This window comes from Stenotrophomonas sp. RG-453, assembly GCF_033843685.1.
In the GTDB taxonomy this organism is placed as follows: domain Bacteria; phylum Pseudomonadota; class Gammaproteobacteria; order Xanthomonadales; family Xanthomonadaceae; genus Stenotrophomonas; species Stenotrophomonas bentonitica_A.
The window spans coordinates 284,307-341,977 of sequence record NZ_JAMYED010000004.1; the positions used below are offsets into that span (position 1 = coordinate 284,307).

Consider the following 57,671-nt stretch of genomic DNA (forward strand, 5'->3'; position numbering starts at 1 on the left):
GTATCGGCGATCACCGACGGGCTCAGTGAAGAGGTATCGGCCGCCGGCAGTCCCTGCAGCGTGAGCCGGTCGAAACAGACCGTGCCCTTGCCGCCGACCTTGCTGTAGATGGTGAACTCGATCGCGGCGCTGCGCTTGAGCGTCGGGTCCGTTTCCGGCCCCCAGGCCTTGTCGATCTGGCGCTTGCGGTACTGCACCGGTGCCCAGGCCTTGGGTAAGGCATAGCCGGGCCGGTTGACCCACCAGACGTTGTCGCCGCTGGCGTCGATCAGCTTGAACTGCAGGTCGTTGGCCGGGGAGTCACCGCGCAGCTGGAAGCCGAACTGGTAATTCTCCGGGTACTGGATGCCCAGCTCGCGGCGGATGCCGACGTAGCCGGACACGTTGTGGAAGTCGTAGTCCAGGCAGAGCGCGCGCCCGCCGCCGGTGCCGGCGACGCTGCGCAGCGAGCCGCTGACCTGGTCGGAGACGACCAGCTTCCAGGGCGTCATGTCGTCGAAGCTGTCCAGCACCTTGGGTGCGGGCAGCACCGGCGTCGCCGGCGGTGCGGCCGAGGCCGCCAGTGACCAGACCAGACCCAGACCCAGACCCACCGCGACGACGGCATGCTTCACCCTTTGACACTCCCCAGCAACAGACCTTGGATGTAATAACGCTGCAATGCCAGGAACAGCAGCAGCACCGGAACCACCGTGACCACCGCGCCGGCCATCATCATCTCAACATCCATGATGTGCTCGCGCGAGAGCGTGGCCAGGGCCACCGGGAGAGTGTAGTGCTCCTGGTCGGTCAACACGATCAAGGGCCACATGAAATCGTTCCACGCGGCCATGAAGGTGAAGATCGACAGCGTCACCAGCACCGGCTTGAGCATCGGCAGCACGATCTGGAAGAAGATCCGCAGCTCCCCTGCCCCGTCGATCCGGGCCGCTTCAAGCAGCTCATCCGGGATCGAACGGGCGTACTGGCGGACCAGGAAGATGCCGAACACGGTCGCCAGCGCCGGCACGATCACGCCGCCGAAGTTGTTGACCAGGCCCAGCTGCTTCATCAGCAGGAACAGCGGCAGCATCGCCACCTGCGCCGGGATCACCAGCGCGGCCAGCAGCAGCTGGAAGATGCGCTCGCGGCCGGCGAAGCGCAGCTTGGCGAAGGCATAGCCGGCCATGGTGTTGAGCAGCAGCGAGCCGAAGGTGATCGCCAGCGACACCATCAGGCTGTTGACGAAGTTGTTGGCCATGCCGGTACGGGCGAACAACTCATGGTAGTTCGCGGTCGTCAGCGACGAGGGCAGCAGCGGCGGCGGGAAATGCGCCGCCTCGCCGGTCGGCATGAACGACACCGACAGCATCCACAACAGCGGCGCCAGGCTCAGCGCGGCCAGCACCAGCAGGCCACCATTGACCCACCAGGCGTGCCAGCGCGATTGACCGATTTCACGACTCATACCAACTGCCTCTTGCGGCCGAAACGCAGCATGATGCTGGTCACGCCCAGGATGATCAGGAACAGCAGGAACGCCACCGCGGAGGCGCGGCCCAGGTTCCACCACTTGAAGCCTTCTTCAAACATGAAGTACAGCACGCTGACGGTGCTCTGCAGTGGGTCGCCACGGGTCATCACGTAGGGCTCGGCGAACAGCTGGAAATAGCCGGACACGGTGATCACGCCGACCACCAGCAGCACCGGGCCGAGCATCGGCAGGGTGATGTGCAGGAACTGCTTCCAGCGCGAGGCGCCGTCGATCCGGGCCGCCTCGTACAGGTCATGCGGGATCGCCTGCAGGCCGGCCAGGAAGATCACCATGTTGTAGCCGAAGTTCTTCCACACCGCGAACAGCATGATGGTCGGCATCGCCCAGTTCGGGTCGCCCAGCCAGTCGATCGGGCTGATGCCCAGGTGGCCCAGGCCGTAGTTCACCAGGCCGTAGCTGGTGTGGAACAGGTAACGCCAGATCACCGCCACCGCCACCAGGGTGGTCACCACCGGGGCGAACAGTGCGGTGCGGAACAGCGCCTTGAAGCGCGCAGCCGGGGCGTTGAGCAGGATCGCCGCGCCCAGCGACACCGCGATCGACATCGGTACACCGACGATCACGAAGTAGGTGGTGTTCCACAGCGACTTCCAGAACATCGGGGTCTGCAGCAGGTCGATGTAGTTGCCCAGCCCGACGAAGCGCAGGTTCTCGCCGTCGGCCAGTGCGTACAGATCGAAATCGGTGATGCTCAGGGCCAGTGCCGAGAACACCGGCAGGCCGAAGAACACCGCGATGACCAGGATGGCCGGGCCGGCGAACATCCAGCCGGCAAGCGAACGCTGCTTCATGGCGCCGCCTCCGTGGCGACCGCGCTGGAGTGCTGCTTGTCGCTCACCCCGGAGGCGTCGCGCCGGTGCTGCTCATGCATCCAACGGCGTTTGGCGAGGACCTTGTCCACGCGTTTGTCCAGTTCTTTCACTGCCACGTCCTGATCCATGCCACCACGCACCACCTGTTCGGTGATGATCCGCATTTCCTGCACGATGCGCTCCCACTCCAGCACCTTCGGCGTGGGTTTGACCCGCTCGAGCTGGTCGCGGAAGGGCTGCGCCAACGGGTCGTTGGCCAGCGAGGGGTAATCCCAGGTGCTGCGCCGGGGCGGCAGGTCACCGATGATCGAATGGAAGCGTTCCTGGATCGCCGGGCGCGACAGGAACTCGATCAGCTTCCACGACGCTTCCTTCTGCTGCGAGGAGCGGAAGATCACCAGGCTGGTTCCACCGGCGATGCCGGCGCCGGGGCCGTCCGGGCCCGGCAGCGCAGCGGTGCCCCACTGCCCTTCCAGCGCCTTGGGCTGCAGCTTCTTGAACTCGCGGATGTTCCAGGGGCCGGACACGTAGAACACGTTGAAGCCACGGAAGAATTCATCCCAGACGTTGGAGATCTGCGTCTCGGACATGCGCGGGGCCCAGCCCTGCGCGAACATGTTCTCGTAGAAGCCCAGCGTCCTGCGGAAGCCGGGGCTGCTGAAGTTGCCGCGGGTATCGTCATCCCGCAGCAGCGGGTCCGGCTGCTGCAGGGCGAAGGACAGCTGCTGCTCGAACTCGTTGATCGGCATCAACACGGCATAGCGGTTCGCGCCCTGCATCTTCTTGATCGCCGCCATCATCGCGTTCCACTCGTCCCAGGTGCGCGGCGGATGGTCATAACCGGCCTTGGCGAGCATGTCCTTGCGGTAATACAGCAGGCGGGTATCGACGTACCACGGCACGCCGACCAGCTCGTCATGGATGACGTTGGTATCCCAGATGCCCTGGAAGTAATCGGCCGGGTCCACGACCTTGGACTGCGCCACGTAGGGCTGCAGCGGGGTCAGGGTATTGAGCTCGGCGAATTCGGGAATCCAGGTATTGCCCAGCTGGCACACATCCGGCAGGCCGTCGGCCGCGAACGCGGTCAACAGCTTTTCATGCGCGGCCGTCCACGGGATGTTCTGCACATCCACATGGATACCCGGGTTTTCCGCCTCGAACTCACGGATCAGGCCGGTGACGACTTCGGCCTCGCGGCCCATCGCCCAGAAACGCACGGTCACGCCTTCCGGTTCTTTTCGGCAGGCACTCAACAACAGGCTGCCGACCAGCAGCAGCAACAGACTCAACCCCAGCTTCGGGCGCGACGACGATGGCACTGCTTACTTCCCCTGCTGCTGGTTGCGGTTCGAATTGGAATTGTTCTTCTGTTCCTGGGCGGCTGCCGCACGCGATTCGGCGATGCCGACCGAGCGGGCCGAGGCCGCCTTTTCATCTTTCTGCAGTTCCATCGGCTGGTCCTCGCCTTCCGGCGTCAGCCAGCCACCGCTGAAGCCGGCGCGCTCCAGACCCTTGCGGATATGCGCGTTCTTCTTCATCACGTTCCAGACGAAATCGTTCCGGTAGTTGGCGATCATCGTCAGGATCGGGCCCTGGTCGATGCCGATGTAATCGCTGGCCACCCAGCCGCGATCCGGGACCAGGCGACCGGTCTTGATCGGGATGTCGTAGTTGAAGCTCGGGTTGAACGAATCCAGGAACCCGTAGCTGGAGTAGATGTAATCGCCATAGCGCTTGTGCATCTCCACCGCGGCCGGGATCACTTCTTCCGGGGCGAACACGATCGAGGAGATCGCGGCGGTCGGTGCGATGGTGCCGTCATCGAAATTCTCGCGCAGGCCCGCGCCGCGCGAGGAGTAATGGCGGAACTGGCGCTGCTCGCCGCGGTATTCCTGGGTGGTGTTCTGCGGGCCGTCGCTGGCGGTCAGGCCCCACACGTTCTGGCCGTAATCCTTCCAGTTCATCGGGTTGGCGATCGCGTATTCGCGCTGCGCCAAGGCGGCCGAGCGGCTGTTGAGGAAGTAGGTGCTGCCCCGCTCGCGCATGTAGGCATCCTGGATGTCGCGGAAGTCCACCCAAACATGCGTGTACTGGTGGCCGAACAGCGGGCCGAAGGACAGGTATTCCTGGCCCTGGTAGACGCCCCAGTCGTTGTCGTAGGTGCGCGTCCAGACCGTCCAGGCGTCCGGGCTGACCGGGTGGGTCGGCGAGCCGAGCGCGAGGATGTAGACCATCATCGCCTCGTTGTAGCCCATCCAGTCGTGATCGATGAAGCCGCTCTCCGGGAACCAGCCCATCGAGATCAGCGGTGCGCGCTGCTGCAGCCAGGGCCAGTCCACGCGCTTGTAGAGCGTGTCGGCGATCTCGCGGATCTCTTTCTCGCGCGCGTCGTCACCGTCGTAATAGGACTGTGCGAACAGCACGCCCATCATCAGCAGCGCGGTATCCACGCTGGAGAGCTCCACCCAGCTGTCGTAGCGGCGGCCTTCCTGCATGTCCAGGAAGTGGTAGTAGAAGCCCTTGTAACCGGCCTTGCCGGTGCGCTGTGGGCCCATCGGCAGGTCGCGAAAATACTTCAGCGTCAGCAGGGTGCGGTCGATCGCCTGGGTGCGGCTGACCCAGCCGTTCTCGATGCCGATCGGATACGCGGTCAGCGCATAGCCCACCGAGGCGATGCTCGCGAACGGGCGCGACGGGTAACGGTCCGGGCTGAGCCCGTTGACCTCATTGGTGGTATCCCAGAAGAACTGGAAGGTGCGGCGCTCGATATCGTCGAACAGCGGCGGCAGTTCCGGCTTCATCGGCCGCGGCGGCACATCCGCCTCGACCAGGATCACGGGCGGCTTGGGCTTGGCCGGCTCCTGCTGGGCCTGCGGCTGACAGGCAACGGCGGCGACGCTGATCGCCGCAGCGGTCAACAGGTGGCGTGCCTGCATGGGCCAACTCCTTCTACGGTGTTCGTGACTGGGAAGCATAACGTCCAATGACCTGAAATCGTTTACAGAACGCCGCTTAAAAAAACCACGCGTGCGTGGTCCGAACAAGCGGGTCATTGCCCAGGCCGCTGCCACCCTCCGTGGCAGCGGCCTGGACAATGGACTGGCCCGAAGGCCAGCCATTGCCATGAAACCGGCCCCGTCCAAAGACGGGGCCGTTGTTGCATCAGAAGCGGAAGCCGACTTCTGCCTTGACCTGACGCGGCGTACCGATGATGTCGCCGGTCTCGTTGTAGCTGGCCTGCAGCTTGCCGTTGGTCTTGACGTAGTTGTAGGTCGAGAAGTTGTCGAAGTTGAACACGTTGATGATGTCGATACGAGCGTACAGCTCGGTCTCGCCCGGCATCTTGAACGTCTTCGTCGCCTGCAGATCGACCGAACGGTAGCCGAAGATCTTGCCACCCAGCAGGAACTTGCCATTGGCATTGGGCACGGCTGCCTGCGGGGTCGGCAGGTTGTAGCCACTGGCCTGCGGCACCGGGTACCAGTCGTTGACGGCGGTCGGGGTAGCCAGGGTGACCTTGCCACCGAAGGTGATGCCCCAGAAGCCCGCGTACGAACCGGTGACCACCAGGCGGTGGCGCGGCGCGCCGTTGGAACGGATGGTCGGATAATCTTCGATCAGGCCGCGGTCGAACGCGTACTTCTCGTTGATGTCACGGTTGTGGCGCGCGGTGGTCCAGGTGTAGGCCACCGAGGTGCCCCAGCCGCTTTCCTGGGTGAACGGCTTCTGCGCCGACAGCAGGACCTGGGTCGCACGGGTCTTGATGCCCTGCTGGCCGATGATCAGGCTGCCGAAGCCCGGCACGTTGCAGCTCCAGGCCTGGCTCAGGCCCGGGTCGGTGCCGCCGCACAGGCGCGGGTCATCGAAGAACTGGCCGGTCGGGTAACGGTTGCCCAGGGTGAAGGCGAAGCCGTCGTAGCTCAGGGTGCGGGAAATGGTGGCATCGGTCAGCCACTCACCGACCTGGTTGCTCATGCCGAAGCTGAACTGGTCCGAGTACGGCACCTTGAGGTTGTTGTTCAGCAGATCGACTTCCAGGCCGGCGTTGCTGGTCGAACCGACCAGGGCCTGCAGGTTGCCGATGCCGTTGAGTAGGTTCGGGTTCCAGTCATAGCAGGCGGCCTGGCCGTCGATGCAGGTGCCGGTGGCCGGGTTGCGGAAGTAGATGGTCGGCTGCGGCAGGGCCAGCTTGGTGGTTTCCAGCTGCAGGTTGTCGAACAGATCGCGGTCATACGAACGACCGGCACCACCGTGGAACACGTGCTGCTCGTCGGCGTTGACGTCATACGAGAAGCCCAGGCGCGGCTGCCAGGCGTCCTTGAACGCCTTGCGGTTGTGGCCGTTGCTGATGTAGTCGCCGATGTTCAGGCCGCCCAGCGCCAGCGAATCGGCGTAGGTCTGGCCCGCGGCCGCGCGCGGATCCTGCGAGTAGATCGCGTCGACCACCTGCTGCGGGGTCACGAAGTCCAGGTAGGACGGGGTCTTCTCGTAGTCCCAACGCAGGCCGAGGTTCAGCTGCAGATGGTCGTTGACCTGCCAGTCGTCCTGGATGAACAGGCCGATCTGCTTGGACTTCGAGCGCACTTCGCCCGACACGCCCGACACGCCGGTCACCGGCTTGACGAACTGCGCCTTGTACGGAATGGAAGACGGGAAGTCCGGATCACCCAGGCTGTAGGTGAAGGTCGGATTGATCTGCGCGGCATCGGATGCGTACAGATCGATCTGCTTGTACTTGGCGCCCATCTTGATGGTGTGGTCACCCTGCCACTCGATGCCGTCCAGGGTCAGGTTGTCTTCGATCGACCAGCCCTTCTGGCCCTTCACCTGCGAATCCAGCGCCGATGCGCCACCGATCTTCACCACGGTGCGGTCTTCGGTGCCGTCCGGTGCGGTGTAGGTGATGCCGTTGGCCAGGGTCAGCGGGGTCGGGTTGTTGAACGAATCTTCGTGGGTGACCATCAGTTCGTTGTAGTAACGCTCGCCGCTGTGGTTCCAGCGCAGGGCGTAACGACGGTCGGTGTTGACCACTTCACGGCCGGCTTCCGGCGAGGTCTGGCCGCTGAACTGCGACTGGGTTTCATCGCGGTCCTGGAAGGTCAGCTCGATGCGATCGTTGTCGGTCGGCTCGAAGTCGATCTTGCCGAAGATCAGATCCTGCTGGAACGGCTGGCTGGCCGGGCCGAGGCCGGCGGCGCCTTCCGGCGGCAGCAGCGCGGCAGCGCGGCCGACCGCGCCGTCCGGCGCGATGGTGACCGGCAGGTCGAAGCGCTTGGCTTCGTAGGTCACGAAGAAGTGCGCCTTGTCCTGGATGATCGGGCCACCCAATGCAAAACCGTATTCCTTCTCGGCCGATGCCTCTTTGCTCTGGCCAGCCTGGCGCTCGGCCGGGGTCTTGGCGCGCATGTCTTCGTTGGTGTAACGGTAGAAGGTTTCACCCTTGAACTCGTTGGTACCGGACTTGGTGGCCGCGGTCACGGCCGCGCTCGACACCTGGCCGTATTCGGCCTTGTAGTTGCCGCTGATGACCTTGTATTCACCGATCGCCAGCTGCGGGAACGGGTTGCCGGCGCTGCCGGACTGGCCGGCCACGCCGCCGCCCTTGACGTAGCTCTTCTGGCCCACGCCGTCGATGTAGACGTTGGTGCCGTCGGAGTTGGTGGCACCGCCACGCAGCGAGGTGTTGCCCTTGGCATCACGGGTGAAGATCAGGCCCGGGACCGCGTCGGCGAATTCCAGGAAGTTGCGCGACACCTGCGGGGTGGTCTGGATCTGCTGCAGGCTGACGGTCTTGCCCACTTCGGAGGTACGCACTTCCTGCAGCAGGGTCGGTGCAATGACGTTGACCGTGTCCAGGTTGGTGGCGTTGGCGGTGCCGCCGTTGGCCGGCGCGCCGCTGAAGTTCAGGGTCGCGGTGGAGGCCACGGTGACCGTCACCTTCTGCGTCTGGCCATTGGCCACGACGTTGTAGGTGCCCGGGTCCAGGCCCATCAGCGAGTAGCTGCCATCGGCACGGGTGGTGGCGCGGCGCACGGTGCCGCTGGCCACGTTGGTGGCGGTGACTTCGGTGCCGGCGGCAGCCTCGGCGACCTGGCCGCGCAGCGACGAGGTGGCCGACTGCGCCATCACGCTCGGGGCGGCGCCCAGCATCAGGCAGGTGACCAGCGCGCTGGACAACAGACTGCGTGCGGGCGCGCGGTTGCGGTGATTGGAATACGTCATGTAACTCTCCGGGTGGTGGTGGCCGTCTTTGCGGCCCCTGTCGTTTTATGTGGTGCGTTTTTTTAGGGCGTCACGACCAACGGTCGTGACCTACTGCTCGGTTCTGGCTCTGCTCGAATCACGCACGATCAGGGTCGGTACAAGCGTCTGCTTGTCGCCGGCCCCTTCTGTGTTGTTGCCATCCATCAACTGCAGCAGGCGCGTCGCGGCCTTATCGCCGAGGTCGGCGATACTCACCTGCATCGTTGTCAACGATGGGTGAACGAAACGTGCCAGCGGAATGTCATCGAACCCCGCCAATGCGACATCGAACGGGACACGGACGCCTGCCTGCGCGAACGCATACAGACACCCCAGCGCCATCATGTCGTTGGCGGCGAACACCGCGTCGGGCAGCGTGCCGGCTGCCAGCAACTCCTGTCCGGCGCGATGGCCGGAAGCTTCGTCAAAGTCACCGGGCAACTCGATCCCTTCGGCAGCATCGCCGAAGGCCGCCAGCGCATCGCGGAAACCGCGCAGGCGCTCACGGGCGTCGTAGTTGAGGTCCGGACCGGAAATGAAGGCAATGCGCCGATGCCCGACGTCCAGCAGGTGGCGGGTCATGGCCATCGCGCCGGCATGGTCATCGATGCTCAGCACCGGATGATCCTGCTCGGGCAGATACGTGTTGATCAGCACCGTGGGCAACGACTGCGGCAGGTTGTCGGTCAGGAAGCCCGGGCTCTCGGCATACGGCGAGAGCACCAGCAACCCGTCGACACGGCCGCGCATGGCCCGCAGGGCCGCGCCCTGCTGCTCCTGGTCACCGTGGTAACTGGACACGAGCAGATGCTGGCGACGCTCGCGGGCCACCCCATCGATGCCGCGCATCAGTTCGGAGAAGAATTCGCCATAGAGATCGGGCAACACCACGCCAATGGTATTGGTCCGCCGGCTGCTCAGGCTCCGGGCCGCTGCATGCGGGGTGTAGCGCAGTCGCGCCGCCACCTCCAGCACCAGCTTGCGCACGGGCTCGGCAACATTTTCATGGCCATTGAGTGCGCGCGAGACCGTGGCAACAGAGACACGGGCTTCACGGGCGACATCTTTGATAGTGATCGCTGCCTTGTTCACTTCGCCGCCCTCCACGGCTTAGAGATCTGGGCTTGGCGCGGAATGTAAGCGTTTTCAAACCCGGATGTAAACACTACGTTAGCCTCATGTCGTACGGCGGTAACCAAAAGCTGTCCATGGCGGCCCTTTCCGGGACCGACCAGGACAAGGCGGGACAAGGGTTTCAGCGGTTTTTGACCGGTGTCTCGGCGCGAATGGACAACGCGTGGATATCGGTCTCCATCATCGTCCCCAAGGCCGCATAGACGGCCCGATGGCGCGCCAGCGGGAGCTTTCCTTCGAAGGCTGCGCTGACCACGTGCACCTTGAAGTGCCCCCGACCATCACGCGCGCCCTCGTGGCCGGCATGGCGATGACTGTCGTCCTTGACCTCCAGCAGCTCCGGATCCAGCGCCTGCTGCAGCGCCTCGCGGATACGCTCGACCCGGTTCATGGCAGGACCTTGCGGAACGGACGCACCTGGACGCGCACGTAGACGCCCGACTCCACATAGGGATCGGCGGCGGCCCAGTCCTGGGCGTGGGTCAGCGAATCGAACGCGGCGATCACCACGCTGCCGCTGAAGCCGGCCGGACCGGGATCTTCGCTGTCGATGGCCGGGCACGGGCCGGCCAGCAGCAGCCGGCCTTCATCCTGCAGGGCCTGCAGCCGGGCCAGATGGGCCGGGCGCGACGCCAGACGGGCGGCCAGCACATCGGTGCCGTCATAGCCTTCAATCACATACCACACGGGCAACTCCGAGGTCTTGTTGAATCGATCCCGCGCATTCTAGCGGGGCTGGCTGGACACTGGCGCCCCAACCCCGTAGTCTTAGCTCCATTGCACGTGGCTGGACGCAGCGCCCCGTCGGCCCCCGGCTCCACCGCCAGCCGACGACCGATCCACTGCCCCACACCAGCACACGTAGACGACCTCCCCGTAGTTCTGTCGCTGCCCATCGCGGCGCGCCTTGCTGTTTGAAGTGTGGAACCGCGCCGACCCAGGCGTGTCATGGCTTGCCATCCTGCCGCCCGGGACCGTTCCGGACGCTGGCATGGTGCGGCGACCGGTCCGTTGCAATACTGACGTCTATTTGATGACTGCCGAACTCGCGCCCGACGCGAACCCGCCAACCCGAGTGCCCGCCCCACAGCAGCAGGAAATGCCGCTGGCCGTGGTGCATGGACAGCCGGTCCTGCAGATCCCGCAGGATCTGTACATCCCACCGGACGCGCTGGAAGTCATCCTGGATGCCTTCGAAGGTCCACTGGACCTGCTGCTGTACCTGATCCGCCGGCAGAACCTGGACATCCTGGACATCCCGGTGGCCGAGATCACCCGCCAGTACGTCGAGTACATCAACGTCATGCAGGAGCTGCGCTTCGAACTGGCGGCCGAATACCTGGTGATGGCGGCGATCCTGGCCGAAGTGAAGTCGCGGATGCTGCTGCCGCGGCCGCCCAGCATCGAGGGCGAGGAAGCCGATCCACGCGCCGAGCTGGTGCGCCGGCTGCAGGAGTACGAACGTTTCAAGCAGGCTGCCGAAGACATCGACAGCCTGCCCCGCCAGGACCGCGATACCACCGTGGCCCACGCCTTCGTCCCCGACCGCGCGGCCGTCAAGCTGCCGCCGCCGGTGGATCTGAAGGAAATGCTGATGGCGCTGCACGACGTGCTCAAGCGCGCCGAGCTGTTCACCGGCCACGCGATCAAACGCGAGGCACTGAGCGTGCGCCAGCGGATGGGCGACGTGCTGGGTCGTCTGGAAGACGGCAGGTTCTACCGGTTTGAAACGCTGTTCACCGCCGAAGAAGGCAAGCTGGGGGTGCTGGTCACCTTCCTGGCCCTGCTCGAACTGGCCAAGGAACAGCTGCTGGACATCGTCCAGGAAGCTCCGCTGGCGCCGATCTACGTGAAGTCCCTGGCCGCCGGCAACACCAACGAACCGCTGCAGTTCAACAGTGAGTTCGACGACAACGACGCCGCCAACGCATCCGACTGAGCACCCGACCCACGTATGGATCAACCGCTGATCAACCGTATTGTCGAAGGCGCCCTGCTGGCCGCCAGCGAGCCGTTGACGCTGGCGCAGCTGCAGGGTCTGTTCCCGGAAGAGGAACCGGCACCGCCGGGCAGCATCGAACGCGCGCTGGAACTGCTGCGCGAAGGCTGCCAGGACCGCGGCGTGGAACTGGTCGAGGTGGCCTCCGGCTTCCGCTTCCAGGTCACCAGCGAGGTGCACGGTTACATCACCCGGCTGTGGACCGAACGCAAGACCCGCTACACCCGCGCCACCCTGGAAACGCTGGCCCTGATCGCCTACCGCCAGCCGATCACCCGCGGCGAGATCGAACAGGTCCGCGGCGTGGCGGTCAGCAGCAACATCATCCAGGCCCTGGAAGAGCGCGAATGGATCCGCGTGATCGGCCACCGCGACGTGCCCGGCAAGCCGGCGCTGTTCGGCACCACCAAGGGCTTCCTGGATTATTTCGGCCTCAAGCGCCTGGACGAACTGCCCCCGCTGTCCGAGCTGCGCGACCTGGGTGAGCTGGAACCGCAGCTGCCGCTGGACAGCGAAGGCCAGCCGGCCGGCCGCCTGCCCGCTGGCGCGGCGACACCGGATGCGGCGCTGGACAGCGACGCGGCCAACGACGACGACGCCCCGGCGCCGACGGACCCTGCGGAGCCGGTGGCCCCTGCAGCGCCAGTGGATCCTGCAGACCCGGTGGACCCGGCCGCCGCCCGCCTGGCCGCCCGCGTGGCGCTGGCCTCGGCGCGGCTGGCGGAGCAGCCGGCAGATCCGGACAATAGCGAAGCTTCCGCCGATGCGGACGCTTCGGACACCCCATCCCATGCGCCGTTGTCGCCTGCCGACGACGACGCGGATACGACCGCCAGCGATGGCGAACCCGATACCGCGCCGGGAGAGCGCGCGGCGCCCCAGAACGAAACCGAAAACAACGCCGTCGCGAAGACGACCGTGGCTGTTGACGAAGCCGATCCCGAACCAGAGGCCGACGCATCCGTTGCCGGCCGGAGCCAAGTAAATGAGTGACACCCCCCGCAAGCCGTCGTTGAACAAGCTTTCGCTCAAGCGCGAAACCGCCTCCGAACAGCCCAAGCTCGAAGAGCGCCTGCACAAAGTGCTGGCGCAGGCAGGCCTGGGTTCGCGCCGCGCGCTGGAACAGCGCATCGCCGATGGCCTGGTCAAGGTCAATGGCGAGGTCGCGCAGACCGGCCAGTCGATCAAGAGCGGCGACAAAGTCGAACTGGACGGCCGTGGCTTCGTGGCCACCGCGCTGACCGAAACGTCGCGCGTGCTGGCCTACAACAAGCCGGAAGGCGAAGTGACCACGCGCGAAGATCCCGAAGGTCGCCCGACCGTGTTCGAAGCGCTGCCTGCCCTGAAGGGCGCGCGCTGGATCGCGATCGGCCGCCTGGACATCAACACCACCGGCCTGCTGCTGGCGACCACCGATGGTGAGCTGGCCAACGCGATGATGCATCCCTCCTACGAGGTCGAGCGCGAATACGTGGTGCGCGTGCGTGCCCCGGAAGGCGAAGAGAAGGTGCCGGACAGCATCGTCGACCGCCTCGCCCGTGGCGTCGCGCTGGAAGACGGCCCGGCCAAGTTCGACGAGATCGAACGCATCGGCGGCACCGACTCGCACGACTGGTTCCGCGTGGTCGTCAAGGAAGGCCGCAACCGCGAAGTGCGCCGCCTGTGGGAATCGCAGGGCTGCCAGGTCAGCCGCCTGAAGCGCACCCGCTACGGCAAGGTGAGCCTGCCGCGCGAACTGCTGCGTGGCCAGTCGGTCGAACTGCCGGCCAAGCAGGTCGAAGCGCTGCGCGCCGAACTGAAGCTGGAAGAAGGCGCGCCGTCGGCGCTGACCCTGCAGCCGGTGATCGGCCAGCGCCGCGCCGCCAAGACCACCGTGCGCGTCTCGCGCGAGGGTGGCCGTGGCAACGCCTACGTCAACGGCCACAACTCGGCCGATGAAGGCCGAGAACTGCGTCGTTTCGACAACGTGCGCGAAGAGCGCGGCCGTGGTCGCGGCGGCAAGGGCGGCGGCTTCAAGGGTGGCCTGACGGTCAGCGGCGAAGCAGCAGCCAAGCAGTCGCAGCGCCCGTTCAAGGCGCGCCCGGACAAGGGCAACCGTGCGCTGCCGGAAGGCAACCCGGCCGCGTTCCGCAGCTGGTATGTGCCCGACGGTGTCAGCACCGGCCCGAGCGGCCACCGCAATGCCGGCCCGGGCGCTGCCCGTGGCCCGGGTGCACGCGGGCCGGGTGCCGGCGCAGGCGCCGGCGGCCAGGGCCGTCCGTACGGCAAGCCGAAGGGTCCGGGTGGCGCAGGCGGCCCGGGTCGCGGCAGCTACGGCGGCGGCGCTGAAGGCCGCGGCGGTTATGCCGGCGGTGGCGAAAGCCGTGGCGGCTACGGCGGCCAGGGCCGTCCGGCCGGTCCGGGCGGCGGTGGCAACCGCGGCGCTCAGGGGGGCCAGGGTCCGTCCCGCCATCCGTATGGCCATCCGGGCAATGCACCGAGCTTCCCGTCCGACCACGCCAATCCGGGCGCCAGCCCGTACGGCAGCGCGCGCCCGGCGGGCAACCGCGGTCCGGGTGGTCCGGGTGGCAACCGTGGCCCGGGCGGCGCCAATGCGCGCGGTCCTGGCGGCAATCGCGGCCCCGGTGGTCCGGGCGGCAACCGGGGTCCGGGTGGCCCGGGTGGTCGCGGTCCGGGCGGCCCGGGCGGTCGTCCCGGCGGCAACCGTGGCCCGGGCGGCGGCGGTCACCGTGGTGGCGGCCCGCGCGGCGGCTGATCAGTGACACAAAAAAACCCCGGCTTCGGCCGGGGTTTTTTGTTGGGTCCGCGCGGGCGGCGATCAACCCGGTCGTGTAGAGTCACCATGGGTGGCTACGCGTCATGCCGGAGACGGTGGTGCAGCCACGCGTGGCGTGGCTCTACCCCTCAACGTCGCTCGATGGTGAAGCGGCCTACCCCCACGCCCAGGTCCCAGCCCTTGCCGGTGCCCGCCAGAGCGAGTGAGATATCGCCCTTGGTCATGACCTGCGCATTGCTGGATTTGTCAGCGCCTGCGTGCGCTTCAACGGCGGCATAGGAGCCGATCAGGTCGTTGACCGAGTAGGCGCCGGAGAACTTGCCCTTGCCATCGACGATCTTGGACTTGCCCACGGTGAGGCCGCCGCCCTTGGCGGTGATCTTGACCGGAATGCGCGCGCCGTTGTCGCACTGGATGGTGCCCGTGCCGGAAGCGGTCTTGTACAGCACCGACCACCCGGCCAGGTTGTAGTGCAGTTCGCAATCGATGTTGCCGGCGGCCTGCGCAGCCGGGACGGCCGAGATACCAGCCAATGCGATCAATGCCAGGGAGAACTTCTTCATGCGGGTCCGCTCGTACTGAAGGGGTAACGCGCCGAATCTAGCAGCGTGCGCGTGTGGCGCGGATGATGCACCCCACGCGCATCCGGCGTCTGTTCAGCCCGAGCGGCCCCGGTAGTGCCGGCCGCTGGCCGGCTCCAGGCAATCCTGCAACGTACAGAGCCGGCCAGCGGCCGGCACTATCGTTTCAGCTGCGTTCCTGCAGGCTGAAGCTGTCCGCATCAAGCATCGCCGGGAAGCGCGCGCGGTGCGCGGCCAGGGCCGCTGCCGAGATGGCGGTGGTGACCACCTGCTCGCGTTCGCGCACTTCCACCTGTGGCTGGCCCAGGAAATCGATCACGGCACTGTCGCCGGCGTAATGCAGATCGTTGCCGTCCACGCCGATCCGGTTGACCGCCGCCACGTAGCAGAGGTTCTCGATCGCGCGCGCGCGCAGCAGCGTCTTCCAGGCGTAGGCGCGTGCCGAGGGCCAGTTGGCCACGAAAATCTGCAGATCGAAATCCAGCTGGTCGGCGCGCTCTACGTTGTAACGGTTGCGGCAGAACACCGGGAAACGCAGGTCATAGCAGACCTGCGGATTGATCCGCCAGCCCTTCCACTCCACGCTCAGGCGCTGGCTGCCGGCGGCATAGCGCTCATGCTCGCCGCCGTAACGGAACAGGTGGCGCTTGTCGTAGTACTGCAGCTCGCCATCCGGCGTGGCCCACAGCAGACGGTTGTAGGCACCATCGCCTACCCGCAGCTGCACGCTGCCGGTCACCGCCGCGCCCAGCCGCACGGCCTGCTCGCGGATCCACGCCACGGTCGGGCCGTCCATGCCTTCGGCCTTGTCGATGGCGTCGTTGGAGAAGCCACTGGTGAAGGTTTCCGGCAGGATCACCAGATCGGTCTGCCCGGCCAGCGGCGCCAGCAGCGCGCCGTAATGGGCGCGGTTGCCGGCCGGGTCGTGCCAGCGGGTGTCGCCCTGGACCAGGGAAATGCGCAGGTCCTGCAGCTCGGTCACCGTGCTCATCACAGGGCCCGCAGGCGTTCGATCGCCGCGTCCATCGTGGCGTCGTTCTTGGCAAAGCACAGGCGAACCAGGCGCTGGCCGGCGGGCGCGGTCTCATAGAACGGCGACAGCGGGATTGCCGCCACGCCCTTCTCGATCGTCAGCCACTTCACGAATTCGTGGTCGGGCAGATCGCTGATCGCCGAATAGTCCACCAGCTGGAAATAACCGCCCGGCACCGGCAGCGCCTTGAGCCGGGTACCGGCCAGCTGCTCGCGGAAACGGTCGCGCTTGGCCTGGTAGAACGCGCCCAGTTCCAGATGATGCTGCGGCTCGTCGCGGATCATGGCGGCGAAGCCGTACTGGGCCGGCCCGAAACTGGTGAAGGTGTTGTACTGGTGCACCTTGCGGAATTCGGCGGTCATCGCCGGCGGCGCGATCGCATAGCCGATCTTCCAGCCGGTGCAGTGGTAGGTCTTGCCGAAGCTGGAAATCACGAACGCGCGCTCGCGCAGTTCCGGATGACGCAGCGAGGATTCGTGGCGGCGACCGTCGTAGATGATGTGCTCGTACACCTCATCGGAGATCAGGTAGATGTCGGTGCCGCGCAGCACATCGGCCAGCGCCTGCATGTCATCGGCCGTCAGCATCGCGCCGGACGGGTTGTGCGGGGTGTTGACCATCAGCAGGCGGGTGCGCGGGCTGATCGCCGCACGCACGCGGTCCCAGTCCACCGCGAAGGTCTGCGGGTCCAGCGGTACGTGCACGGCGCGCGCACCGGCCAGGTCGATCGCCGGTTCGTAGCAGTCGTAGGCCGGGTCGAGCACGATCACTTCCTCGCCCGGGCGGACCACGGCGTGGATGGCATTGAAGATCGCCTCGGTGGCGCCGCTGGTGACGGTGATCTCGGTGTCCGGATCAACCTGCGCGCCGTACAGGTCCAGCGACTTCTGCGCGATGGCCTGGCGCAGTGGCGCCACGCCGGTCATCGGCGGGTACTGGTTGAGCCCGCCCTGCATCGCGGCGATGGTTTCATCGATCAGCCGCTGCGGTGCGGAGAAATCCGGAAAGCCCTGACCAAGGTTGACCGCGCCGTGTTCGGCGGCGAGCTGGGACATCACGGTGAAGATGGTGGTGCCCACCTTGGGCAGCTTGGTTTGCGGTTGCATCGGCAGCAGGGAAAGAACCGGGGGAACTCCCAGTGTACGCAAATCATCCGACCCGTTCCCCCGATACAATGGCGGCCCATTCCGGTGCAAAGATCCCGCCCCTTGAACGCCCCTCCGTTGCTGGCCGCGCATGGCCTTGGCTTCAGTCGCAACGACGAACCCGTCTTCGGCCCGCTGGACCTGCACGTGGATGCCGGGGAAGCCCTGCTGGTGCAGGGCGACAATGGTGCCGGCAAGACCACCCTGCTGCGGGTGCTGGCCGGGCTGCTGCGCGCCGGCAGCGGCCAGGTCGAGATCGATGGCAAGCGCGCCGGGCACAAGGAGCGCGCCCACTATGTGGCCTATCTCAGCCACCTGCCCGCACTCAAGCCGGACCTGGACACGCTGGAGAACCTGCATTTCCTGTGCGGACTGCACGGCCGCCGCGCCCGCCAGATGCCCGGCAACGCGCTGGCGATCGTCGGCCTGGCCGGCTATGAAGACACCCTGGTGCGACAGCTCTCGGCCGGCCAGAAGCGCCGCCTGGCGCTGGCCCGCATCTGGCTCTCGCCCGCGCCGCTGTGGCTGCTCGATGAGCCCTACGCCAATCTCGACCTGGACGGCATCAACCTGGTGAACCGCATGATTTCCGCGCACCTGCGCAGCGGCGGCGCCGCCCTGGTCACCACCCACGGCGCCTACGCGGCCCCCCCGGTGCGCACGCGCCTGCTGACCCTGGGAGCGGCGGCATGATCGCGCCAGGCACCGAACCGGGTCTGTGGCAGACCGCGCGGGCCCTGATTGCCCGCGACATGCGCCTGCTCTGGCGGCGCCGCGGCGATGCGCTGCAGCCCTTGCTGTTCGCACTGCTGGTGGTGGTGCTGTTCGCACTGGCGCTGGGCCGCGACCCGGAGGCGATGGCGCGCGTGGCCGCGGCGGTGATGTGGCTGGCGGTGCTGCTGGCCGGCCAGCTGGCGCTGGACTCGCTGTTCCGCAGCGATGCCGAAGATGGCTCGCTGGAGCAATGGCTGCTGGCCCCGGTTCCGCTGGCCTGGCTGGTCCTGGTGCGGGTGCTGGTGCACTGGGTCACCACCGCCCTGCCGTTGATCGTGATGTCGCCGCTGCTGGCGGAAATGCTGCATCTGCCGCATGACCAGCTGCCGATGTTGCTGGCATCGTTGCTGCTGGGAACGCCGTTGTTGAGCCTGATCGGCGGGGTGGTCGCCGCGCTGACGGTCGGCATCCGGCGCTCTGGTATTCTCGTGGCGCTGCTGGCCCTGCCGCTGTATGTGCCGGTGCTGGTGTTCGGCGCGGGCAGCGTGGCCGCGGTCGCCCGCGGCCAGGACCCGATCGGCGCCCTGCTGATGCTGGGCGCCGGGCTGGTGGTGGCGCTGGTGCTGGCCCCGCTGGCGACAGCCGCGGCGATCCGCATCTCGCTGAGTTGAGCGGTATGGCGTACTGTCGGTGGCGTGTGCTGTGTTGTGAGCGTCACCTGCCTCCGCGTCATCCGTTGCCGAGCCACTCCACGTCCGTTTCATCGCCGCCTTTCGTTGGATAGCCACTGCCGCATGCACCCGATCGTCCGCTGGTTCCACCAACTCGGTTCCCCGCCCACCTTCGACCGCTTCGCCGCGCGCTGGTCGCGGGTGTTCTACCTGGCGGCGGTACCGGTGCTGCTGGTCGGTATCTGGCAGGCGCTGGCCGTCGTGCCGGCTGATTCCAAGCAGCTGGACAGTTTCCGCATTCTTTACATCCACGTCCCCAGCGCGTGGATGAGCCTGTTCGTGTTCGCGCTGATGGCGCTGTACGCGGCGATCGCGCTGATCTGGCGGATCAAGACCTGCGAGGTACTGGCGATGGCCTGCGCCCCGCTCGGCGCCGGCTTCACCCTGATCACCCTGCTGACCGGCAGCATCTGGGGCAAGCCGACCTGGGGCACCTGGTGGGACTGGGACCCGCGCATGACCACCGAGCTGATCCTGCTGTTCCTGTACCTGGGCGTGATCGGCCTCTACCACGCCATCGAGGACCGTCGCAGCGCCGCGCGCGCGGCGGGCCTGCTGTCCATCGTCGGGGTGAGCCTGCTGCCGGTGATCCGCTATTCCGTGGAATGGTGGGGCAGCCTGCACCAAGGCCAGACCATCCGCCTGTTCGGCGAGTCCACGCTGGATGCCAGCATGGCGCTGCCACTGTGGCTGATGGTGATCGGCACCAAGCTGTGGTTCGCCGGCTCGCTGCTGGCCAAGGCCCGCGCCGACAACCTGCTGCGCGAGGCCGGCAAGGCCTGGGTCACCGCCGGCACCCGTGCACCGTTGGAGGACACCCGCCCATGACCCACCTGCCCTATGTGATCGCCGCCTATGCGGTGTTCGTGCTGGTCCTGGGCAGCGATGCCATCGGTTCCTGGCTGCGCCTGCGCTGGGCGCGCCGCCTGGCCGCGCGCCGCCAGCAGCGCCAGCAGGCCCGCACGGCCGCCGGCAGCGCACCGCCGCTCGCGCCGGAGCTGACCCGATGAATCCCGTCCGGCGTCGCCGCCTGCTCTGGGTGATGCTGCTGGTGCTGGCCTCCGGTCTGGCGACCGCGCTGGTGGCGATGGCCCTGCAACGCAATATCGCCTACCTCTACACACCCTCCGAAGTGCTGCGCGGTGATGCCGGCGACCATGCCCGGTTCCGCCTGGGCGGCATGGTGGTCAAAGGCTCGCTGCAGCGCGCGCCCGGCTCGCTGGATGCGCACTTCGTGGTGACCGATGGCGATGCCACCCTGCCGGTGGTCACCTCGCGGATCCTGCCGGACCTGTTCGCCGAGGGCACCGCCGTGGTCGCCACCGGGCGCCTGCAGGACGGCCGCTTCGTCGCCGAAGAAGTGCTGGCCAAGCACGACGAAACCTACATGCCCAAGGAAGTGGCCGACAAAATGGGCCAGGCGCACACCAAACACGATGTGCCCGTGCCGGCACCGGAGACGTACTGAGTGCTGCCGGAACTGGGGCAGATCCTGCTGGTCACCGCGCTGTTGATGGCCGTGCTGCAGACCGTGCTGCCGTTGTGGGGCGCCCATCGTGGCCGCGCCACGTGGATGGCGGTGGCGCGACCGGCGGCGTACGCCCAGCTGGCGCTGCTGCTGGGCGCGTTCGGCGTGCTGACAGCAGCCTTCGTCACCCAGGATTTCTCGGTGCGCTATGTGGCCGAGAATTCCAACTCGCTGCTGCCGCTGGCCTACCGTTACTCGGCTGTCTGGGGCGCGCATGAAGGCTCGCTGCTGCTGTGGGCGCTGGTGCTGGCGCTGTGGTGCGGCGCGGTTGCGCTGTGGTCCAAGCGGCTGCCGGCCGAGGTCTGCGCGCGCGTGCTCGGGGTACTCGGCATCATCAGCATCGGCTTCCTCGCGTTCCTGATCTTCACCTCCAATCCCTTCGCGCGGCTCATTCCGGCGCCGCTGGAAGGACGTGACCTCAACCCGCTGCTGCAGGATCCCGGGCTGATCATCCACCCGCCGATGCTCTACATCGGCTACGTGGGTTTCTCGGTGCCCTTCGCATTCGCGATCGCCGCGCTGCTGGAAGGCCGCGTGGACGCGCGCTGGCTGCGCTGGACGCGGCCGTGGACCAACGTGGCCTGGAGCTTCCTGACCATCGGCATCGCACTGGGCAGCTGGTGGGCGTATTACGAACTGGGCTGGGGCGGCTGGTGGTTCTGGGATCCGGTCGAGAACGCCAGCTTCATGCCCTGGCTGGCCGGTGCGGCGCTGATCCACTCGCAGGCCGTCACTGAAAAGCGCGGCAGTTTCGCCAGCTGGACGCTGCTGCTGGCGATCGCTGCCTTCGCACTGTCGCTGCTCGGTACCTTCCTGGTGCGCTCGGGCGTGCTGACCAGCGTGCACTCGTTCGCCGCCGATCCCTCGCGCGGCACCTTCATCCTGATCTTCCTTGCGCTGGTGATCGGCGGCGCGCTGCTGCTGTACGCGCTGCGCGCCGGTGCGCTGACCAGTGACGACCCGCGCCGCGGCTTCCTGCCGACCTCGCGCGAGACCCTGCTGCTGGCCAACAACCTGCTGCTCGCCGCGGCCTGCGGCATGGTCCTGCTCGGCACGCTGTACCCGTTGCTGGCCGATGCCCTGGGTCTGGGCAAGGTGTCGGTGGGGCCGCCCTACTTCGGCACGCTGTTCGTGGTGTTGATGGCGCCGCTGGTGGCGCTGCTGCCGTTCGGGCCGCTGGTCAACTGGCAGCGCGACCAGGCCTCGCGCCGGTTGGCGATGCTAGCCCCGTGGGCCGGGCTGGCCGTGCTGCTCGGCGTGGTCGCCTACTTCATGGCGCCGCAGGGCGCGTTGAAGACCGCCGCCGGCGTGACCGGTGCGGCCTGGGTGGCGTTGGGTACCGGGCGCTTCGTCTGGACCCGCCTGCGCGGCAATGGGAAGTTCACCGCCGAAATGGTCGGCATGCTGCTTGCCCACGGTGGCGTGGCCGTGTTCCTGGCCGGCGCGCTGCTGGTGGAGGCCTTGAACGTGCAGCGCGAAGTCGCGCTGGCCCCGGGCCAGTCGCTCGTGGTGGGCACGTACGAGGTGCGTTTTGAAGGCGTAGACCACCAGCAGGGACCGAACTACGTGGCCGATCGCGGCCACCTGCGCGTGTTCCAGCATGACCGCCAGCTGGCCCTGCTGCATCCGGAAAAACGCCTGTACGCCAGTGGCGGGCAGGTGATGACCGAAGCCGGCATCCACGCCCGTCTCAACGGCGATGTTTACGTGGCACTCGGCGAGTCGCTGGGCAACAATGCATGGGCCGTGCGCGTGCACATCAAACCGTTCGTCCGCTGGATCTGGCTGGGCGCGCTGCTGATGGCGCTGGGCGGTTTCGTCACCGCTGCCGATCGTCGTTTCCGTCGTCCCTAGGAGTTTCCCGTGTCCGATCCCCGCCCCGCCTCCCGTCCGCTGCCGCCCGTGGCCATCGTCATCGGGGTGCTGTTCTTCTTCGGGCTGCTGGGGCTGATGATCTACGGGGTGATGAAATCCGGCGCACCGGACCGCGACGTGCTGCCCTCGGCGCTGATCGGCAAGCCCGCCCCGGCCTTCGAACTGCCGGTGCTGCACGATCCACAGATCAAGGTCAGCAGCACCGAGCTGCGCGGCGCCCCGTATGTGCTCAATGTCTGGGGCAGCTGGTGCGCGGCCTGCCGTGACGAACATCCGATCCTGACCCGATTCGCCGAAACCAAGCGCGTGCGCGTGATCGGCTACAACTGGAAGGACGAGCCGGCCGATGCGCTGCGCTGGCTTGAACAGCTGGGCAATCCGTTCGTGCTGGTGCTGAGCGACATCGAAGGCCGCACTGCGATCGACTGGGGCGTCACCGCCGCGCCCGAGACCTTCCTGGTCGACGCCAGCGGCGTGGTGCGCTGGAAGTACAGCGGCGCGCTCAGCCAGCGCGTGATCGATACCCAGCTGATCCCGGAACTGGAAAAGGTGGAGCGTGCCCATGCCGATGCCCAGCCGCAGCTGCCCGATTCGCCGTAACCGCCTTGTCCGGCTGGCCAGTGTCGTGCTGATCGCGCTGACGCTGGCCGTGGCGTTGCCGGTGATGGCGCAGGCCGTCTCCGACCCGACCCCGTTGCAGTACCGCGATGCCGCCGAGGAAGCCCGTTTCCATGCGCTGGCTGCCGAGCTGCGCTGCGTGCAGTGCCAGAATCAGTCATTGGCCGATTCCAATGCGCAGATCGCGCACGACCTGCGCCGGGAAGTGCTGGTGCTGATGCAGCAGGGCAACAGCGATGCACAGATCAAGCAGTTCCTGGTCGACCGCTATGGCGAGTTCGTGCTGTACCGGCCGCCGATGGACGCCCGCAATGCGCTGCTCTGGTTCGGCCCGCCGGTGGCATTGCTGATTGGCGCCGGCGTGTTGATCTGGGTGGTGCGCCGTCGCAGCCGTGGGATCGAACCGATGGACAAGAGCGAGGAGCGCTGGTGAGTCTCTGGATGGCCCTGAGCGCTGCGGTCGTTGCCGCTGTCGTCGCTGCACTCGTGTTGCGGCCGCTGCGTGCAGGCGGCCAACGCGGCCCCTTCGTGATCGCGATGCTGGCCCTTGGGTTGGCCGGTGGCGCGCTGTACCTGCTGGTCGGCACGCCGGATGCCGCCGAGCGGACCGCGGCCAACGACGAGCCCGCCACGCTGGAAGATGGCGTCCAGGCGTTGGAGCAGGCGCTGGCGAAAGATCCGCAACGCGCCGATGGCTGGGCACTGCTCGGCCGCTCGCAGCTGGCGCTGGGCAAGCTGGACGAGGCCACGGCGGCGTTCGACCGGGCCGTGCGGCTCGCGCCGGACGACCCTGGCGTGCTGGTCGAAGCGGCCCAGGCACGGGCCCAGGCAGCGCCGGGCAAACAATTCGATGACCAGGCCCTGCAGTGGCTGCGCCACGCCAACGCGCTCGCGCCGGAGAGCGAACGTGCTGGCTGGCTGATCGGCATCGCGCTGCGTCAGCGCGGGCAGGACGCCGAGGCTGCGGCCGCCTGGGAAGCCCTGCTGCCACGGCTGGAGCCGGGCGCGGCGCGCGCGCTGCGCGAGCAGATCGCCATCGCGCGCGGCAATGCCGGCCTCCCGCCCCTGCCGGAGACGGCGGCCCCTGCGGCGGCCGGGAACCACGCGCTCGCGGTACAGGTGCGGTTCGCGTCGGAAACCGCTCCGGATCCGGCGCTGGCCAACGCCACAGTGTTCGTGATCGCGCGCGCGCCGGACGGCCCGCCGATGCCTATCGCCGTGCAGAAACACCCGGCCAGCCGGTTGCCGCTGCTGGTTACGCTCGGCGATGGCGACAGCCCGATGCCGACCAGCACGCTGTCGCAGGTGCAGGAGGTGGAGGTCTTGGCGCGGCTGTCCCGTTCGGGCCAGGCCAACCGCCAGCCGGACGATGTGGAAACCGCCCCGGTACGGGTGCGCCTGCCGCATGCCGGGCCGGTGCCACTGGTGTTTGATCGCCCTTGATCGGTGCGCGGCCGCGACGCAGCGTGCCGCCCACCACCACGGCGCCATCGCGGCGCCCGGCTAAAATGCGCGCATGACTGAATTCATTCCCCCCGGCACCCGCTACCACGCCCTGCCCTCGCCGTTCGCGTTCAAGCGCGGCGGTGAGCTGCGCGATGCCCACGTGGCTTACGAAACCTGGGGCACGCTCGACGCGGACGCCGGCAATGCGGTGTTGATCGTCACCGGGCTCTCCCCCGATGCGCATGCCGCGGCCAACGCCGACAACCCGGCCGCCGGCTGGTGGGAGGCGATGGTCGGCCCGGGCAAGCCGATCGATACGGATCGCTGGTTCGTGATCTGCGTGAACTCGCTGGGCAGCTGCAAGGGATCGACCGGCCCTGCCAGCATCGATCCGGCCACCGGCGAGCTGTATGGCCTGCGCTTTCCTGAGCTGTCGATCGAAGATGGCGCGCGTGCGGCGGTGGAGGTGGTGCGCGCATTGGGCGTCACCGAACTGGCCTGCGTGATCGGCAACTCGATGGGCGGGATGACCGCGCTGGCGCTGCTGTTGCTGCATCCGGGCATCGCACGCAGCCATATCAACATTTCCGGCAGTGCCCAGGCGCTGCCGTTCTCGATCGCGATCCGCTCGCTGCAGCGCGAAGCGATCCGGCTCGATCCGCAGTGGAATGGCGGTCGTTATACGGATCAGGCCTATCCGGAATCGGGCATGCGCATGGCGCGCAAGCTCGGCGTGATCACGTACCGGTCCGCCCTGGAATGGGACGGCCGCTTCGGCCGCGTGCGCCTGGATTCGGATCAGGCCGATGACGATCCGTTCGGCCTGGAGTTCCAGGTCGAAAGCTATCTGGAGGGACACGCACGCCGTTTCGTGCGCTTCTTCGATCCCAACTGCTATCTGTACCTGAGCCGCTCGATGGACTGGTTCGACCTGGCCGAATACGCCGACGGCGACGTCATGGCCGGGCTGGCGAAGATCCAGGTGGACAAGGCGCTGTCGATCGGCGCCAACACCGACATCCTGTTCCCGGTACAGCAGCAACAGCAGATCGCCGATGGCCTGCGCGCCGGTGGTGCCGACGCACAGTTCATCGGGCTGGATTCGCCGCAGGGCCACGATGCGTTCCTGGTCGACTTCGCCCGGTTCGGGCCGGCGGTCAGCGGTTTCCTGCACGGGCTGTGACGCGCGCGCGCCGCTATCTGGCGCTGGCGGTGATCGGCGCGGTGATCGCGATGGCGGTGACCGGGCTGTTACCGCAGTGGCTGGCCGCATGGTACGCACTCACCAGTGCTGTCGCCTTTGCGCTCTACGGGCATGACAAACGTGCCGCACGCCTGGGCAACTGGCGCACACCCGAACGCACCCTGCAACTGCTGGCCTTCGCGGGCGGTTGGCCTGGCGCGTTGCTGGGCCAGTCGGTGTTCCGCCACAAGCATCGCAAGAGCGCCTTCCAATGGGTGTTCGCCCTGTGCGTGCTGGCCAACGTCTCGGCGCTTGCGGTGCTGCTGCGGGCATGACCCTGGAACATTGCGTGCACGCAGCGCTGCTTCATGGCGACGAGCGAAGCCACGCAGCCGCCATGTCGATGGCGTCCTGATCACTTGAAACGCGCTCCTCGGGTTTTATCCCGTCCAGATAGGCTTCACCCGAGCGATCAAGCATCACGGCCCTCGTCAACCGCAGCGCGCAACCATCAGGCAGCGGATAGGAACGGTTGGCCGTTGCGAGACCGGCCGTCGGCTGCCCGAAGAATCGGGTGCCAGGGCGGGCCCGGAAGGCGACGGCCACCGCTTCTCCAGAGCTTGCCGTCTTCGGGCCGACGAGAACGGCCACGCGGCTGCTGGAAAGGTCGACTGAGCAGGCACGGCCGGCGCGTGGGCGCCACGCGGTGGCAACGCCCTCCCGGTCCCGGAATGCGCCGATGCTTCCGTTGCCCAGCAACGCGTGCAGCCCGCTCAGCATCGGCCACATGTTGCCGCCCGTGTTCTGGCGAAGATCGACGATCCAGCCCTTGGGTGACGTCGGCGCCAATCGTTCGATGTGCTCACAGAGCCCGGTGGTAAACGCTTCAGCGGCAGTGGCTTCGGTCCCGCGCAGGCCCGGCACCAGGACGTAGCCGATGTCCTGCATCTGTCTGGCCTCGATGTCTCTCGATGCAACAGCGGACTGGCGGTAGGCGGCGGCTTCCCTGGGGTGTTGCAGGAAGCTATGGCGATCTGCCAGCAGATCCAGAACCGCTCTGATGCTGCCATAGGCCTCTTGTGCGGGGAGGCGTTTCAGTGCCGGCGTCAGACGCGTCTGCTGCTCGGCTTCCCAATCGACGTTCGCGGCGTTCAACGCATTGTCGCGAATGGCAGCGAGGGCGTACTCCACCATGTCATAGGCGGAAACTCCGCCCGACGTGGCCGCCTCCGCCGTCAGCGTCATCTTCTCGACAACGACATGCCCGGCACTGTCCAGTGTTGCACCGAGCTTGAGGCTGGTCGTTCCGGACGGAATGTACAGCCGGAGTTCTCTCGCCTGTGGCCCCTCACCGGCGCGCACGGGCGTGCCAGCCGAGCTTGCAAACGCCAATCGGCCGTTTGCCCCGTCCGCACGCATCCACAGCGCGGCACGGCCTGCGCCATCCTTGACCGACATGGTGCCGGCCAGAACCACCTCCCGGCCCCGGTAAGGAGCTGCATCCATCGCGGTGATGGCGCCGACGAAGTTTTCCGTGCCGGTCGATTCGGCGGACACGCTGAGCGCCCCACCCTGGGTTTCCAGAATGTCGCCCGTGCCCGATGTGATCGAATTCACGCTGGTGCCTTTCCAGACGGTGTCCGCCGAAGCGCCACCGCTGAAGAGACCCAGCAAAAAGACGAATGCGACCCTGCGATTCATGCTCAACATCCTTGTTCACGTTGAACCACGATCCTAGGTCAAGCGCATTGCATTGGCCAGACAGTTCGCAGGCACTGTGCTTCCTGCGGTCCCTGCAGGAAGAAGGCTTATGTCAGCTTTCCATCCCGCAAACGATAACTGCGATGCACGATGCCGCCCGGCAGTTCGTCGTGGGTGATCATCAGCAGACTGCGATTGCCCAGCGCCGCCACCATGTCCTGCAGCAGCGCATGCGCGGTATCCACGTCCAGGCCTTCGGTCGGTTCGTCCAGCAGCAGGATCGGCGCATCGCGCAGCAGCGCACGTGCCAGCGCCAGGCGCCGCGCCTGCCCGGCGGACATGGTTGCGCCGTTCTCGCCCACCCATGCCGAGAGCCCGCCGATCTGTTCGGCCCACGCCTGCAGTCGTACCTCTGCCAACACCTGCCACAGGCGCGCGTCGCTGGCCGCTACATCGCCCAGCCGCAGGTTGTCCGCCACCGTGCCGGCGAACACCGGCGCATTCTGCGGCAGCCAGGCAATCTGGCGATGCCAGTCGGCCTGCGCGAATCCGCGGATATCGGCATCGCCGTAACGCACGCTGCCCGCCTCGGGATCCCATAGCCGCAGCAACAACGAGGACAGCGTGGTCTTGCCACTGCCGCTGTCACCGCGGATCGCGATCCGTTCGCCCGGCGCGAGCTCCAGCTGCACATGGTCCAGCAGCACGCGCGCCTGGCCGGGCCAGCGGAACACCACCTGTTCGAACCGCAGCGTTGCGGGTACGGATGGCACGGCCACCGGCGCATCGGCTTCCACCACGCCCGGCGCCTGATCCACGATGGCCTCCAGCCGCACCGCGGCGACGCGACCGGACAACCACGATTGCCAGGCCAACCCGATGCCGGCCCACAGCTCCAGCAGTGCCACGGTCAGGAACACCAGTGCGGCCGCCAGCGCGGCATCCACGCTGCCACGCTCGAAGGCGTGCAGGGCCAGCCACAGCATCGCCACCAGCCCCCCCGCGCCACACAGGCCATGCAGCGCATTGCCACTGATCAACCGCCAGCGGCGACGCTTGTCGCGCGACTTCAGCTGTTTGGCGGCCACCAGCACGCGCTGGTTCCAATGCTGGCGCGCCTGCAGCGCGGCGAGGTCGGCCGCGCCTTCCAGGCCTTCGAACGACTGCGTGCGCAGCTGCGCGCGGTGCAGCGCGCGGTCACGCTCCTGGTCCGCGGCGCCCCGCACGGTCAACCACGGCACGCCGACGCCGATCAGCACTGCGAGCAGCGCCAGCAGGCCGGCCGCCGGCGGATAGATGATGCCGGCCGCCACCACCGCGACCAGCGAGATGCCACCGAGCGCCAGCAGCGGGCCGATCGCGCGCACCAGCAGGCCGTCGACCTCGCCGATATCGGACATCAGGCGCGCCAGCAGTTCACCGGTGCGCACCCCCGCCAGACGGGCCGGCGCCAGCGGCAGCGCGCGACGGAAGAACCACACGCGCAGGTCGCGGGCGATGCGCAGGGTGACATCGTGGCCCACCAGCTTTTCGAAGTAGCGCGACACGATCCGCGCCATGGTCAGCCCGCGGATGCCCGCCGAGGGCGAGAAGAAGTTGAAGCCATTGCCGAGCCCGGCCGCCCCGGCCAAGGCGGCGGCGGTCAGGAACCCACCGGACAGCCCGAGCAACGCGGTACCGGCCAGCATCGTGGTCCACAGCAGCAGCACGGTCAGCAGCAACCGGCCGCGATGCCGGGCGAACACCCCCTTCAGCGAATCGGTCCGGGCAGCCTTCATGGCGACACCTCCGAGGCCAGGCGTGCACCGCCGGCGGTCAATGTCAGGCGGGTGTCGGCCCACCGCATGGCGGTTTCGCTGTGCGTGGCGATCACCACGCTGCGCCCACGCGCGAAGGCAGCCAGGGTGCGCAGCAGATCGGCTTCGGTCTCCGGATCGAGGAAGGCGGTCGGCTCGTCAAGCAGCAGCAGGTGTGGATCGCGCAGCAACAGCCGCGCCAGGCCGATCCGGCGCGCCTCGCCGCCGGACAAGCCGAAGCCGCGCTCGCCGATCACCGTGTCCAGCCCCAGCGGCAACGCGGCGGCGAAGCGCATCACCTGCGCCGCCTCGGCCACCGCGTGCAGATGCGCGTCGGTCGCCCCCGGCGCGGCCAGGCGCAGGTTGTCGGCGATGGTGCCGTGGAACAGATACGGGCGCTGACCGGCATAGCCCACGTCCAGCCCGGGGCGCAGCACGATGCTGCCCTCGCGCGGTGGCAGCCACCCGGCCAGCGCTTCCAGCAGCGTGCTCTTGCCGCTGCCACTGGGCCCGACCAGCGCCACGCGTTGCCCCGGTTCGATCTGGAACGAAAGGTGCTGCACCACATCGTGGTGCGCACCGAGCGGGCGCAGGCTCACGTCGCGTACGACCACCGGGGGCGCGTGCTGTTCCAACAGCTCCGGCGCGCGCGCGGTGGCGGGCGGTGCGTCATCGACAACGGCTGCGGCAGGCAGCTCGCCGAGCAGGCGCTCCACTTCCGCCGCGGCGGCGAGCGCATTGGCGCGGTCGTGATAGTGCGCGGCCAATCGCCGCAGCGGCGCGTAGAACTCCGGTGCCAGCAGCAGGCAGAACATGCCCACGCCCAGGGTCGGCACCTGCGCATGCAGCGACATCAGGCCCAGGTAGCTCAGGCCCAGGTACAGCGCGACCATCGCGACGCTCACCGAGGCGAAGAACTCCAGCACCGTCGAAGAGAGGAAAGCGATCCGCAGCACTTTCAGGGTGCGCTCGCGCACCCCTTCGGCCGCGCTGGCCACACCGTCCAGCTCGGCCTCGCCGCGCCCGTACAGGCGCAGCAGACCGAGGCCCTTGATGCGATCGGCGAAGTGGCCGCTCATCCGCGCCAGTTCGCCCAACTGCGCGCGCCCGGCCGCTTCAGCGCCCCAGCCGACCAGCATCATGAAGAACGGCACCAGCGGCGCGGTGAACAGCAGGATCAGCGCGATCACCCAATCGGTCCAGGCCACGGCGATCGCGATCAGCAGCGGCACTACCACCACTTCGATGCGGACCGGCTGGTACCCGGCGTAATAATTCTCGATCGCATCGGCGTGAGCCAGCATCAGTTCGCCCAGCTCACCGGTGCGCTGCTGGCGCAGCCACAGCGGACCGCGGCCAAGCAGCCGTTGATACACCCGTTCACGCAGGGCCAGCCGCGCGGCATCGGCAACATCGCCAGCGGCAGCCTGGGTCGCGCTGCCCAACAGGGTGCGGATGCCGAGCACCGCCAGCAGCCCCAGCAGGACCGGCGTTGCCTCGGCCAGCGGGCGGTGATCGACCAGCACGGCCTGGATCAGCCACGCAATGGCGGCCGCCTGGCCGATCAGCAGCGCGCCGGACAGGCAGATGCAGATCGCCGCCAGGCGTTGCTTGCCGCGCGCGGCGGCGGCCAGCCCGCCCAGCCAGTGCAGGCGCTGCCGGCGCAGGGCGGTTGTCTCAACAATCGACGCGTCGGGGGGTATGCTCAAAACAAGTCACTGGCGGCCACAGGGAGGTTCCGTCGATTGTAGTAGGTGCTGGCCCCGCCCCCGTGCGGCCAGCGGTCGCAGGGGCGGGATGGCATACGATCCCCGTGCGAGTGCGTTTGTACATTGATCTGAATCAAGGCTGTTTGAAGTTGCTGGTCACAGAATTCACCCCGTAGACCCCCCTTCCCGCCACCTGAAACGGCAAAACCCAACGAGGTAGCCAGGCCATGATTGATCAGACAGTCGTAGAACTGTCGCGGCTGCAATTCGCTCTGACCGCGATGTACCACTTCCTTTTCGTTCCCCTCACGCTTGGCCTGTCGTTCATGGTGGCCATCATGGAGAGCGTCTACGTCATGACCCGCAAACAGGTCTGGCGCCAGATGACGCTGTTCTGGGGCACGCTGTTCGGCATCAACTTCGCCATCGGCGTCGCCACCGGCATCGTGATGGAGTTCCAGTTCGGCATGAACTGGTCGTACTACAGCCATTATGTCGGCGATATCTTCGGCGCCCCGCTGGCGATCGAAGGCCTGATGGCGTTCTTCCTGGAAGCGACCTTCATCGGTCTGTTCTTCTTCGGCTGGAAGCGCCTGAGCCCGGTTAAGCACCTCACCGTGACCTGGCTGATGGCCCTGGGCACCAACCTCTCGGCGGTGTGGATCCTGATCGCCAACGGCTGGATGCAGAACCCGACCGGCGCGATCTTCAATCCGGAAACGATGCGCATGGAGGTGGTGGATTTCGCCGCCGTGCTGTTCAACCCGGTGGCGCAGGCCAAGTTCGTGCATACGGTCAGCGCCGGCTACGTGACCGGTGCGGTGTTCGTGATGTCGATCAGCGCCCTGTTCCTGCTGCGCAACAAGCACAAGGACATGGCCCGTCGCTCCTTCGCGGTGGCGGCCGCCTTCGGCCTGCTCTCCTCGCTGTCGGTGGTGGTGCTGGGTGATGAAAGCGGCTATGCCGCCAGCGAACACCAGAAGATGAAGCTGGCCGCGATCGAAGCGATGTGGGAAACCGAGCGTGCCCCGGCCGACTTCACCGCCTTCGGCATTCCGAACCAGACCACCCAGCAGAACGATTACGCGATCAAGATCCCCTACCTGATGGGCCTGATCGCCACCCGTTCGCTGAACCAGCCGATCCCGGGCATCCTGGAGCTGGTGGAACGTGCCGAGCACCGCGTGCGGGGTGGCCAGCTGGCCTACGGCGCGCTGGAACGCGTGCGCAAGGACAAGAACGACGCCGAAGCGCGTGAGATGTTCGACCGTCATTGGCAGGATCTGGGCCACGGCCTGCTGCTCAAGCGCTACCGCGAGGACATCCTCAACGCCACCCCGGAAGAAATCTCCAAGGCCGCGATGGACACCGTGCCGCGGGTCGCCCCGCTGTTCTGGACCTTCCGCATCATGGCCGGGCTGGGCTTCTATCTGATCGCCTTCTTCGCGCTGGCCTTCTACTACTCGTGCCGCCACAACTTCCAGGACAAGCGCTGGTTCCTCAAGCTCGCCCTGTGGTCGCTGCCGGCACCGTGGATCGCGATCGAATGCGGTTGGTTCGTGGCCGAGTACGGCCGCCAGCCGTGGGCGGTGGACGGCGTGCTGCCGACCTTCTACGCCGCCTCGGGCCTGGCCCTGCATGAAATCCTGACCACGCTGGCGGTGTTCACCGGGCTGTACACGGTGCTGCTGGTCATCGAAGTCAAGCTGATGCTCAAGGCGATCCGCAAGGGCCCGGACGACATCCTGCCGTCGCTGCAGGCTGCAGCCACGTCCCTTTCCCCCAATGCCGCTGCGCCGACCCACGGTCGGGCGTAAGGCAGGAGAACCCAGATGGAATTCATTGGACTCGATTACACCACGCTCCGCGTGATCTGGTGGCTGCTGCTCGGCATCCTGCTGATCGCCTGGGCGGTGATGGACGGTTTCGACCTCGGCGTGGGCACATTGCTGCCGTTCGTGGCCCGGACCGATGACGAACGCCGGCTGGTTATCAACACCGTCGGCCCGGTGTGGGAAGGCAACCAGGTGTGGCTGGTACTGGGTGGCGGTGCGATCTTCGCCGCTTGGCCGCCGCTGTACGCGGTCAGTTTCTCCGGCTTCTACCTGGCGGTATTCCTGATGCTGTTCGGGCTGATCCTCCGCCCGGTCGCCTTCAAGTACCGCAGCAAGATGCCCAGCAAGCGCTGGCGTGAGAACTGGGACCGTGCGCTGTTCGTCGGCGGGCTGCTGCCGGCACTGATCGCCGGCGTGGCGGTGGGCAACGTGCTGGTCGGCGTGCCGTTCCACTTCGATGACAGCATGCGCATCTTCTACACCGGCACCCTGATCGGCCTGCTCAACCCGTTCGCCCTGGTGGCCGGCCTGGTGAGCGTGGCCATGGTGGTCTCGCATGGTGCGGCGATGCTGGTGCTCAAGACCGACGGCCCGGTGGCCGAGCGCTCGGCCCGCTATGGCAGCGTCGCGGCGGTGCTGACCTTCGTGCTGTTCGCCCTGGCCGGCGTCTGGGTGGCCTTCGGCCTGCCGGGCTACCAGATCACCTCGCAGGTGGTCACCGATGGCCCGACCAACCCGCTGCTCAAGACCGCTGCCGTCGGTGCGGTGGCCGGTGGCTGGCTGCGCAACTACCAGAGCATGCCGCTGACCCTGCTGGCCCCGATCCTCGGGCTGGTGGGTGCGCTGGCCAGCGCGGTACTGCTGCGGGCCCGCCGTGGCGGCCTGGCCTTCGTGGCCTCGGGGGCCTCGATCACCGGCATCATCCTGACCGTCGGCTTTGCAATCTTCCCGTTCCTGCTGCCCTCCTCCAGCCAGCCGGGCTCCAGCCTGACCGTCTGGGACAGCTCCTCCAGCCACCTGACCCTGGGGATCATGCTCATCGCCACGGCCATCTTCCTGCCGATCATCATCGCCTACACCTCCTGGGTCTACCGCGTGATGAAGGGCAAGACCACGGCCGAAGACATGAGCGACAACCCCAACGCTTACTGATGCGCCCCACGGCGCCATAGGAGACTTACCATGTGGTACTTCGCTTGGATTCTGGGTGCAGGGCTGGCCTCGGTAGTGGCCATTCTCAACGGCATGTGGTTCGAAGCCCGCGAGCAGAGCCGTACGGATCACGAAGAAGGCTAAAAAAAGGTTGCCGATCGGGTCTTCACACCGTATCCTTGTCGGCTCCTTCGGGGTGTAGCTCAGTCTGGTAGAGCGCTACGTTCGGGACGTAGAGGTCGCAGGTTCGAATCCTGTCTCCCCGACCACTTCGGTGGTCGTATTGAAGCCTGGGAACACGTTTCCAGGCTTCTTTATCAAGGGCCGTGGCAACACGGCACCGAAGGTGAAAAACGCGATCCCCCCTTGCCGCCGACCGGCGGGATCGATACAATAGGCGGCTCCTTACGGGGTGTAGCTCAGTCTGGTAGAGCGCTACGTTCGGGACGTAGAGGTCGCAGGTTCGAATCCTGTCTCCCCGACCATCTGATGGTCACAATCAAGCCTGGAAGACATCACTGTCCTCCGGGTTTTTTTGTGCCTGGCGATTGGCAGGCCGGGTAGCGGCTGCGGATTTCCCCTTCGCAGCTGCCGGTGTAGCGGTACCCGCTGCGCATCATGCAGTGCTGCAGATCATCGAACGTGCGGCCCAGGGCCTGCTGGATCACCGCCGCGCTGGACTTCTCCGGCGTGGAGACGTGGTAACCACCATTGGCGGCCCCACCACATTCGCGCCAGTCGGCATCGCGGGCCGCGCCGTCATTGCCCATCTTCTGCCAGGTGTCGCGTGGCGGCACGAGGGTACGGCTGGCCGATGGATCGCCATTCATCCACATGCCGCCGATGCCGCAGGCGCTGAGGCTGAGGGCCAGGCACAGGGCGGTGACGGCGCGTGGGTGCAGCTCAATCACACACGCCCCGAAGATACGCATCCGCCCGTGCCTCGGGTGATGCGGCCGAGCGTTCAGGGGTCGCCGCGCGGAAAGTGATGCCAAGCTGCTCGGCGCTGCGTTGCAGCCCTTGCATCTTCGGCGACTGGCCTGCGACCGTGAGGGTCAGATAGGAAAGGCGCTGCTGCTTGAAGCTGCCGAGCGCCGACTGGACTGCTTTTCGTGTGACATCTTCGCTCTCACCGGCGACGACCAGGCGGGTCATCGGTGGCTCGGCACCACGGGCCATGAGCGCCTTCAACTGATCCATCCATGCAGCCTTGCTCACCACCGAGCCCAGCATGAGGTTGGCCACGGGATTGCCTGCCGAGGGAACATCAATGTAGAAGGCCGCGCATCGCACCGCTTGTGCCGACTGCGGCGATTCGAGCAGCTCAGGATCAGCGCACGCTGCGCCGGCGATGCCCAGGAGAGTCAAACCAAGCGCGAGGCGGGCAGACGATCCAGATAGTGGACGAAAGAATGACTGCATGTTCTGGCTCCCAAGGATAGTGATACGCACTGGATGGAGGACCGCATACGCCTCGGCGCATCAGCGCTGCGACACGGACCCCTCCGCACGCTGGCATGCAGGGAAACGACTGGGAATCTCACCCTGGCAGGTACCGGTGTACTGATACTGTTTACCCATCATGCAACGTTGAATCTGATCGAATGTCGCACCGGAGCGCGCGGCCGTCTCAGCACCTGTAGTGCCTGGCAACACCGCATAGTTCCCCTTCTCCGTACCCCCGCAGGACACCCAGTCGAGCTGACGCGCTTCAGGTGTATTGGACGGGTGCTGCCAGCTTTCCATCAATGAAGGTGGGTTGGCCAGCCGCTCATACGCCGCTTTATCGCAGTAGATCATCGGTGTCTGCGGCCCACAGATGCGGCCATTGCCAATCACGCAACCGGACAGCAACGCGACTGCCAATGCAGCTCCAGCCGCTCTGATCTGTCGTTGCGCAGACGGCTCAATCATGCAGCAATCTCCCCGAACCGGACCGGCAGGCGGGATAGCGGCCCGGAATATCGCCTTCGCAGGAACCGATGTAGTGATACTCCTTTCCCAACATGCAACGTTGCGCAGCGTAGAGTTTCTCGCGCGAAAGCTCGGCATCCTCTTGAGGAGTAGCCCCTCGCCGGTCTGCCGAAATGTTCCCACTTCGTTGGCCACCGCACGCCTGCCAATCCAGGTCGCGTACCAGGACGCTCGCATCCGGCCGGGTCCACTCGTGGCCCGGCGGGCTGAGGTGCCGGGTCGCAGCGGGATTGCCGTTCATCCACAACCCGCCTGCGCCGCAAGCGGTCACGCCCGACAGCACGGCCAGCACGGTCATTGTGCGACAAATGCGCAACGCGAAATGATCGCGGGAGATGAACAGCCTGGGGTAAAGCAGCATCCTGGTCACCGCACTCAGTCCACCGGGAACCCACCAGGCACGAACTCGAATCCTTTCCCGGTCATGCACGCATCACTCAGCTGACTCAGCCGCGTACCAATTTCCTTGCGCCGCTTTTTCTGCGCAGCGGTACGATCAGCGTGCCAGATCTTGGTAATCACCGAGCTCTCCTTCAGCAGCCCGGCGTACTCTTCATTGTTCCGCAATTCCTGACTGCATTGCTGCCGAGCCTGGTCCGCGTCGGCTTTGCTGGCACCTGCCTTACGCCAATGCTGTTTGGTGGGCATGACGCGAACGGAACCGGCCGGAACGGGTCCAATGTCCGTTGTGGCCACCCGGCCCGGCGCCGCAGGTGCCGTGGCACATCCGGCAACAGTGATAAGCGCGGCCGCCGCCAGCATCGAGGTGTACTTCCTGATCATCGTTTTTCAGCCTCACGTTTGGGGACCTGCCTGACAGGTTGATTGATCTTACCGATGCCCCACACCTTGTCCGTGATGGACCGCAGCTCCGTACCGTCCGCGGGCAGGTAACCCACGTAGGCACTGTGCGACCCCGGGAAGCTGCCCTGATTCTTCTCGGAGGTCGCCGGGTTTCCGCCAAGAATGACGCGCCAGCTGCCTACGATGTCCGTCGGATGAGTGTTCTGCCATACCTCTCCCCTGGCGTCACCAATCAACCCGACCAACCCCAGCGCTTGCTGTGCATTGGCTGCAGCCCCGTTGTAGAGGATGTAGCCGATGGGGAACATCTTCTGGTCGTCGCCTCGAAGCTGCAACATCGCATTGGTGAAGGTCATGCTGCCGCGGCTGTGATTGACGGCATTGAACTCCCATCCCTCCTCCCTGGCACGCTCCAACAGCGCAATGTTGGCCTGCGATGCGGCCGTCACAGGCAGCATGACGCCCGTAAGGCTGCCCAGGATGCCATTGGCTTTGTCGTACATCGCATACAGCCCTTCGGCCACCTTGTTGCCGGTGTAAGGGTTCAGGATGTAATACACCCCGGACGCGTTGGCTTCATTGGTGTTCTGCTTCGCGCCTGTGGCAAGCGCGTAGGGCTCAGCGTTGAAAATGCCGTTGTTGAAGATGTACAGCTTGCCGTCAATGGCCTGGACATCCTCCAACGCCAGTTCGGTCTGACGGCAGTTGGTCCCGCCCGCTTCACAGGTCTGCAGGACAATGCGACTTTGCTCCGTCGCTGCTTTATGCACCAGATCCGTCGTCCAGGCAGTGCCTTGGCGGAAGGCTTCGCCGGTGATCGCGTGCTCCGCAGCGGCACGCTCTTCGAGACGCTCAAGATCCATCAGCGCGGCAGATTGATGGGCGTTCAGCGTGTCGCGATTCAGCCCGGCCACCTGTTGTTCTGCCCCCTTGCCAGTCAGCGCGCGCTGGAGCTCATCATCCGTGATCAACACAGCGCCATCGCTGATCGCCGCACGGGTTGTCCCCTGCGAGCCGTCACTGGCGTCGCCATGGATCAGCTTGTTGCCGATGATCGTCTTGGTGGCGCCGTACAAGCCGGAGAAGGTTTCATCGGTGACACCGATTCCGCCGCTACTGGCCTTCGCGCTCGAAGCGTTCTCTATGTCGCTGACAACCAGTGCAGCTGTCTGAAGTCGATTCCTGCCGGCATCAATTGCTGCATCGCTGGAGCTGATTGCACCACCGACAAGCTGTGTCGTCCCATCCACATTGATCTGGAAGCCGCCGTCCCCCGCACGAATGGCCGACTGCTCGGTGACACTGGCAAATTCACTGTCGCTCTTCTGGTTGAGCATGTAGGCACTGCCACTGAAACCCGCACCGAAAGTGACGCTGCCCCCGACGGTTCTGTCCTTGCTGTGGAAGCTGTGGGTATCCTGCAGACTCTCCACCGCCAGGTTGCCACCGACGTTCATTGCCACCTGCTCACCTGAAACTACCGCGCCACGCAGCGTGGTGTCGCCGCCCGATTCGATGACCAACGACTCTCCTGCAGTCAGGTGCGTCGTGTTCCAGTAGACGTCCTCGCCCTTGCCGCTGCCCCGCGAAGCACTGGCATTGGCCGTGATGCCGGCACTGGCACCGCCCGAGCCCACAGCGATGGCCACGCCTACGCCGCCACTGGCGCTGCTGCTCTTGCGCTCCATCTCGATCACGTCACGGGACGCAAGAAGCGCGACGTCTCCGTCCGCCTTGAGGCGGATGTTGCCGTCTGCCGTTACGTCACTGCCCTGAATCGTGATATCCGACGCGTTGCCAGCGCCCGTGGCACTGATCCGGACGTCGCCGCCGGCCCGGATCGATGACGCTGCCGCCGTGTCGCTCTGCGTTGTCGTCCGGCTGTCGCTCTTGCTGGCCCCCACGGTGATGGAAATGTTCAACCCGCCAGCCGCGCCTGGATCCGCGCCGACCGCATCGACGCCTTCCTTCACCGCACCCGCTGCTGTCGCAGCACCCATCGCCTGCTTACGCCAGTCAGAGGTCTTGCTGGTCGCACTTGCCATGTTGCCGGCGGTCTGCAGTGCAGTGATCACCGGCGCAGTGACCGCAACAGTGAGACCGGCCTGCCTGAACTTGCTCTCCTGCGCCGTCGTCTGCGTTTCGCGGGCCTCCAGAATCGCGACCTCACGCGCGTGGATGTCCACATCGCCCTCCGGCGCGAGGACGTCACTGCCAATCTGGCGATACGCCCCGCCCGCCAGCAGCACGACATCGCCTGCGAGCGAGCCGACGGTCGACCCCGCCGCGGTGTTGCGCGTGGCCTTGTTGTCGTCGCTCTGCATCTGCGTGCCGGCCGTGATCGCAGCGCCACCGTTGTAGATCAGGCCACTCTGCTCCTTCTTCTTGAAGTGGCTTTCCGTCGCCGATTCGCGAGCGGCCTGGATCACCAGATCCTGGTCGGCGGCAATCGTGGTGCCGACATCAGAGATCACATCGCTGCCGGTGATGGTGACGTTGCGTCCTTGGATGGCCACTGTGTTCCCGCCAACCGTGCTGCCCTGGGCAACGGTTTCATCGAGGCTGTCGCGGGTGGTGCGGGTCGTGGTGTTGAGCAGGCCGCTATGCCGGTGCTTTCGACCCTCGCTCCAGTTGTAACTGTCTTCGGACACCCCGATGTTGAGGTTGCCGCTCGCCACCGCGACCAGGGCACCCTCGGCGCTGTTGACCGTCGCTGCCTGCAACTCCATGTCCCGACCTGCCTGCAGCTGGACATCGCCGACAGTCCGGACATTGGTACCAACGCCACGGCTGTACCCGCTGCGCAGATAATTGTCGGCATTGCGCACGTTGTTCTCCTGCCGCGCCTCCCGTACGGTGCCCAGTGACAGGTCGCGACCGGCGGCGATCACCGTTTGCCCACCGGAGCCCGCGTTGACGATCTCGGCTCCGTCAAGACGAACATCACGCACCGCGCTCGCCAGCAGCGTGCCACCAGCCTCACTCACGAACAACCCGGCCACGCGGTCGATGTTGGTCCTGCTGAAGTCGCTCAACCCCGCGGTGTTCTGACCGCTGCGGGTGGTGGTGACCAGGTTCAGATCACGGCCGGCGCTGGCGACCAGCACGCTGCGCGCATCGATCAGGCCGCCTAGGTTGTCCAGATCGGTACGCGCGTTGGCACTGACCGTGTCACCGCTGATGCGGCCGTCCAGGTTGCGCAGGTTCTGCGCGTCGATCTTCACCGCGGTGCGGCCAGCGATGGTGCCACTGTTGACCAGATCGCCGCGCAGGTTCAGCTCCACCGAGCGGCCGGCCAGCAGCGTGCCGGTGCCGTCGATATCGCCGGGTCGCACGCGAACATACACCTGCGGGACCAGCGCGGTGGTGGTGCTGCCATCGGCCAGGGTGACGCGCTGCTCGACCAGCCAGACGATGTCGCTGGTGAGCTGGGCCATCTGTGCCGGGGTCAGCGCCACGCCGGGGCGCAGGCCCCATGCGTCGGCGATGGTGGCCGCATTGTCGAGCAGCGCGCGGTATTGCGCTTCATCGTCGGCATAGCCATCCAGGAAGCGGCGGCCGGTGAGCTGGGCGACCTGATCGCGGACCAGCTTCTGTTCGTAGAACCCATCGCCCAACCGCTTCTGCACGTTGGCCGGGTCCACGCCCATCTTCTGCAGCAGGTACTCCGAACCGAGCCAGTTGCGGTAATCGGCAAAACGCGGATCGGTTTCGACCAGGTATTGGCCGGCATTCGGCCCGCTCTGGAACAGGCTGCTCTGCGGCAGTTCGGCCTCCACGCCGATGGTGCGGATCACGGTCGGCTGGTTGCCCGCCGCGCCCTGCGCACCGGTGCCCGCCGTGCTGCCGGGACCGGCCAGCGAGGCCACGCTGGCGCTGACTTCGGTCACCTGGCGCTGCCCACCCACGGCACCGGCACCGGCCGCACCCCCGACCTGCCCACCGACGGAACCGGTGCTGACCCCGCCCACCTGGTAGCCGCTGCCACCGTCGCGGGTGTGCTCGGCCGTCCGGGTCACGCCCAGATTGATGGTGCGCACTTCATCGGCCGGGCGATAGGCGATCTTCCGGTCCCACTTGCGCTCGTGATAGCGCTTGAAACCACCGCGCCAGCGACTGTAGGTGTATTGGCTGGTGCCTTCCTCGTGCACCCGGTACTCGCCGAATGCGTCGATGTTGCGGAGGTTGCCAAGATCGCCCAGCAACGCGCCGCCGGCCAGGATCTGGCTCTTGTCGTTGATCAGCTCATCGCCACGCAGCGTCATGTTGCCGCCGGAAATGATGCGACCCGGCGCGCTGGAGGTGACCTGGGTTTCGTACTCGGTGTGGGTGACGTCGTACTGGGTCCAGTCCTTGACGTCGCCGTTGCCGTTCTTCCACCAGTACTTGCCGGCACGGCTCCAGCTGGACCAGGTGAACTCGCTGGCATCATGCATGCCGGGCGTGCCCTTGGGCTGGATGTACAGCTTCTTGGTCGGGCCCACCACCATCACTTCAGTGGTGGCGAAATGCTCGTTGCTGTTGAGCAGGCGCGTGGCATCGATACTCAAGCCACCCAGCGACTCGATGGTCGCGCTGGCGTTGTGCACCGAGCCGGCGCGACCGACTGCATGGCCCTGCGCATCCAGCGCACCGCCGATGTTGAGTGCATTGTCGCCACCGCCGGCACTGAAGATCAGCGCCTGCTCGCGGTTGACCACGGTGCCGGCGCCGATGTCCAGGCGCTCACGCGCAGCAATGGTGGCTGCGCGGGTGACGCCCTCCAGCGTTTCATCACTGTTGACCAGGGTCGTGGCACCGATCGACAGGCGGTCGCCATAGATGCGGCCGGTGCCAACGTTGAGGATCACATCGGCATCGATGCGGGTATCCACACCGTCGATGAGCCCGCGGTTGCCGAGCACGCCATCGGCGCGCACCTGGGTGCGGATGCCGCTGATCTCGCCGCTGGCGAGGTTGTCGATCTGGCGTGCGTGCAGCGCCAGATCACCGGCCTGCACCTTGCCCGCGTTGGTCCACAGCCCCTGCGTGGAGACCGTGGCCTTGCCATTGGCGGTGATCTGGCCATCGTTGCGGTAATCCTGCTGCAAGGCCAGCACCAGATCGCCCTGCGACAACACCCGGCCGGTGCCATTGAGTGCGTTGGCATGCAGCGCCTGGTTGCCCGCCGACAGCAGCGTGCCATCGGCGTTGCCGACCTGGCCGGCGCGCACGTCCAGACTGCCCGCCGAGGACACCAGCCCCTGCTGGTTGAACAGTGCATCGCCGGCCTGCAGTGCGATGTGCTGGTCGGCGGCGATCATGCCGGTGCTGTTGTCGATCTGCGCGGCGGCGAGATCCACGCTGCCGCCCTGCAGGCCGAGTGCAGTGCTGCCGCCAGCGGTGGCGCGGTTGTCGATGCGCGCGGCATGGGCGACCAGATCGCCACCGGCCACGGCCAGGCCGGCCTGGTTGACCAGCTCACCGCTCAAATCCAGCGTCAGATTCTCGCTCGCCTGCAGGCGGCCGCCGCTGTTATCCACGCGCTGCGCCTGCAGCAGCAGTGAGGCCCCGCTGCCGACCTGCCCGCCGCTGCGGTTGTCCAGCGTGGCCAGCCGCGCGTCCAGCGCCGTCTGCGCCTGGACAAGGCCGGCACGATTGTCCAGCTCACCGGCACGCAGGGTCAGCCCGGCACCGCTGACGATGCCACCGCGCGCGCCCGCGTCGGTATTGCCCAGCTGCTGGCCGTGGGTATCGATGCGCATCGCCGCACTGGACTGCAGCAGGCCAGCGCGGTTCTCCAGCGCACCACTGCGGGCATCCAGCGTGCCGGCGGTGGCGGCGATGATGCCCTCACTGTTGTCCACGCTGCCAAGGCCGGTGTCCAGTGCAAGGGATGCACCGGCCAGGGTGCCGCGCACGTTGGCCAGTCCCTGGCTGGCGACCGAGAGCGCACGTTCGGCCTGGATCACACCGGCGGTGTTGTCGATATCGCTCGCGCTGTCGAGCGTGACATCGCCCTCGATGGACGCCAGCGTGCCGGCGTCACGGTTGACGATGCGGCCGGCCTGCACCTGCAGCGTGCCGTTGGCAGCGACGGTGCCGGCGCTGTTGTCCAGCGCCTGCGTCACCGCCACGTCCAGCGTATCGCCCGCGTTGACGGTGCCGCCGCGGTTGTCGAGGCTGCCGGCGCGCAGCTGCTGCGCACCGCCGGAGGCGACCAGGCCGCCCTGGCGATTGTCGAGCAGGCCGTCCACGTCCAGCTGCAATGCACTGTCGCCGGCCGCCTGGACCGTGCCGGCCTGGTTGTCCAGCTGGCCGGCCCGAAGGCTCAGATCACCGGCACTGGCCAGCGTCCCGCGCTGGTTGTCGATCGCGCCGCTCACCTGCAGCGTGGAGGCCGCCTCACCTGCCGCCAGCAGCTTGCCGTCGCGGTTGGCCAGGCTCCCGGCCTGTACGGCGAGCGCACCGTTACCGATGATCTGGCCGTTGTCGTTGAGTAGCGCGTTGGTCACCCGCAGGGCCAGCGCGTCGGTGCCGGTGGCGATCAGTTCGCCACGACGGTTGTCCAGCTGCCCTGCATCGATCGCCATGCGCGCCGCCGAGGTGATGCCACCGGAGACATCAATCGCCTGCCCCTGCAGCTGCAGCGCGCCATTGCTCAGCAGTTTGCCGCCCGCCCCGGCCAGCGTTGTGGCGTTGATATCCAAACGGCCGCTGCCGGCCTGCTGCACCTGGCCGCCCGCGTTGCGCAGCAAGGTGGTATCGATGGCCAGATCGCCGTTGCTGGCGAGCGTGCCGCCGTCGTTGTCCAGTGCACTCGTCGCCCCGATACGGTTGCCCTCGCTGCCCGTGGCCAGCAGCTGGCCGCCACGGTTGTCGAGCGTATCAACCTGGACATCGAGCGTGCCGGCCTGCAGTTCCGCCTGGCGGTGATCGACCGTCCCTGCGCGCAGGGTGAGTGTCCCGGCCGTGGCGATCTCGCCGCGCTGGCCGTCCAGCATGCCGGTGGTGAGCTGCAGGCCGTCGCTGCCGGCGTGCATCAGCTTGCCATCGGTGTTCACCAGCACCGCGCTGGTCAGTGCCAGCGCGGCAGCGTTGCTGGCGAGACTGCCGCCGGTGTTGTCGAACGTGCCCGCCACCTGCAGCTGCGCAGGTGCGCTGCCGCTGTGGGCGATCGTGCCGCTGCGGTTGGACAGCTGCGCGGTGCGCGCATCCAGCGCGCCGCCGACGTTCATGACGCCGGCGTCGTTGTTCAGCGCCTGGCCCTGCACTAGCAGGTCGCGCCCCGTGGTCAGCTCGCCCTGCCGGTTGGACAGGCCGCCCCCCTCCACGGCCAGATCGCGCACCCCGAGGCGACCGCCGTCGTTGTCCACGTCGCCCGCGCGCAGATCGATATCACCCCCGGCAAGGACCGCGCCGGCATCGTTGTCGAGCACGCCGGCAATCATCACGCGGCCCTGTGCGAGCGGCGCGGTGGCCGGCGGTGTCGAGCCCGGGGTGCTGCCATCGGTGCCACCGTTTCCGTTGCCGGTTCCCGTGCCCGGGCTGCCCGTGCCGTCGCCATCGCCCGGTGAGGTCGGCGTCGTACCGTCCTGCCGGGCCAGTGCGCCGATGCTGCCCTTGTCACGGTTCTGCAGGCGCCCGCTCTGCACCGCCAGGGCCTGCACGCCAGCCTGTTCGATGCTGCCGCCGCGGTTGACCAGCGACGCCGCCTCCAGGTCCAGACGGGTACCATTGAGCTGGCCACCCGTGTTGTCCAGATCCTGACCGGTGCGCAGGTTCAGTTCACGCCCGGCACTGACCAGCCCTTCGTTGCGCACACCGCCGCTGGCAGCGATACGCGTATCGTCGCGCGCCTGCAGTTTGCCGGTGTTTTCCAGCCGGCCATCGACAGTCACGACCAGTTCGCCGGTCTGCGCCCCGAGGTTGCCCGCGTTGCGCACGCCCACGCCGTGCTCGGTGCCCATCAGCAGGATCTTGTTGGCGTACATGCCGCCCAGCTGGGCCACATCGAGCGCGTACTGCGGCGCATTGCCTTCGGCGGCCTGCGCCTGCACGCGGCCCAGATCGGCGCTCACCGTGTTCGCGCCGGTGGTGACCTGCAGCTGCTGCGCCCACAGGCCCGCATTGAGCTGCACCGAGCGTGCGATCAGATCGGTGTAGTCGACCCGGCTGGCATCCATGCCGGCACCGAAGATGTGGATCGCTCCGCCCTGCACGCGGTATCCCTCCAGCGCGCCGCCATTGAACATCGGGGTGCCGGTGGTGAGGGTGATGCGGTTGGCGTTGATGAAGCCGCAGCCATCGCAATCGATGCCGGCCGGGTTGGCGATCACCACCTGCGCGCGGTCGCCGGCCACTTCCACATAGCCGCGCAGCTGGCTCGGGTTGGCGCCATTGACCTCGTTGAGGATCACCCGTGCGGTGCCGCCGGCCAACCACGGATTGCCCTGCACCCAGCCACCGAGCTGCGACTGCGTATTGCCGCGTGAGTTGTTGAGGATGGCGCCCTGCTGGTCGACATCGAAGCGCTGGTAGGTGTTGCGCGAAACACCGGCAGCACTCGGCGTCTGGATATTGATCTGCGGCGTGCCGTTGGCGGTTTCCAGCACGGTCGGGCGCTGGTTCCCGGGGGCATTCGGGTCCGCGACCACCTGCGCCGCCGCCAGGCCGGTTACGCCTACCCAGCCCAGCATCACCCACAGCGCGAACGCCATCGGGCGCAGTGCCGCCGTGCGATCGCCATCCTGCCCGGTACCGGCGCCGCCGGGGCGCGGGGTGATCTCCGCAGCGACCTGCCAGAGCATGAGGGCGTGGTTGAACACGAGGCGGTACAGATGCTTGTTCATGACAATTCCTTTGTATGCGTGCGGTCGGTGCGGCGCGAACGCGCCCGCACTGAAATCAGAACGACCAGCTCAGGGTGAATCCGGTGACGGTGTAGGCGTTCTGGAAACCAGAGGGCTTCTTCAGCGGGGCGCCGACGAAGCCGTCCCAGTACAGGCCGCGATACGACCCACGCAGGCCGATCACGCTGCCCGCCAGGTCATTGCCTACCTGCCATTGCGTGGCGCTGCCGCCGACATGGCCGTAATCGGCGCCGACGTAGAATTCCTGCCCGCCGCCCAGGGCCAGGCCGATGTCGTTGCGGATCAACCAGCCGCGCTCGCCCATCAGCGACATCTCGCCATCGAAGCCGCGCACGGTGTAGCGGCCGCCGATCGCGAAGCGGTCCTGCGGCACCAGCCCGCCACGGTTCCATTGCGCTCGCCAGCTGCCGGTGTAGCGCAGGCGCTGCTGGCCGAGCTGGAACGGGAGGCTCAGCTGCGCGTCGGCGAAGTAGATCTTCGGGTGCGAGGTGGCTTCACCGAACAGCTCCTCGGGCGCTGCGATCGAGCCGAAGGCCCCGGTGCCACGGCGGAAGCCGACAGTGCCATCGAGCGTGGCCTGGCCGATGAAGTGACGGTGGTTCAGGCCGAGCTCCCAGCCGCCCGTGCGCCGGCGCTGGACCAGGATTTCGGTGTCGTCGATGAAGTTGCGCGAGTCGCGCTCCCAGGCACGCAGGTACATGCTGGTCTTGCTGCTCGCGTTGCGGAACAGCAGGCGCGTAGCCCGCACTTCGGCGTTGTAGCTCTCGCCGCTGTAGAGATACGACTGCTGGTTGCCGGCCACGGTCTGCTCGTACTCGTAGCCGCTGCGCGTGGCGCCGAACAGCCAGTAGCCGACCGGCACGGAGTAGTGGAAGGTGAAGCCCTTGGTGCCGCGCTTGCCGCCGCTGAACACGTCATGGTTCAGGTTGACGTAGAACAGGTCGTTCTGGCGCAGCGCGTGGTCCAGCGACATCGTCGCACCGGCCTGGGTCTTGCCGGTGGCCTTGCTGCCGGAATCGTCCAGGCTGAGGTTGAAGCGGACCAGCCGTTGCTGCGACCACTGCACCACCAGGTCGCTCTGGCCAGGTGCGGCGTCGGCGCCTTCGGCCGGGCTGATCTGGATGTCGGCCTCGGCGGTCGGCACGCGCTTGAAATTCTCCAGCCCCTGTTCGATATCGCGCAGGTTGAGCAGGTCGCCACTGCGTGCCGGGATCGCGTTCCACAGGGTGGCGTCGCGATGGGTGCCCTCTGCGAAACGGATCTGGCGGAGCGTGCCGGGCACCGCGGTCAGTGCCAGCGTGCCGGTGGTGAGGTCCTGCGGCTGGGCCAACACGCGCGTGGTGACGTAGCCGCGCTCGACGATCGCGTTCTGTACCCGCGACATCACCACGTTGATGCCGGCGGTGCCCAGGCAGCGGCCGAGCGCCGGATCGCCTTTGACGTTGGCTGCGGGCAACGCCCACTGGAAACGGTCGGCCTGCTCGCCTTCCAGGGTGATCCGGTTGATCACGAAGCAGGGTGCTTCGTCCTGGGGCAGCCGCTCCGGTGCGGCCACCGGTGCGTCCTGAAGACGTGCATCGGGCCGGGTTTCAAGCTGCTCGCGCAGGGCGCGTTCGCGCTCCTGCTGGCGAAGCAGCTCCTGATCGGGGGCGGGCAGCTGCTGGGCACTGGCCGGCAGATAGACCAGGGCCAGCGCGGCCGCCAGCGGGGCCAGAAGGAGGGTGCGCCGGGAAGCGCCATGGGAACCGGCGCGAGCCGGGGTGGGTAGTACGGTGTTTGGCATGCAGGATCTCGAACGTGGGCTGGCACGAACCATCGTTCGCTATAGACCGCCCCTATGGAGGCCCGCCAATTTAAGAGCTATTCGCGACATGAGAACCGTCAAAAACCCCACCCACCCCGTAAGAGAACTACCCGCTCGCTTGTAGGGATTTTCCTAAATAGTCATTTTTTTGACGCAGCGCACATGGAAGGGGACCGCGTGGCCCTTGTTGTGAAGGCGTTTTCACACGTAGCGCCCCGCACTGCGCGCGGCGCGGCATCGTTCCCGCGGCCGGGCCTGTCGCGTCGGCACGGCATCACCTCGCCCCACCCTGCGCGACCTGTCGGGATCGAACCCGTACAATGCCCAGTCCTGGCCCTGCTTACGGCAGCGGCCCAGTCCCCTACCCCGCAGCTGCCGGCCACTGGCCGGTCTCTGCCGTTGCACCCGCGCGCCGGCATGGCCGCGGTGCGCCACCTGTCAGGAAACATGCAGATGACTCACCCCACCCCACCGTCCCAGTCCCTGCTGCACGGGCGCCTTCTTGCATTCGCCGCGATCCTGCTGGCCGCGTTGAACCTGCGCACCGCGGTCACCTCACTGACCCCGCTGCTGGATGTGCTCGGCCAGACCTTCGGCTTCGGCACCACCATGACCGGCGTGCTTGGCATGCTGCCGACCGCAGCGTTCGCCCTGTTCGGCGTGACCACCCCGGCAGTGGCGCGTCGCCTGGGCCTGGAACGGACCGCCCTGCTGGCCATGAGCCTGGCCACCGTAGGGCTGCTGCTGCGGTCGATGGCCGGCGGCGTGGGCAGCCTGCTGTTCGGCTCGGTGGTGGCGCTGGCCGGCATGGGCATCGGCAACGTGGTGGTACCGCCGCTGGTGAAGCGCTACTTCGCCAACCGCGTGGGCACCATGAGCACGCTCTACATCACCGTGTTGCAGATCGGCACGATGATGCCGGCCCTGCTGGCGGTCCCGGTCGCGCAGCAGGCGGGCTGGCGTGTGTCGCTGGGCATCTGGGCGCTGATGTCGCTGGCCGCGGCGCTGCCGTGGCTGATGCTCTCGCGTGCACGGCCGCACCCGGACACGATCAGCGCGGCCAACGATCCGTCCAGCGCGCCGCACGGCAAGGTCTGGAAAACCCCGCTGGCCTGGGGCATGACGCTGATGTTCGGCATGACCTCGCTGATGACGTACTCGATGTTCACCTGGCTGCCGCGGATCGTGGTCGAAGCCGGTGCGACGCCGGCCTTCGGCGGCATCATGGTGGCCATCTTCGCGGCCTGCGGCCTGCTGCCGTCGCTGACCATGCCGGCCCTGGCCGTGCGCCTGCGCAACCCGTTCGGGCTGGTGCTGATCGGCTTCAGCGCGTTCCTGATCGCCTTCGCCGGCCTGTTGTTCGCGCCGATGAAGGCCCCGTGGCTGTGGGCGGTGCTGCTCGGCATCGGGCCGTCCACCTTCCCGCTGGCGCTGACCCTGATCAACCTGCGTACCCGCACGCCCGCCGGCTCTGCCGCGTTGTCCGGCTTCATGCAGGGCGTGGGCTATGCCTTCAGCTGCCTGGGCCCGTTCCTGTTCGGCTGGCTGCATGCCGTCAGCAACGGCTGGCACCTGCCGTTTGCTTTCCTGGTGCTGTGCGCGGTGGTGCTGTTGTGCGCCTCATGGGTCGCCTGCAAACCGCAGAAGCTCGAAGACCAGTGGTAAACGCCGCTGGCGCGTCCATCTACACGCGTTGTGCGCAACTGCTGACGTAGCGTGTCGCTAACTGACCCGGTGGGCTGCACCGGGCAGCGTTCGGAGCCTCTGGCGTCGCCAGCCGGCTGAACAGCTTCATCGCGATGCAGTGCGCCGTCCTTGGCTGCGACATGGCCTGAATCTGTAGCGATTCAATGACTTGCCTCTCCCCTCCGGGTTCCACCCCGGGGCTGATGGGTCGTACCCGCGTCTTAACGATTTGGCAACAACTGCGCAGTCAGGCACGATTGGCATGTGATGTGCGTCACACTTTTGACGCAACACACCTTTGAAAGGATGCTCCAAGGGGGGTTCCATGTACGACCATCGGCCGCTGGCGCTCTGCGTCGGCCTGGCATGCGCGACACTCGCTTTTTCCGCTCCGGCGGCTGCAGCCACTGCGCGGGACAACGCATTGGCCGAGATCGGCCAGTTCCGGGACCATGCCCAATGGCTGGATGCACTGGCGGCGATCGAGCGGGCACGGGTGCAGTCGCCCGACGACGCATTGCTGTATCGCCTGCAGGTGCTGACCCTGGCGGACATCGGCAACGCGCACCGCGCCTGGCAGCTGTACCTGGCGCGCCCCACCCTGTTCGATGCGGCACAGAAAGAACGGCTGGAAGGCAATTACCTGGCCAAGCTGGTGGGCTGGAGCCTGGCCTATGGCCCCAGCGAGGACACCCGCCTGGATGAAGCCGATGCCGCGCTGGTGCAGATGCAGCAGTACCTCGAACGCGATGGCACCACCGTGCAGCAGGCGCCGCTGCGGATCCGCCATGACCGGCTGATCCTGCTCAACCGGCTGGGCCGCCATGCGCAGGTTCGCGAGGAGTACCGCACGCTGCTCGCCGAGGGCCACCCGGTGCCGAACTATCTGCTGGCCGCCGTCGGCGATTCGCTGATGGCCACGCAGCATCCGGCCGAGGCGATCCCGGTGCTGGAAGCCGCACTCAAGGCTGACCCGTCGCTGCCGCAGGCGCGTTCGGAACTGGCCTATGCGTATCTGGAGGACGAGCAGGCCGACACCGCGATCGCCCTGCTGAAGAAGTGGCAGGCCGATGAGCCCGCGTGGCGCTGGGCCAACGGTGCCAAGGCACCCTATCCGAACTGGCCGCGCTACGAGGCCGACCTCAACCTGGCCATGGTGCGTGCCTACAGTGGCGACCTGCCCACTGCGCAGCGCGATCTGGAGAAGATGGTCGAGATCGGGCCAGGCAATACCGGCTCGCAATCCTCGCTGGGCAACATCTACCTGATGCGTGGCTGGCCACGGCGGGCGCTGGAGCGCTACAGCATGGCCAACACGCTGGACCCGCGCGACGTACCGGCGCGGCTGGGCCAGTACGACGCCTACGTGCAGGTGCAGCGCGATGACCTCGCGCGCCCCATCCACGACACGCTGCTCGCTGCCTACCCCAACCAGCCCTCCGTGCAGCGCATGGACCGCAGCTGGCGCGCGCACCGTGGCTGGCAGTGGCATGCCTACGCCGAAGGCGGGCGCAGCTCCGGCGGTGGCGGTGCGTCACCGCTGGGCAACGATGACGGCCGCTACGGCGTTGAAGTGCAGTCGCCGGTGCTGGACGACCGCTGGCGCCTGGTCGCGTTCGCCGATCGGCGCAGTGTGGATTTCCAGGACCAGACCATCGACCCGCTGCGGATCGGCGTGGGCACCCGTTACCGCTACGGGCGTGCCGATGCCGAAGCCTTCGTCAACCGCGCCAACGACCACATCGGCGATACCGGCCTCAGTGCCGGGTTCGGCTGGCAGTTCAGCGATCAATGGCATGCCGGCATCACCGCCGCACGCAATGATCCGGATGCCTCGATGCAGGCGCGCGTCTCAGGCATCACCGCCGACAGCATTGCGCTGGCAGCCGACTATCGCCGCGATGAACGTACTCACTGGAGCCTGGGCGCCAGTCAGTTCCGCTACGACGACGGTAATCGCCGCGATACCGTCAGCACCGCCATCAAACAACGCCTGATGACCCGGCCGACCGTGTTCGTGGATGGCCTGGGCAGCCTGTACGCCAGCCGCGGCAGCCGCGACGACGTGCCCTACTTCAACCCATCCGAGGACCACTCGGTGGAGATCGGGCTGCGCGTGGACCAACAACTGTGGCGTCACTACGAACGCCACTTCCGCCATCGCCTGACGGTCTCGGTGGGGCAGTACTGGCAGCAGGGCTATGGCAGCGCGATCGTGCCTTCGGCCGAGTACCGCCACGAGTGGCAGCTCGGCGAAGGCCGCATTTTCGAGTACGGCATCCGCTGGTCGCGACCGGTCTATGACGGACAGCGTGAACGACATATCGGCCTGGATGCCGGCCTGCGGTGGGGAGAATGACATGCGGCACATGGACTTGAAGCGTTGGACCCACTGGCTGTTGCTGGCCCTGCTCACCGTGGTGCTGCCGGCACAGGCACAGCAGCCGCCGGCCGCACTCGATGCCGCCGACAACGGCCTGCTGGTGCTCAGCTACCACGACATCCGTGACGAGGTGGCCGAGCGCGGCGACCCGGATGCGTATGCCGTCAGCACGCAGAACTTTGCTGCGCACCTGGACTGGTTGTCCGCGCATGGCTACCACCCGGTGTCGCTGTCGCAGTTGATCACTGCCTCGCAGGGTGGCACCCCGCTGCCGCCCAAGCCGGTGCTGCTGACCTTCGATGACGGGCTGCGCAGCGTGTACAGCAAGGTCTTCCCGTTGCTGCGCGCCTACAACTATCCGGCGCTGGTCGCCGTGATCACCGATTACGTGGACATGCCGGCCGGGCGCCAGATCGATTACGGCTACCGCCCGTTCACCCGCGATGATTTCCTGACCTAGGCGCAGCTGCGCGAGATGCAGAAGAGCGGGCTGATCGAACTGGCCAGCCACACCGACAATCTGCACCATGGCGTGCAGTCCAACCCGCAGGGCAACTCCACGCCGGCGGTGATCACGCGCATCTACGACCCGACCCGCAAAGCCTATGAAACCGCGGCCGAGTACGAAGCCCGCCTGCGCGCCGACCTGGGCCGCAGCGTGGAGCGCATCGAGCGCAATGTCGGGGTCACCCCGAAGGCGATCGTATGGCCGTACGCCGCCTACAACGCGTTGAGCAACGATATCGCCGAGCAGTTGGGCATGCCGGTGTCGTTCGACCTGGAAGGGCGCAGTACGCCGGTCAAAGCCGATCTGCATGGCCTGGCGCGCCTGCTGGTGACCAACAACCCGACCGTGGTGCAGTTGGCCTACGAACTGCGCCGGGATGTGGAACGCGATGGCATGCGTGCGCTGCAGATCGACCTGGATGCCGTCTACGATGCCGACCCGGTGCAACAGGGCAAGAACCTGGATGCGCTGATCGACCGGGTCAAGAAGATCGGCCCGACCCACGTGTTCCTGCAGGCCTTCGCCGATCCGGACGGCAATGGCTCGGCTGATGCGCTGTACTTCCCCAACCGGCATCTGCCGGTGCGTGCGGACCTGTTCAACCGCGTGGCGTGGCAGCTCAAGACCCGCGCCGGGGTGAAGGTGTTCGCGTGGCTGCCGGTGCTGGGTTACGAGCTCAAGGACCCGGCCATCCGCAAAGCCCTGGCCATCGAGAGCCCGGAAAGCGACGGCATCTTCCGGCTGGACTTCACCCGGCCGCAGGTCCGCAGGATCATCGATGACATCTACGAAGACCTGGCGATCAACTCGTACTTCGAGGGCCTGCTCTTCCACGATGACGCCTACCTGCGCGACACCGAGCTGACCCAGTTGCCGCCCGAAGGCGAGGATGGCGCACGTACACAGGCGCTGATCGACTTCACCCTGGAGCTGCGCAACGCCGCGCAACGCTGGCGGCCGAAACTGGGGACCGTGCGCAACCTGTATGCCCAGCCCGTTCTGGAACCGCAGAGCGCCGGCTGGTTCGCCCAGCGCCTGGACCTGTTCAACAAGGCCTACGACCACACCGCCCTGATGGCGATGCCGTGGATGGAAGGCAGCCGCAGCCCGGAACGCTGGCTGGACCGGCTGGTGGTGGCGGTGAAGCAGCACGATCCGCAGTTGTCGCAGACGATGTTCGAGCTGCAGACGCTGGACTGGCGCACCAGCAAGCCGATCCCCGGCGACCGCCTGCGCGCGCAGATCCGTCGTCTACAGGCGCAGGGCGTGCGTCATTTCGCCTGGTATCCGGATGATTTCATCGCCGGACGTCCCTCCACGTATGACGCCCGCGCGGCCATGTCGGCCCGCAGCTTCCCGTACGAGGAAAAGTGAGGTCGCCATGCATCCTCTTCTCTACGCGCTGTTCCAGTTCGCCTTCTTCTACCCGATGGTGATGGCGTTCTTCTGGATGTCCGGCGGCCTGTATTACTTCTTCCGGCGCGAGCGAAAGGCCCGTGACCGTGATGACCCGCCGCCGATGGATGTCTATCCGTTCGCCTCGATCCTGATCCCCTGCCACAACGAAGCGGAGAATCTGGACGACACGATTGGCTCGGCGCTCAAGCAGAATTACCCGGATTTCGAAGTCATCGCCATCAACGATGGCAGCAGCGACGATACCGGCGCGCGGCTGGATGCCCTGGCCGCCCTGCACCCGCGGCTGCGGGTGGTGCACCTGGACCGCAACCTGGGCAAGGCCAATGCGCTGCGCATGGGCGCGCTGGCGGCACGTTCGGAGTTCCTGGTATGCATCGATGGCGATGCGATGCTGGAGGAGTACGCCACGCACTGGATGGTGTGGCACCTGACCTCGGGCCCGCGCGTGGGCGCGGTCACCGGCAACCCGCGCATCCGCAACCGCTCCACCCTGCTTGGCCGGCTGCAGGTGGCCGAGTTCTCCTCGATCATCGGCATGATCAAGCGGGCGCAGCGGGTGTACGGGCGCATCTTCACCATCTCCGGGGTGATCGCCGCGTTCCGTCGCACGGCCCTTCACCGGATCGGTTACTGGTCCGATGACATGGTGACCGAGGACATCGACATCAGCTGGCGCCTGCAGCTGGACCATTGGGACATCCGTTACGAGCCCAATGCGCTGTGCTTCATCCTGATGCCGGAAACCTTGAAAGGGCTGTGGCGGCAGCGCCTGCGCTGGGCCCAGGGCGGTGTGGAAGTGCTGCTGCGGCATGGCGGCTCGCTGTTCCACTGGCGCAAGCGCCGCATGTGGGGCGTGCTGCTGGAGTACATCCTCAGCGTGCTGTGGGCCTACACGATGCTGGCGATCATCGTGCTGTGGGCGGTGGGCAAGTTCATGGTGCTGCCGCCGGAGCTGTACATCGCCACGCTGTTGCCGCAGTGGCATGGCGTGATCCTGGCCCTGGTCTGCCTGATGCAGTTCGCCAGCAGCCTGATCATCGACCGCCGTTACGAAACGCATATTGGACGTAACTACTTCTGGGTGATCTGGTACCCGATGGCGTACTGGCTCATCAGTCTGTTCACGACCCTGGTGGCGTTCCCCAAGACGTTGTTCAAACGTCGTGGCAAGCGCGCGGTCTGGGTCAGTCCTGACCGGGGTATCCGATGAACACCGTCAAATCCACCCGCCGCTTCGATTCGCGGCTGATCCAGAAACCGCGCCAGCAACCGCGCCTGCAGCGCACCGCCTGGGGCTTTGTGACCATCGCCTTCTGGGCGTTCTACTTCTACCTGTGGGCACCGCTGGTAACGCTGATCTCGTGGCTGCTCGGCGGGCGGATGGCGTGGGCGCAGCTTTACGAACAGAAGCAGACGGTCGATCCGTTCGTGGTGATCGCGCTGCCGGTGATGCTGGTGTGCTGCGCGGCGCTGCTGATCGCCTGGGCCGAGTACAACCGCATGCGGTTCACCGGCAAGGAGCGCCGGCTGCCGCATGACGATGTGACCCGCGAGGAGATGGCGCACGACCTCGGCGCGAGCGTGGCCGTGGCCGCGTCGCTGGCCGATGGCAAGTCGGTGACGCTGCACATGGACGAGCACGCGCGGCCGGTACGGGTCACCGCGGGGGCATTGGCGGTCGCATACCGGTAATCGCGCGGGTGTTGGCAGACCGGTAGTGCCGGCCGCTGGCCGGCGCCACGGATTGCCAGGATGCGAAGGAGCCGGCCAGCGGCCGGCTCTACCGGGTCACGCGCGCGTCTGGCCTTCGCCGCGGACGACGAAGCGTTCGACGGTGAGCGCCTCCAGCCCCATCGGGCCATAGGCGTGCAGGCGGGTGGTGGAGATGCCGATCTCCGCACCCAGGCCCAGCTCGCCCCCGTCGGAGAAGCGCGAGGAGGCGTTGACCATCACCACCGCCGAGCGCAGCGCATGCACGAAGTGCTCGGCTGCCGCGGCGTCTTCCGTGGCAATCACTTCGGTATGGTCCGAGCTGTACTGCTGGATATGCATCAGTGCCTGTTCGAGGTCATCGACCACGCGCACGGCGATGATCAGATCCAGATACTCGGCGGCGTAATCCTCCTCGCTGGCCGGCTCGGCATCGGGCAGCCGCTGCCGCGCCACCGCGTCGGCGCGCACCCGCACGCCGCGCTCGGCCAGTGCCTGCGCGGCCAGCGGCAGGAAGCTCGGCGCGAGGTCGGCATGGACCAGAAGCGTCTCCAGCGAGTTGCAGGCCGAGGGTCGGCTGCATTTGCCATCCACCAGCAGGCGCAGCGCAAGCGCGGGGTCGGCGGCGCGGTCCACGTACAGATGGCAGACACCCTTGTAGTGCTTGATCACCGGCACACGGGCATGCTCGGCCACGAAGCGGATCAACCCTTCCCCACCACGCGGAATCGCCAGATCGATCACATCGTTGAGCTGCAGCAGGGCAAGCATGGTCTCACGGCGCAGATCCTCCACCAGGGTCAATGCGGCATCGGCGACGCCCGCCTCGCGCAGCGCGCGCTTGAGCGAGGCGGCAATGGCAGTGTTGGAGTGGATCGCCTCCGAGCCACCGCGCAGGATCACGCCGTTGCCGGCCTTGATGCACAGCGCGGCGGCGTCGGCGGTCACGTTCGGGCGCGCTTCGTAGATCATCGCGATGACGCCCAGCGGCACGCGCACTTTCTGCACCCGGATGCCATTGGGACGCACGTCATCGCGGGTCACCTGCCCGACCGGATCGGGCAACGCAGCGACCTCGCGCAGCGCGGCGGCGATACCGGCCAGACGCTGCGGGTTCAGTGCCAGGCGGTCCAGCATCGCGGTGCCGATGCCCTTTTCCGTCGCCGCCGCAAGATCGCGGGCGTTGGCCGCGAGAATCGCATCGGTATCGGCTTCCAGCGCGGCGGCCATCGCGTCGAGCAGATCGGCCTTGGCCGACGCAGACAACTGCGCCAGCTGCCGGGCAGCGTCCCGGCAGGCCAGCGCCTGGCTGCGGATGTCGGTGGTGGAGCTGGCGACCATCTCAATATCCTCGGAAAAAACGGTAGGGCCACGCCATGCGTGGCCGGGGGATGTCGAACGGACCCAGGTTGCGCAGCCACGCATGGCGTGGCTCTACCGTGGATGTTCTTACGCTTTACAGCAACACCAGATCGTCGCGGTGGATGACGTTGCCACCGTAGTTGTAGCCCAGCACGCTCTCGATGTCGCGCGAGTGGCGCCCGGCGACGCGGCGGATGTCGCTGGCCGAATACTGGCTGACGCCGCGGGCCAGGCAGACCTCGCCGGACTCGCTGCGTTGCCGGATCTCGACCATGTCGCCGCGGCGGAAGTCGCCCTCGGCGCCCAGCACCCCGCCAGGCAACAGCGAGGCACCCTTGCCACGCAGGGCATCGGCTGCGCCGGCATCGACCAGGATCGCGCCCGGCTCCAGCGGCGCGTGCCGCAGCCAGTACTTGCGCGCGGCCACCCGGGTCTGCGCGGCATGGATGCGGGTGCCGAACAACCGCCCCTGGCTGAGCGCACGCACCACCTCGGCACTGCGCCCGTTGAACAGGCAGGTCTCGATGCCCACCCGCCCGGCCTTGGCCGCGGCTTCCAGCTTGGTATGCATGCCACCGGTACCGGCGCCACTGCCGGCGCCGCCGGCCATCGCCAGGACCTCCACGGTCAACTCGGGCACGTCATGGATCGGCCGTGCCTGCGGATCGCGACGCGGGTCGGCGCTGTACAGGCCGTCGATATCGGTGGCGATGAACAGCACATCGGCGTCGATCAACGCGGCTACGGTCGCAGCGAGGTTGTCGTTGTCGCCGAGCTTGAGCTCATCCACCGAGACGGTGTCGTTCTCGTTGACCACCGGCAGCGCGCCCAACCGCAACAGCTCGTTGAGCGTGGCGCGGGCGTTGAGGTAACGGCGGCGATTGCGCAGGTCATCATGGGTCAGCAGCACCTGCGCCACCGGGCGTTCGAAAAAGCGCTGCCAGAGCCCGATCAGCTGTGCCTGGCCCAGCGCGGCGAGCGCCTGCCGCGCTGCCATCGCCGCGCCGGCTTCCAGCGCGCGCGGCACGATTGCCCGGCCGGCCGCAACCGCGCCGGAGGATACGATCACCACCTCGCGCCCAGCCAATACGTTGGCCGAGACGAACTGGGCCAGGCCCAGCGCGTGGCGTGGCGAGAGGCCGCCGCCGTCAGCGGCCAGCAGGCTGCTGCCCACTTTGAGTACGGCGCGTTTCCACTGCGGGACGGCTTGTTCGGTAAACGGCGAAGGCACGGGCTGGTTCATGTGGTCGGCGCGCTCAGCGCGTGCTCCATTCGTGGATACGGGCGGTGGCGCTGCCGTGCACCAGCAGCGGATCGCTGTCGACCAGCGCCTGCGCAGCGGTCAGGTCAGCGATGTCCTGCAGCACGTAAGCGCCGCCGCTCTTGTCGGTGAAGCCACCGGTCAGCAGCAGCTGCCCGCGGGCACGCACCTCATCGAGAAAACGCGCGTGTTCGGCACCGACCTCATCGCGGAAGTCCGGCGTACGGGTGACCATCACCAGGTAACAGGTTTTCATAGAGATCCTTTCCCGGGCAGCACCCGGCAAGACGTTACAAAAACGGCGACCTTGCGGCCGCCGTCGTGATCACACCAGTGCCGCCCAGCGGGCGCGCAGTTCAT

At 66.9% G+C, this 57,671-nt stretch carries 47 protein-coding genes, 2 tRNA genes and 1 pseudogene (2 of these 50 cut by a window edge); 24 read left to right on the forward strand and 26 right to left on the reverse strand.

Annotated elements, in window-relative coordinates; translation table 11 throughout:
- The 9 genes from NJD74_RS09585 to NJD74_RS09625 all read right to left on the reverse strand — a co-directional run.
- Positions 1–563 carry the 5' portion of a discoidin domain-containing protein gene (locus NJD74_RS09585; protein WP_319624166.1) on the reverse strand. Its footprint begins 2,575 nt before the window's first position, so 563 of the gene's 3,138 nt are visible here — the first part of the coding sequence; its start codon is at positions 561–563; its stop codon lies beyond the left edge, outside the window.
- Positions 564–610: 47 nt separating this feature from the next.
- Complete coding sequence (locus NJD74_RS09590) at positions 611–1,447, reverse strand: carbohydrate ABC transporter permease (RefSeq protein WP_019182882.1); 837 nt, start codon at positions 1,445–1,447, stop codon at positions 611–613.
- Positions 1,444–2,325 carry a sugar ABC transporter permease gene (locus NJD74_RS09595; protein WP_019182881.1) on the reverse strand — a complete coding sequence of 294 codons (882 nt, stop codon included), beginning with the start codon at positions 2,323–2,325 and terminating at the stop codon, positions 1,444–1,446. Before NJD74_RS09595 ends, NJD74_RS09590 begins: the two co-directional genes overlap by 4 nt.
- On the reverse strand, positions 2,322–3,638 hold the full coding sequence (locus NJD74_RS09600) for a sugar ABC transporter substrate-binding protein (RefSeq protein WP_319624057.1): 1,317 nt from the start codon (positions 3,636–3,638) through the stop codon (positions 2,322–2,324). The genes NJD74_RS09595 and NJD74_RS09600 overlap by 4 nt, the downstream gene beginning before the upstream one ends.
- A 33-nt stretch (positions 3,639–3,671) precedes the next feature.
- The gene (locus NJD74_RS09605) at positions 3,672–5,285 is read right to left on the reverse strand and encodes a glucoamylase family protein (protein ID WP_019182879.1); all 1,614 of its coding nucleotides are present in this window, start codon (positions 5,283–5,285) and stop codon (positions 3,672–3,674) included.
- A gap of 226 nt (positions 5,286–5,511) precedes the next feature.
- Complete coding sequence (locus tag NJD74_RS09610) at positions 5,512–8,571, reverse strand: TonB-dependent receptor (protein ID WP_019182878.1); 3,060 nt, start codon at positions 8,569–8,571, stop codon at positions 5,512–5,514.
- Positions 8,572–8,661: 90 nt separating this feature from the next.
- Positions 8,662–9,699: a LacI family DNA-binding transcriptional regulator gene (locus tag NJD74_RS09615; RefSeq protein WP_019182877.1), complete on the reverse strand. Its 1,038-nt coding sequence runs from the start codon at positions 9,697–9,699 to the stop codon at positions 8,662–8,664.
- Between the two features lie 148 nt (positions 9,700–9,847).
- On the reverse strand, positions 9,848–10,117 hold the full coding sequence (locus tag NJD74_RS09620; protein ID WP_070470362.1) for a BolA family protein: 270 nt from the start codon (positions 10,115–10,117) through the stop codon (positions 9,848–9,850).
- Positions 10,114–10,413: a YciI family protein gene (locus NJD74_RS09625; protein WP_070425514.1), complete on the reverse strand. Its 300-nt coding sequence runs from the start codon at positions 10,411–10,413 to the stop codon at positions 10,114–10,116. Before NJD74_RS09625 ends, NJD74_RS09620 begins: the two co-directional genes overlap by 4 nt.
- 220 nt (positions 10,414–10,633) lie before the next feature.
- Here NJD74_RS09625 and NJD74_RS09630 point away from each other — a divergent pair, with 220 nt between their 5' ends.
- From NJD74_RS09630 to NJD74_RS09640, 3 genes are read left to right on the forward strand one after another with little or no spacing between them, the layout of a single operon-like run.
- Positions 10,634–11,665, forward strand: coding sequence for a ScpA family protein (locus NJD74_RS09630; RefSeq protein ID WP_174704336.1), 1,032 nt, complete (start codon positions 10,634–10,636; stop codon positions 11,663–11,665).
- A 15-nt stretch (positions 11,666–11,680) separates the two neighbouring features.
- Positions 11,681–12,718, forward strand: a complete 1,038-nt coding sequence (scpB, locus tag NJD74_RS09635) for an SMC-Scp complex subunit ScpB (protein WP_319624058.1) — start codon at positions 11,681–11,683, stop codon at positions 12,716–12,718.
- Positions 12,711–14,480 (forward strand): pseudouridine synthase, encoded by a 1,770-nt coding sequence (locus tag NJD74_RS09640; protein WP_266085125.1) that lies wholly within the window; start codon positions 12,711–12,713, stop codon positions 14,478–14,480. Before scpB ends, NJD74_RS09640 begins: the two co-directional genes overlap by 8 nt.
- 149 nt (positions 14,481–14,629) lie before the next feature.
- Here the strand turns inward: NJD74_RS09640 and NJD74_RS09645 are convergent, their stop codons facing one another.
- From NJD74_RS09645 to NJD74_RS09655, 3 genes are all read right to left on the reverse strand, one after another.
- On the reverse strand, positions 14,630–15,064 hold the full coding sequence (locus NJD74_RS09645) for a hypothetical protein (RefSeq protein WP_019182871.1): 435 nt from the start codon (positions 15,062–15,064) through the stop codon (positions 14,630–14,632).
- A 184-nt stretch (positions 15,065–15,248) separates the two neighbouring features.
- Positions 15,249–16,073 carry an amidohydrolase gene (locus NJD74_RS09650; RefSeq protein WP_319624059.1) on the reverse strand — a complete coding sequence of 275 codons (825 nt, stop codon included), beginning with the start codon at positions 16,071–16,073 and terminating at the stop codon, positions 15,249–15,251.
- Entirely contained in the window at positions 16,073–17,221 is a 1,149-nt protein-coding gene (locus NJD74_RS09655) for a pyridoxal phosphate-dependent aminotransferase (RefSeq protein WP_070425517.1), read from the reverse strand. The genes NJD74_RS09650 and NJD74_RS09655 overlap by 1 nt, the downstream gene beginning before the upstream one ends.
- 102 nt (positions 17,222–17,323) lie before the next feature.
- Here NJD74_RS09655 and ccmA point away from each other — a divergent pair, with 102 nt between their 5' ends.
- From ccmA to NJD74_RS09710, 11 genes are all read left to right on the forward strand, one after another.
- The gene (gene ccmA, locus NJD74_RS09660; RefSeq protein WP_070425518.1) at positions 17,324–17,953 is read left to right on the forward strand and encodes a heme ABC exporter ATP-binding protein CcmA; all 630 of its coding nucleotides are present in this window, start codon (positions 17,324–17,326) and stop codon (positions 17,951–17,953) included.
- Positions 17,950–18,645 carry a heme exporter protein CcmB gene (gene ccmB / locus NJD74_RS09665; protein ID WP_019182867.1) on the forward strand — a complete coding sequence of 232 codons (696 nt, stop codon included), beginning with the start codon at positions 17,950–17,952 and terminating at the stop codon, positions 18,643–18,645. Before ccmA ends, ccmB begins: the two co-directional genes overlap by 4 nt.
- Before the next feature lie 123 nt (positions 18,646–18,768).
- Positions 18,769–19,533, forward strand: a complete 765-nt coding sequence (gene ccmC / locus NJD74_RS09670) for a heme ABC transporter permease CcmC (RefSeq protein WP_019182866.1) — start codon at positions 18,769–18,771, stop codon at positions 19,531–19,533.
- On the forward strand, positions 19,530–19,715 hold the full coding sequence (gene ccmD / locus NJD74_RS09675; protein ID WP_019182865.1) for a heme exporter protein CcmD: 186 nt from the start codon (positions 19,530–19,532) through the stop codon (positions 19,713–19,715). The genes ccmC and ccmD overlap by 4 nt, the downstream gene beginning before the upstream one ends.
- Positions 19,712–20,173, forward strand: a complete 462-nt coding sequence (gene ccmE, locus NJD74_RS09680) for a cytochrome c maturation protein CcmE (RefSeq protein WP_019182864.1) — start codon at positions 19,712–19,714, stop codon at positions 20,171–20,173. The genes ccmD and ccmE overlap by 4 nt, the downstream gene beginning before the upstream one ends.
- A complete protein-coding gene (locus NJD74_RS09685) occupies positions 20,174–22,087 on the forward strand; it encodes a heme lyase CcmF/NrfE family subunit (RefSeq protein WP_319624060.1) in 1,914 nt (637 codons plus the stop codon).
- Between the two features lie 9 nt (positions 22,088–22,096).
- A complete protein-coding gene (locus NJD74_RS09690) occupies positions 22,097–22,708 on the forward strand; it encodes a DsbE family thiol:disulfide interchange protein (RefSeq protein WP_319624061.1) in 612 nt (203 codons plus the stop codon).
- Between the two features lie 64 nt (positions 22,709–22,772).
- Positions 22,773–23,159 (forward strand): cytochrome c-type biogenesis protein, encoded by a 387-nt coding sequence (locus NJD74_RS09695; RefSeq protein WP_254427774.1) that lies wholly within the window; start codon positions 22,773–22,775, stop codon positions 23,157–23,159.
- Entirely contained in the window at positions 23,153–24,169 is a 1,017-nt protein-coding gene (locus NJD74_RS09700) for a tetratricopeptide repeat protein (protein ID WP_319624167.1), read from the forward strand. The genes NJD74_RS09695 and NJD74_RS09700 overlap by 7 nt, the downstream gene beginning before the upstream one ends.
- 73 nt (positions 24,170–24,242) lie before the next feature.
- Positions 24,243–25,355 carry a homoserine O-acetyltransferase gene (locus NJD74_RS09705; protein WP_319624062.1) on the forward strand — a complete coding sequence of 371 codons (1,113 nt, stop codon included), beginning with the start codon at positions 24,243–24,245 and terminating at the stop codon, positions 25,353–25,355.
- Between the two features lie 50 nt (positions 25,356–25,405).
- The gene (locus NJD74_RS09710) at positions 25,406–25,690 is read left to right on the forward strand and encodes a DUF1294 domain-containing protein (protein ID WP_046273308.1); all 285 of its coding nucleotides are present in this window, start codon (positions 25,406–25,408) and stop codon (positions 25,688–25,690) included.
- Between the two features lie 31 nt (positions 25,691–25,721).
- Here NJD74_RS09710 and NJD74_RS09715 read toward each other — a convergent pair whose 3' ends face one another.
- The 3 genes from NJD74_RS09715 to cydD all read right to left on the reverse strand — a co-directional run bounded on the left by NJD74_RS09715 (position 25,722) and on the right by cydD (position 30,561).
- Positions 25,722–27,056, reverse strand: coding sequence for a S41 family peptidase (locus tag NJD74_RS09715; protein WP_319624063.1), 1,335 nt, complete (start codon positions 27,054–27,056; stop codon positions 25,722–25,724).
- 107 nt (positions 27,057–27,163) lie between these two features.
- Complete coding sequence (gene cydC, locus NJD74_RS09720; protein WP_070470127.1) at positions 27,164–28,834, reverse strand: thiol reductant ABC exporter subunit CydC; 1,671 nt, start codon at positions 28,832–28,834, stop codon at positions 27,164–27,166.
- Complete coding sequence (gene cydD, locus NJD74_RS09725) at positions 28,831–30,561, reverse strand: thiol reductant ABC exporter subunit CydD (protein WP_070470130.1); 1,731 nt, start codon at positions 30,559–30,561, stop codon at positions 28,831–28,833. The genes cydC and cydD overlap by 4 nt, the downstream gene beginning before the upstream one ends.
- 227 nt (positions 30,562–30,788) lie before the next feature.
- On the opposite strand from cydD, the gene NJD74_RS09730 reads away from it, so the two are divergent.
- The 5 genes from NJD74_RS09730 to NJD74_RS09750 all read left to right on the forward strand — a co-directional run bounded on the left by NJD74_RS09730 (position 30,789) and on the right by NJD74_RS09750 (position 34,033).
- Positions 30,789–32,378 (forward strand): cytochrome ubiquinol oxidase subunit I, encoded by a 1,590-nt coding sequence (locus tag NJD74_RS09730; RefSeq protein WP_019182854.1) that lies wholly within the window; start codon positions 30,789–30,791, stop codon positions 32,376–32,378.
- Positions 32,379–32,393: 15 nt separating this feature from the next.
- A complete protein-coding gene (cydB, locus tag NJD74_RS09735) occupies positions 32,394–33,548 on the forward strand; it encodes a cytochrome d ubiquinol oxidase subunit II (RefSeq protein ID WP_019182853.1) in 1,155 nt (384 codons plus the stop codon).
- 30 nt (positions 33,549–33,578) lie between these two features.
- Entirely contained in the window at positions 33,579–33,692 is a 114-nt protein-coding gene (gene cydX / locus NJD74_RS09740) for a cytochrome bd-I oxidase subunit CydX (RefSeq protein WP_019182852.1), read from the forward strand.
- A gap of 48 nt (positions 33,693–33,740) precedes the next feature.
- Positions 33,741–33,817, forward strand: a tRNA-Pro gene (locus tag NJD74_RS09745).
- A 139-nt stretch (positions 33,818–33,956) separates the two neighbouring features.
- Positions 33,957–34,033: transfer RNA gene (locus tag NJD74_RS09750), tRNA-Pro, on the forward strand.
- A 30-nt stretch (positions 34,034–34,063) separates the two neighbouring features.
- Here NJD74_RS09750 and NJD74_RS09755 read toward each other — a convergent pair.
- From NJD74_RS09755 to NJD74_RS09785, 7 genes are read right to left on the reverse strand one after another with little or no spacing between them, the layout of a single operon-like run.
- Complete coding sequence (locus NJD74_RS09755; protein WP_070470133.1) at positions 34,064–34,459, reverse strand: hypothetical protein; 396 nt, start codon at positions 34,457–34,459, stop codon at positions 34,064–34,066.
- Complete coding sequence (locus tag NJD74_RS09760; protein WP_313212265.1) at positions 34,452–34,970, reverse strand: hypothetical protein; 519 nt, start codon at positions 34,968–34,970, stop codon at positions 34,452–34,454. Before NJD74_RS09760 ends, NJD74_RS09755 begins: the two co-directional genes overlap by 8 nt.
- Before the next feature lie 60 nt (positions 34,971–35,030).
- The gene (locus NJD74_RS09765) at positions 35,031–35,462 is read right to left on the reverse strand and encodes a hypothetical protein (protein ID WP_139146268.1); all 432 of its coding nucleotides are present in this window, start codon (positions 35,460–35,462) and stop codon (positions 35,031–35,033) included.
- Entirely contained in the window at positions 35,455–35,883 is a 429-nt protein-coding gene (locus tag NJD74_RS09770; RefSeq protein WP_319624064.1) for a hypothetical protein, read from the reverse strand. Before NJD74_RS09770 ends, NJD74_RS09765 begins: the two co-directional genes overlap by 8 nt.
- Before the next feature lie 14 nt (positions 35,884–35,897).
- Positions 35,898–36,305, reverse strand: a complete 408-nt coding sequence (locus NJD74_RS09775) for a hypothetical protein (RefSeq protein WP_019182850.1) — start codon at positions 36,303–36,305, stop codon at positions 35,898–35,900.
- Complete coding sequence (locus NJD74_RS09780; RefSeq protein ID WP_319624065.1) at positions 36,302–45,157, reverse strand: hemagglutinin repeat-containing protein; 8,856 nt, start codon at positions 45,155–45,157, stop codon at positions 36,302–36,304. The genes NJD74_RS09775 and NJD74_RS09780 overlap by 4 nt, the downstream gene beginning before the upstream one ends.
- 55 nt (positions 45,158–45,212) lie before the next feature.
- A complete protein-coding gene (locus NJD74_RS09785) occupies positions 45,213–46,961 on the reverse strand; it encodes a ShlB/FhaC/HecB family hemolysin secretion/activation protein (RefSeq protein ID WP_319624066.1) in 1,749 nt (582 codons plus the stop codon).
- A gap of 474 nt (positions 46,962–47,435) precedes the next feature.
- On the opposite strand from NJD74_RS09785, the gene NJD74_RS09790 reads away from it, so the two are divergent.
- The 5 genes and pseudogenes from NJD74_RS09790 to pgaD all read left to right on the forward strand — a co-directional run bounded on the left by NJD74_RS09790 (position 47,436) and on the right by pgaD (position 54,670).
- Positions 47,436–48,647 carry an MFS transporter gene (locus NJD74_RS09790; RefSeq protein ID WP_319624067.1) on the forward strand — a complete coding sequence of 404 codons (1,212 nt, stop codon included), beginning with the start codon at positions 47,436–47,438 and terminating at the stop codon, positions 48,645–48,647.
- Positions 48,648–48,993: 346 nt separating this feature from the next.
- Positions 48,994–51,027 (forward strand): poly-beta-1,6 N-acetyl-D-glucosamine export porin PgaA, encoded by a 2,034-nt coding sequence (gene pgaA, locus NJD74_RS09795; protein ID WP_319624068.1) that lies wholly within the window; start codon positions 48,994–48,996, stop codon positions 51,025–51,027.
- A gap of 10 nt (positions 51,028–51,037) precedes the next feature.
- Positions 51,038–52,933: pseudogene (gene pgaB, locus NJD74_RS09800) on the forward strand (poly-beta-1,6-N-acetyl-D-glucosamine N-deacetylase PgaB).
- Between the two features lie 7 nt (positions 52,934–52,940).
- A complete protein-coding gene (pgaC, locus tag NJD74_RS09805; RefSeq protein WP_019182844.1) occupies positions 52,941–54,188 on the forward strand; it encodes a poly-beta-1,6-N-acetyl-D-glucosamine synthase in 1,248 nt (415 codons plus the stop codon).
- Complete coding sequence (pgaD, locus tag NJD74_RS09810; protein ID WP_019182843.1) at positions 54,185–54,670, forward strand: poly-beta-1,6-N-acetyl-D-glucosamine biosynthesis protein PgaD; 486 nt, start codon at positions 54,185–54,187, stop codon at positions 54,668–54,670. The genes pgaC and pgaD overlap by 4 nt, the downstream gene beginning before the upstream one ends.
- Before the next feature lie 96 nt (positions 54,671–54,766).
- On the opposite strand, the gene NJD74_RS09815 is transcribed toward pgaD, so the two are convergent.
- From NJD74_RS09815 to argH, 4 genes are all read right to left on the reverse strand, one after another.
- Positions 54,767–56,029, reverse strand: a complete 1,263-nt coding sequence (locus NJD74_RS09815; RefSeq protein WP_319624069.1) for a glutamate-5-semialdehyde dehydrogenase — start codon at positions 56,027–56,029, stop codon at positions 54,767–54,769.
- A gap of 115 nt (positions 56,030–56,144) precedes the next feature.
- The gene (proB, locus tag NJD74_RS09820) at positions 56,145–57,293 is read right to left on the reverse strand and encodes a glutamate 5-kinase (protein ID WP_102788033.1); all 1,149 of its coding nucleotides are present in this window, start codon (positions 57,291–57,293) and stop codon (positions 56,145–56,147) included.
- A gap of 13 nt (positions 57,294–57,306) precedes the next feature.
- Complete coding sequence (locus tag NJD74_RS09825) at positions 57,307–57,567, reverse strand: YciI family protein (RefSeq protein WP_019182840.1); 261 nt, start codon at positions 57,565–57,567, stop codon at positions 57,307–57,309.
- A 69-nt stretch (positions 57,568–57,636) separates the two neighbouring features.
- Positions 57,637–57,671, reverse strand: the 3' portion of a protein-coding gene (argH, locus tag NJD74_RS09830; RefSeq protein WP_070470152.1) for an argininosuccinate lyase. It continues 1,261 nt past the right edge of the window; only the last 35 of its 1,296 coding nucleotides appear in the window; its start codon lies beyond the right edge, outside the window; its stop codon occupies positions 57,637–57,639.

Coding starts and splice junctions, on each gene's coding strand:
- NJD74_RS09590 (WP_019182882.1), bottom strand. CDS start 1,447: ATGAGTCGTGAAATCGGTCAATCGCGCTGGCACGCCTGGTGGGTCAAT.
- NJD74_RS09595 (WP_019182881.1), bottom strand. CDS start 2,325: ATGAAGCAGCGTTCGCTTGCCGGCTGGATGTTCGCCGGCCCGGCCATC.
- NJD74_RS09605 (WP_019182879.1), bottom strand. CDS start 5,285: ATGCAGGCACGCCACCTGTTGACCGCTGCGGCGATCAGCGTCGCCGCC.
- NJD74_RS09610 (WP_019182878.1), bottom strand. CDS start 8,571: ATGACGTATTCCAATCACCGCAACCGCGCGCCCGCACGCAGTCTGTTG.
- NJD74_RS09620 (WP_070470362.1), bottom strand. CDS start 10,117: ATGAACCGGGTCGAGCGTATCCGCGAGGCGCTGCAGCAGGCGCTGGAT.
- scpB (WP_319624058.1), top strand. CDS start 11,681: ATGGATCAACCGCTGATCAACCGTATTGTCGAAGGCGCCCTGCTGGCC.
- NJD74_RS09640 (WP_266085125.1), top strand. CDS start 12,711: ATGAGTGACACCCCCCGCAAGCCGTCGTTGAACAAGCTTTCGCTCAAG.
- NJD74_RS09645 (WP_019182871.1), bottom strand. CDS start 15,064: ATGAAGAAGTTCTCCCTGGCATTGATCGCATTGGCTGGTATCTCGGCC.
- NJD74_RS09650 (WP_319624059.1), bottom strand. CDS start 16,073: ATGAGCACGGTGACCGAGCTGCAGGACCTGCGCATTTCCCTGGTCCAG.
- NJD74_RS09655 (WP_070425517.1), bottom strand. CDS start 17,221: ATGCAACCGCAAACCAAGCTGCCCAAGGTGGGCACCACCATCTTCACC.
- ccmB (WP_019182867.1), top strand. CDS start 17,950: ATGATCGCGCCAGGCACCGAACCGGGTCTGTGGCAGACCGCGCGGGCC.
- ccmC (WP_019182866.1), top strand. CDS start 18,769: ATGCACCCGATCGTCCGCTGGTTCCACCAACTCGGTTCCCCGCCCACC.
- ccmD (WP_019182865.1), top strand. CDS start 19,530: ATGACCCACCTGCCCTATGTGATCGCCGCCTATGCGGTGTTCGTGCTG.
- ccmE (WP_019182864.1), top strand. CDS start 19,712: ATGAATCCCGTCCGGCGTCGCCGCCTGCTCTGGGTGATGCTGCTGGTG.
- NJD74_RS09695 (WP_254427774.1), top strand. CDS start 22,773: ATGGCGCAGGCCGTCTCCGACCCGACCCCGTTGCAGTACCGCGATGCC.
- NJD74_RS09705 (WP_319624062.1), top strand. CDS start 24,243: ATGACTGAATTCATTCCCCCCGGCACCCGCTACCACGCCCTGCCCTCG.
- NJD74_RS09710 (WP_046273308.1), top strand. CDS start 25,406: ATGGCGGTGACCGGGCTGTTACCGCAGTGGCTGGCCGCATGGTACGCA.
- NJD74_RS09715 (WP_319624063.1), bottom strand. CDS start 27,056: ATGAATCGCAGGGTCGCATTCGTCTTTTTGCTGGGTCTCTTCAGCGGT.
- cydC (WP_070470127.1), bottom strand. CDS start 28,834: ATGAAGGCTGCCCGGACCGATTCGCTGAAGGGGGTGTTCGCCCGGCAT.
- NJD74_RS09730 (WP_019182854.1), top strand. CDS start 30,789: ATGATTGATCAGACAGTCGTAGAACTGTCGCGGCTGCAATTCGCTCTG.
- cydB (WP_019182853.1), top strand. CDS start 32,394: ATGGAATTCATTGGACTCGATTACACCACGCTCCGCGTGATCTGGTGG.
- cydX (WP_019182852.1), top strand. CDS start 33,579: ATGTGGTACTTCGCTTGGATTCTGGGTGCAGGGCTGGCCTCGGTAGTG.
- NJD74_RS09760 (WP_313212265.1), bottom strand. CDS start 34,970: ATGCAGTCATTCTTTCGTCCACTATCTGGATCGTCTGCCCGCCTCGCG.
- NJD74_RS09765 (WP_139146268.1), bottom strand. CDS start 35,462: ATGATTGAGCCGTCTGCGCAACGACAGATCAGAGCGGCTGGAGCTGCA.
- NJD74_RS09770 (WP_319624064.1), bottom strand. CDS start 35,883: ATGCTGCTTTACCCCAGGCTGTTCATCTCCCGCGATCATTTCGCGTTG.
- NJD74_RS09775 (WP_019182850.1), bottom strand. CDS start 36,305: ATGATCAGGAAGTACACCTCGATGCTGGCGGCGGCCGCGCTTATCACT.
- NJD74_RS09780 (WP_319624065.1), bottom strand. CDS start 45,157: ATGAACAAGCATCTGTACCGCCTCGTGTTCAACCACGCCCTCATGCTC.
- NJD74_RS09785 (WP_319624066.1), bottom strand. CDS start 46,961: ATGCCAAACACCGTACTACCCACCCCGGCTCGCGCCGGTTCCCATGGC.
- NJD74_RS09790 (WP_319624067.1), top strand. CDS start 47,436: ATGACTCACCCCACCCCACCGTCCCAGTCCCTGCTGCACGGGCGCCTT.
- pgaA (WP_319624068.1), top strand. CDS start 48,994: ATGTACGACCATCGGCCGCTGGCGCTCTGCGTCGGCCTGGCATGCGCG.
- pgaC (WP_019182844.1), top strand. CDS start 52,941: ATGCATCCTCTTCTCTACGCGCTGTTCCAGTTCGCCTTCTTCTACCCG.
- pgaD (WP_019182843.1), top strand. CDS start 54,185: ATGAACACCGTCAAATCCACCCGCCGCTTCGATTCGCGGCTGATCCAG.
- NJD74_RS09815 (WP_319624069.1), bottom strand. CDS start 56,029: ATGGTCGCCAGCTCCACCACCGACATCCGCAGCCAGGCGCTGGCCTGC.
- proB (WP_102788033.1), bottom strand. CDS start 57,293: ATGAACCAGCCCGTGCCTTCGCCGTTTACCGAACAAGCCGTCCCGCAG.
- NJD74_RS09825 (WP_019182840.1), bottom strand. CDS start 57,567: ATGAAAACCTGTTACCTGGTGATGGTCACCCGTACGCCGGACTTCCGC.